This is a genomic window from Terribacillus saccharophilus, assembly GCF_002272075.1.
Lineage (GTDB): Bacteria > Bacillota > Bacilli > Bacillales > Amphibacillaceae > Terribacillus > Terribacillus saccharophilus_A.
In genome coordinates, this window is record NZ_NPBJ01000029.1 from 1 (window position 1) to 57,671 (window position 57,671).

The following is a 57,671-nucleotide window of genomic DNA, read 5'->3' on the forward strand; positions in this document are numbered from 1 at the left end:
CCCAGCCTCTTTATGCCAATTTATCAACCCACAGCTTACGGAAATTCGGGTGGCCGAATCCGGTAAGCTCAAAATCCTGCAGGAAAGAAGTGTGAGTTCGTTCTTTAATCGGATGGTTTTGAAATATAATTAGTCTTTCCTCATGGATATAATTTTCGATTGATTCAGCGATACGACTTCGTTCATCCTTCGTTGGTCCTTGTTTATATTGTTCTAAGTATGCGTCGATTGGATCTAAATGGGCGCCGAAGTAAGTTCGGAAGAGCAGGGCCTCATTCTTAAAGGCGCCGATAAAAGAAAGCTCGCGATCAATGTTAGCCACTTCTCCCAAAAAGGTCATATCAAATGCAAGCATTTCCTCTTTGTTATAAATGCTGTCCAAATTATATTCAATGAGTTCAAGCGCGATATTATATTTTGCTGCTTCCTGTACAAGCCATTCTGCTTGGATAAAAGCTGATTTATGGCTGAGAACGCCAACCTTCAATATTTCGCCCTGATATTTCGATTGAGCCAGAGCTTGCAGCATTTCCTTCGTGCTTTTTCTTGGGGGAATAGATTTTTCGGTAAAGAAGCTGCTTGCAAGCTTCAGCTTGCCGAACTGCTGCTCCAAATTTAATTCATCAAATACCCTTTCTGTATCGACTAGGTGATACATCGCCTCCCTGAACAATCTGTCTTGGATGATGGAATCCCTATGAAAGTTAAATCCGAGGAAATGAAATCCTTGTTGTATTTCGTAGTGAGATTGCATCGGTCCCTGCTGATCGGGCAAAGTGTAATTTACTTTCTTTTCACCAGGCTTGATGCGCCACATCTCGACTCTATCCAGAAAAGGCCGCATATGAAAGTAGGAAGGGAAAACATCAAGTACAAGTTTTTGCTCCGTTCTTTCCTTCAATTGATAAGGTCCGGTTGCAACCCATTCATATTCATTGAACATTACATCTCGGGGAAGAATTGCCATGCTTACACTCGCCATATAACGAAGGAAAAATGGATTTGGTTTGGCTAGCTGGAAACGGATGATATAACGATCAATCACTTCTGTCTGCACTACATCACTAACGAGCCAATAATAAGGTGAATCCGGTTTAAAACGGTCTATTGTATAAGCTATATCCTCTGACGTCATCTCCCGCATGTGATGAAAAAGGACTCCTTTTCGCAAATAGAAAACCCATTCGGTACTATCTTCATTTGTTTTCCAATGATGGGCAAGGTGGGGATGTACACTGTCTGTTTCCTGATCATAGATAACGAGTGTGTCGCTAAGCTGCTCAATCAGATGGCTTTCGAAAGTAATCGAGCTTGCGCAAGGATCGAGCGTCGTAATCGGTCGGTTGAAAACGGTACGAAGTGTATCTTGCCCTTCCTGTTGCTGGTAGCCAAAAAGCTGCTCCAGTTCCGTCATATGGGTATACCAGTGACGAGGGATCGGCAGCTGTAAGAGCTGGAACAGTATAGTGGGCTTGTCTTCTTGAATACAGAATTTCAGACACTTTTCTACGTCTTCCCGGAAGTCGCTCGGAAATGAAAGGGATGAGCTGCGTCCTCTGCCGCGTCCTGGCTGATAAAGGAGTTGTCCGAGCTCCTCTAGTTTCTTCAGTTTACGGATGACATGCCTCCTCGTGCATTGCCAGATAGCTTCGATTTCATGCAGCGTACACGACACTTGTCCGTTCGTTTCTCTCTCGTATAAATGGGCACGTAACAGGTAGTAGCTAATATCCAACGGGTTTCCCCCTCCTAAAAGGTGACATCTTTAATAGAATTATACACTTTTTACCTCTTTTCAACTTCTATATAATGGAAAAAAAGAGAGAGGGGGAGCAGAAATGTTCAGAAGTCTGCATCCGAATATACGAATACGAATTTATACTTCATTTATGAGTCGCATGATTGGCAGTATGATTTTCCCGTTTATGGCGGTTTATTTTGTGCAAGAAATGAATGCGACAATAGCAGGGGTACTGATGATGGTCAATGTTGTCATTCAGTTCCTGGCAAGTCTTTATGGCGGACACTTAGCTGACCGAATCGGTAGAAAGCAGATGATGGTAATTGGTGAAGCGGCTAAAGCTCTAGCTTTCATCGGAATGGTGCTTGCTAATACACCAAATTTCACTTCTGCTTCAGTCACCTTTGCCATGCTGATGGTAATTAGTATTGCCAGCGGAATGATCATGCCAGCCCAAGAGGCGATGCTGATTGATGTGAGTACACAGGAAACACGTGCTTATATGTATGCGATCAACTATTGGGCAAACAATCTGGCTATGATGATTGGTCTTACGATAGGTGGCTGGCTGTTTCAGGATTATATGTTCCAGCTGCTTCTCGGATTAGTGGTGATGTCTGTCATCACGATGGTAATTACAATTATGTTCATCCAAGAAACATATACAGTTCGTACGGCGGTTGGAGAAAAGAAAGACCTTGGGTTAAAATCCTTGTTTCAAAGTTACCGCAGTGTTGGCAAAGACAGAGCCTTCTTGCTGTTTGTACTTAGCGGCATTGCTATCCTTTCGCTTGAGTTCCAGCGGAGCAATTATTTGACGGTTCGCATGGAGAAAGACATCGCAGAGATGGGCATGTCTATTTTTGGCTTCAGTTTATCCATAGATGGACTGCGTCTGGTCAGTCTTCTGACTGTGGAAAATACATTGTTGATTGTGCTCTTCACAGGTTTGGTCACCAAACTGATTAAAGGGCATAATGAGCGCCTGGTCATGTACACAGGCTTTGTCCTGTTCGGCATAGGATTTGTCATTATGGCTGTCAGTAATAGCCCATTTCTATTGGCAGCAGCAGTTCTGATCCTATCCTTAGGTGAGCTGATGTATGTCCCAACAAGACAAAGCATGCTGGCTGACATGGTCGATGATACGAAACGCGGGACATACATGGCTTTCCATGGCTTTGTGTTCCAATTCGGAAAGCTGATTGGCGCAGGAGGCATTATCATGGGAGAGTCGGTCGGCAAGTATGGTATGGGATTCAGCTACATGGTCTTTACACTGCTTGGCATCTTGTTCTGTGAAATGGCATTGCGCCAGCGGTATGCGAGTGTCGAGCGTGCAGTACCGAAGGAAAAAACGAAACTTATTTAGAATTTGGAACTAAAGCTTCCGTACCTTCGTATGAAGGAAATAGAGAATTTGCGGAGGTGTGGCAATGGGGACATATTATATTAAACAAAAAGTATTCAGCTTCAAGGATAGCTTTTCGGTATTCGACGCAGATCAGCAGGAGGTTTATCGTGTCAAAAGCAAACTTTTTTCCCTGCAGGATCGGTTGACGATCACTGATCTGAATGATCAGCCTCTTGTTGAGATCAAGCAGCAGCTAGCTTTTTTGAAGCCAAGATATATAATTGAAGAAAATGGCCAACAAGTTGCCGAAGTGACGAAGAACTTCACCTTCTTCAAAGCTAATTTCTCGTTGAAGCCGCAAAATTGGAGTCTGGATGGTGATGTTTGGTCGCATCAGTATACGTTGACGGATGGGAATGAGCCGTTGATGCATGTAACGAAAAAGTGGTTCACCTGGGGCGATACGTACGAAATGCAGATAGAGGATGAATCTCATTTGCTTACTTATATCGCTGTCATGATTGTACTGGATATGGTCTTGCACAATAATAATGGTTCCTTCTCGATGGATGGAGGAGGCGGCGAATAAAGGGGCAGCACGTGATGTGCTGCCCCTTATATTTTAGAGAAACGCTTAAAAATTCGAAATCGGATAAAGGGAGGAATACACATGAAATTGGAGCGTTTGATTTCTATAATCTACAAACTTTTGAACAACGAAGTTTTGTCTGCTTCTATGCTAGCTGAAGAGTTCCAAGTTTCCCCAAGAACTATCTACCGGGATATAGATGTGATTTGTGCTGCAGGTATCCCAGTTGTATCGTATCAGGGAAATAAGGGTGGTTATGGCATAATGGACGGATACAAGATGGACAGAAGTTTGCTCGGTTCATATGATGTTGATTCCTTGATCACTGTGCTCAAAAGCCTTGCCACTGTGTTTGAAGATGAGCGTGCACAGGGAACCATTGAGCGCCTGCAAACAATTGGGAAGGAGCATCAGAGTCAGAATCTCTCGGTGGACTTTGAAAGCTGCCGGACGGAGCCGGAGGCACTTCGCCAACTGCGCTCTGGCATCATGGAGCGAAAGGTTGTCCGCTTTGATTATATCAATGCACAGAATCAACGCACCACTCGTGATATGGAACCATTGCAGCTTCATTACAAGTATAGCAATTGGTACATTAATGGTTTTTGCCGAAATCGACAGGGTTATAGGGAGTTCCGATTGTCCCGGATGCTGGAGTTGTCTTTGACAGAGGAAACGTTTCAGCCGCATGACGAAATGCAGAAAGAAAATCTTACTTCTGATAATGTAATGGGAAATAAGGTGTCTGATGTGGTAATAAAGGTCAGGCAGGAGGCATTGGCGGAAGCATTGGATCAGTTTCACCAAGTTGATAAGCAATTTCATGTTGATGGCAGCATGACGATGAGAATCCCTGTTTATGAGCCGCTAAAAGCACGATGGTTATGGTCAATTCTGCTGAGTTTCGGGAGCGGAGTCGAAGTTGCCGAGCCGCTGGGCCTGCGAGTCATTCTAAAAGAGAAGCTGCAAAACACAATTAAACTTTATGAAGAAGTATGACAGACTGCTGTCATACTTCTTTTTTTATAATGTGATGAGAAACAACCTAAATCTAGTTATATCAAAAGGAGAAGATACGAATGAATCATCCAGAACAAATGTATACCTACCATTATTGGGCCAATCAAACCCTCTTGAACCGGATCAAGGAGCTCCCAGCTGCTGTGCTGCGCGAAGAAGTGAACACCTCATTTCCGACTATCGCCCAAGCTTTTGGTCATATCTATGCAGTGGAAAGTGTCTGGTATCAGGTTTTAAATGGTGCTCGTATGCAGGATGCACTGGAAATGTGCATGCCACTTGAAAAGGAGACTCTTCAGCATTCTGCAGATCAATTTGCAAACGACTTCGCGCAGTTAGCAGAACAATACCGAGAATGGTTGCGAAGCCAGGACGACCTGGACCGAACTATTCTGCTTGAGAACCCATATGCTGGCACACGACACACTCGGTTATCAGAAATTGTACTGCATGTAGTCAATCACGGTACCTATCACCGGGGCAATGTTTCTGCAATGCTGCGCCAGTTGGGCCACGCTTCTACGATGAACGATTATTCACTCTTTTGGTATCAGGAGGCTGGGGACTCAATCAATCTCTCGAAATAGTAAATGTAATGTTGATACACAGTGTAAGCAGCCTCTTAGTATAGAACCTTCAAAAAAGGCAGCACTTGATGTGCTGCCTTTTTTCAATGCTGTGCCGCAAGCTGCGGTACTTGTAAACAGGGCTGCGATTTATGGAGGATCAGACGCTCGAGGTGTTTCCGATACAAAAACATAACAAGCATATGAATAGGAGCTTGGGTATATTTATAGACGAACCAAGGCAGAGACGGCAAGTATTCATGTATCGCAACGACCATCTCCTGTTTTCCTGGTATTTGCCGAAATTCGATTCGGCCCCGCTGGCTTTCCTTTACATTGGCAAACAAGCCGCCAGTGATGTAATACAATGCTCGATGGGCGGTGCTTCTTTCTTTAGCATAAGACAGGATCAGCAAGGGGTGCTTGGTAAAAGTCAAAAAGATCTTACAATTAAACTGATCATCAATCTCTGTCCGAACAAAAGGACGGAGTGATTCGGATACCCAGCTCATGTAATGCTTCGCTGCCCAGCCTGCGTCCTTACCGGAAGGGATCGGCATGCGCTGTACAGACCGAACATCCTGACGTGGCGGAAGGGAAGGAAGCATTGGCTTCTTGCTATGCTTGGAATCTTTACTCTGCTTCTCTTCTTCCATGGCCGTCCTGGCCGCTTCATCAAAGGAAATCTGACCATTACTGATGCCCTCCACGTAGTGGGAAGGCTGCGCAACCATTGGATGTGACAGGCTCTCGATCAGAGGGTAGACTGTCTCTTTTGGCATACCGCTGATGAGTTTTACCCATAGTCGGGAGAGCATGACAGTAGGGAATGGTACATTAAAGCTGCGTAGCTTTTTACCCATTACGCCCGCAAGGTGTTCAAGCATTTCCTTATACGTCATGACTTCTGGGCCGCCGACATCTATAGCTTTATCAGCAACGTCTTTATTCCCGACACTTTTTTGTAATGCTGTTAATACATCAGCTAGCGCGATTGGGTGTGTCTTCGTCCTTGTCCAGCTTGGCAAGACCATGACTGGCAGTCGTTTGACCAACTTTTCAGCAATCGGGAAAGAAGATCCCTTCGGACCTACGATTAATCCTGCTCGAACTGTCGTCACAGGTACGCCGTAAGATCCAAGTATCTTCTCTACTTCCAATCGGCTGCGAAGATGACGGGAAAGTTTTTCATCCGGCGGGATGATCCCGCTTAGATAAACGATTTGCTTCACGCCGTTTTTCTTGGCAGCTTGGGCAAAGTTATCGGCCAAGATGACATCCATATCCTCAAATCTTGCCTGGGTGAGCTTTGCAGAAGGGCTCATCGAGTGGACAAGGTAGACCGCGATATCAGCTCCTTGAAGACCTTTTTCGGTATCGATCTGGGAAAATAAATCACAAGACCGCCATGTTACCTGGTCTGTGTTTTCCCGCTTGTCACCGCTGCGTGATAAGGCGATGATATCAAAACGCTCTTTCAATTTATCCAATAGATGACTGCCTATGTAGCCGCTCGCCCCCGTCAAAGCGACGACCGGGCGTTTTTTCTGATCTGTTTGCATGATGTACCGCTCCTGTCTTCTTGTTCTTTGTGTATAATCGTACCCTTCTTTCTCGTGCCTGTAACACAAAAAAACCTTCTCTGTCGTCAGAGAAGGTCAATTAGGTGCGAGCTTGGCCGCATCTTTTGTTTTGTGAAGCTGTGTAAGAGCAGACTGCAGCTGGTTGAGCTCCCGCTGTAAATCGAGCTCCTCGTACTTTTCAAAGGATACTGGCTGTCGAGTTGAAAGACTGGTCATGATGCTGCCGAGCTGGTTCTGAATTGCATCATATTGAGTTTCCGTTAACTTATCTTTGTTCTTGCGGAGGGACATGAGCAGATAACCTGCATGCTGCGTGTGCATGATGGCCGGCCACAAAACTTCAGCCTGCTGCTGGGAAGCCGAGAAATCACCAAGGCTTCTATCATATGCAGCTCGCAATTCGATCAAATTGTTCATTAATTTTTTTGTATGTCTTTTTTCCCGATCTCCTGAATGAATTGCACGGAGCAGCTCCTGCATATTCAGGATTGTTTCTTTCAGAATGATCGGGAGGAAGCGAGTATGGATACCTCGCCATAAAAGCAATACAGCGAGAATAGCAATCAAGCTGCCGACAATCGTATCGACGACCCTTGCTGTTACGAAATAGCTGACAGTATTGCCTGGATTCATTGTCTCTACCAGTACAAGGACAAGTGGAGCAATGAACATGTTAGCAAAAACGTAGTTGCGTACTATCACTAGTTCCACACAGAGCTGCAGCAGACCAACAACAAGAATCAGGTAAATGCCGGACGGTTCTAGTGATAAAATCAGTCCACCTATGAGGGTACCAACGATGGTGCCAAGTGAGCGCTGGATTGCCCGATGAATAGTGAGTGTCGTGTTCGCCCCGATAAGTACAGCAGCACAGGCTACAGGTACCCAATATGGGCGGTTAAATCCCAGGCTGTGCGCCAGTAGCGAAGCAATCATAATAAACAGTCCATAAAATAAAGCGTGCCGGACGGTAATGTTTTTACGTGAAAGACCATTTCGAAGCACACTCCAAGCAGACTCTGTCTCGACATGGACAGCTTCCTCAGCAGTTGCTTTGGAGGAAAGTTCATATGCCTGCTCCAATTCAAGCTGGAGATTGCGTACTACTGACTGTTCAGAATTTGTATATGCAGGCCAGTTGCCTTTTGCATCTTCGAGTGCATCGATTACTGCAGTCAGCTGATTTTCTAAGGATTTTCGCAAATCTGATGAGAGACTGTCATTATTGAGCTGTGTCAATGTATAGAAAATATCTGCAGCTAGCTCATGTAAACGCAGCGCAGCTGGCTGCCTTTTGGATGCATAGATAATTCGGTCGGCTTGCTTTAACGTCAGGACGGTAAGGTGCTGCATCTGATAGAACGATGGTGTCCCAATGGATTGCAGCATTGTCATAAGCTGTCTGTAGGATTTGACCAGAACTTGTTTTTCGTGGTTCTTTTTTGTCCAGAGCCAGCTTGCCATGGCAAGAAGCCAAGATAGTGCTCCTCCAAGCAAGACGTATAATCCTCGTTCCCACGCACTATGCGGGTCTAGTGGCAGCCCTGTAGCCATGCAAAATATTAAAACGAAGAACATCGGCCCTGGTATGAGAAGCTGCAAAGTGTTCAGGACGTAAAAGGCAATTATGCCAATGATACCTGCGACTATAGAAAGCACAATTGTATACGGAGCAAGCAGACTTCCAAGCACCATAGCGGCAGCTAGACAGATAGCGACTGCAGCGAGCTTCTTGGCTCGTTGTTTATACGTTTCTGTTCCTATATATAAGAATGTAAAAGCGCCGAGCGCAGCTGAAAATCCATGGATGATGTCACCTAACAATAAACCAATCAAAATTGGCAGACAGGTGGCGAGGCCAGATCCAATTGCTCGATTCCAAGGATAGGCAGCCGATCTGACACGTAATGCATCACGCAGATTAAGTCGTGCCGGTGCCTGCGGTAAATGATATTCCTTCAAGTAAATCCCTTCTTTTCTTTCCGTGATACCCATAAAAAAAGGCCATAATCAGAACTATTATATTGTAATGCAATTCACAAACTAATTCAAACGGGTGAAGTATTAAGTGGGAGACTTGCGCATAAAAATACCTGTAATCAAATTTGTTGCAAGGCATCCATTTTTACTTTTTAATGTTATGATGTTATGTGATAGAAGAAATCTATCATCTTATTTCTGTAATAAAGGAGCGATAGTGAGATGGCAAAAAAGAAGAAATCCGCAGGCAATACATCAGGAGCTGCTTCTAAAGCATCTAAGGTCATTGTTTGGGTTGTTTTGGCGATTATCCTTTTAGTAGTAGCACTGGTCCTCATTAATAATTATACAGGGTCTTCCAGTGATGAGGCGCAGGATATCGACTACAGCAGTCAGCCTTTCCTTGGTGATGAAAATGCCCCGGTTAAAATAGTTGAATTTGGCGATTACAAATGTATCCACTGCCAAGAGTTCCACCATAATAATTTCCCGGTAATCGATCAGGAATTGATTGAAACTGGTAAGGCTAGCTTCTACTTCATGAATATGCCGGTCATTAATGCAGACTCCGAGAAGGGTGCAGAATTCAGTGAGGCAGTTTACCAAGTACTTGGAGATGATGGATTCTGGAAATTCCACGATGTTCTCTTCGCGGAAGATTTGAATACAAGCTTCACTGATGATTTCCTAATGGACAAGCTTCGTGAAGTAGTCAGCGATGAAGAAGCTGAAGAGGTATTGCAAGTGTATCAGAATAATGGAACCGATGATGCCGTTTCAACAGATACAGAACTTGCGGATGATCTTGGTGTGCAAGGTACTCCAACAATCTTCGTAAATGGGAAACTATTCGAAGGTCAAGATATGAACGACTTGATTGATATGGTGGATGAGGAAACGCAGGAGGCGAACTGATGAATAAGAGCCTGTTATTTGCCTGGATAACTGCAGTCATTGCGATGCTGGGCAGTCTCTATTTCAGTGAAATTATGAAATTCGTGCCTTGTACGCTATGCTGGTATCAGCGGATTCTCATGTATCCGTTAGCCATCATACTAGGTATCGCATTTTATAAAAATGATGTTCGAATTTATAAGTATGTGCTGCCGCTTAGTATTCTCGGAGTACTTATTTCAGGTTATCATTACCTGCATCAAAAGGTACCCGCTTTACAAGGAGCCAGCCTCTGTTCCAGTGGTGTACCGTGCTCGGGTCACTATATCAACTGGCTCGGATTCATCACGATTCCATTGCTTGCATTCACCGCTTTTGTAATCATCACAGTAAGCATGTTCATTCTTCGCAAAAAACATGCATAAGAAAAAGCATTTGCCATTTTCGGCAAATGCTTTTTTTCATAGGATGGTGATTTGCAGCAAGGAAGGTATGAGCAAGCCTCCCCAAATCAATGTCATACCGGCAGCCATAATCATGCCGATAGTCGAGAACGTACCTTCTTGCTCTCCATATTCCATTGCTTTGTTTGTACCAACTCCATGAGCCCCCATTCCAAGTGCTAAGCCGCGAGCAACAGGGGATTTAAGTGCCATCAGCCGAATGACATACGGGCCGATGATACCGCCTGTCACACCAGTAACGATAACGAAAACGGTCGTCAAGGTCGGTAAGCCACCAATCGTTTTCGATACTTCAATTGCGATCGGAGTTGTAATGGACCGAGGCAGGAGGCTGATCAGTAAATCGCCATTGAATCGCATAACTAGACTCAAAAGCAGGGAAGAACTGATTGCTACCAATGTACCGGCTGCAATACTAGTTAAGATGATCATGATATTTTTTCGTAACAGAGGAGCATGTTTATAGATGGGAATCGCAAAGGCAACAGTAGCTGGTCCAAGCATATGTGTCCAAAGACTAGAAGATAAGGCATAATCACTTGGCTGCAAATGAGCCAGCTGGATAATACCGATAAGAATCAAAGGACACAACAGCAGAGGGTGGAAGAATGGCATGGGCCATTTTTTGTACACAACTTTTGAGGCGCGGTAGATGACGTAGGTTACAATGGTGCCTATTAAGATAATCAGTGCGGTAGTCATTGTGTGTGTCCTCCTTTTCTTTTTCTTCTATACAGTTTCTCAGCAGTGAATCCAGTAGCGGCCATCACGATGAAGGTGCTGATCAGAATCAGCAGCACTGTCTCCAGACCTTGCCAGTTCAATATTTCTTTATAATTCAGGATACCGACAGCTGATGGGACAAAGAAAAGCAGAAGTTCAGCCAACAGCCAGCCCCCTGCTTTCTCGATCCATTCCAGTTTGACGATGCCTGCAAATAAGCTTAGTAATAACAAGACCAGACCTACAATGGAGCCTGGTACCGGAAGAGATAATATATGCGCTAAGCCGACACCGGCAAAATAAAATACGTGAATGATCGCTAGCTGAGAAAGCATGGTAATCGTTTTTCGTACCATATTTCTTCCTCCTAACAGAAAGTTATCATAACTATTTTTATTGATAACTCCATCATACTGCGGTCTCACGTATTCGTAAAATACATATATATTATATTGTGTATAACTTATAGTTATATCGAATTAAAGGAAAAACTCAATAAAACGTCTTCCGGCATAGGAAATGTATTTGTCCTTTTTGGTGATGATTGCCAAGTTCCAAGGAATAGACGGTGTTATATCTATAATGCGGATATCAGCGTTATAGGTACGATTACAAATGGATTCAGGAAGCAGGCTGACTCCTAAGTTAGCAGCGACCATTTCACTGATGAAATCCCACTGCGCGCTTTTGAAGAGGATATGCGGTTCAAAGCCTTCCTCGATGCAGCGTTTTCGCATAATATCGTGTAAAGCGAATTCTTCATTATAAAAAATAAAATCTTCATCCTTCAATTCCTTCAGCTCAACCAATTCTCGATCTGCTAGCGGATGCTCCCGATGCACCATCAGCTTCATATCTTCCTCAACAATTGGATAATAATTGAACTCCGTTTCATCAAGGGGCAAAACAGCAACACCAAGCTCGAATTCCCCTTCTTCTACTGCCTTTACGACACGGGCGGCCCCGTATTCGGTAATATTAATCGTGACATTCGGATAGGTCTGGTGGAAGCGAGCCATTACCTTAGGAAAGAAGAGACTGCCGATGATAGGCGGAATCCCGATAGTGACAGCTCCTTGTTTCAGATCAGTAAGATCTTGAAGGGTCGTTTGCATCTCATCCAATTGGGCCAGCACTTGCTGACCATAGGTATGGACTACTTTGCCCGCATCGGTCAAGGTAGTGGATTTGTTCGTACGTTTGAATAAGGTGATACCGAGTTCTTCTTCCAGACTCTTGATCGTTTTGCTGAGGGCGGGCTGAGATACATGCAAGCTTTCTGCTGCTTTCGTTAGCCTCTTCTGTTTCACAATTTCGATCAGATAGCGCAGCTGCCGTAATTCCATAAGCAATACCGTCCTTTCTTAAGTTCAAGTATACCCATTTCTCTATAGATGGAAAATGCTATAATACAAGCAACAACTGATAGAAGGAGTTCTTTTGATGGGATATGAGATAAAATCATTAACAGCAGATGATGCGTATGCAGTATTGCATTGGCGCTATTCCCCGCCATACGACCTCTATAACCTAACCTACACGGAAGGTGCAGTCATGATGCTCATGGTCGGTGACTATTATGGGGTATATGAAAACGGGAACCTGCTTGGATATTTCTGTGTTGGAGATGATGCACGTGTGCTTGGCGGTGACTATAGTAACCATGCCTATTTGGATATCGGAGTCGGGATGGTACCAGAAAAGACCGGACAAGGAAGTGGCTCGCAGTTTTTCACTGAAATTTTGAATTGGATTAAGAAAAACATCGAGCAAGACCAATACCGGCTTACTGTAGCTGCTTTCAATGAGCGTGCTATCCACCTTTATGAAAAGGCTGGCTTCCGGGAAATCAATCGTTTTAATCGGGAGTCTGATGGCTTACGGTTCCTAATTATGACAAAGAGCCCATGCTGAACATGGGCTTACTTTATACTAACGCACTTACCGGATTATAAGCAGAAATATCGATATCGGTTTCTTGTCCTATTATCAACTTCGTGAGCTGAGAGGCAACAAACGGTCCCATTGTAAGACCAGATGCGCCCAATCCATTCATTACATAAAGATTTTGATGCTTTGGAAGGCGGCCGAAGACTGGAAGAAAGCCAGGTGTAAATGGCCGGAAGCCAACCCGCGTTTCAGTCAGCATAGCTTCAGCTAATTCAGGCGCAAGCTGCATAGCTTTGCTTAGCACTTCATGCACGCCGCCAGCAGTGATTTTTGTATTCATTTCGTCATCATTCTCGTGTGTGGCTCCAGCCACCATCCTGCCGTCTGGGAAAGCAAGCAGGTATTGATCGTTGGGCGGTATAATAACTGGCCAGTCTTCTGTTTGGACAGCATCAAGCTGTAAATGGCAAATTTGTGCTTTCTGGAAGCTGACTTGCAGTGAATAGCCTAACGGTTCTAGCAGCTCCTTTGCCCAAGCGCCGGCTGTGACTACAACCTGATCGGGTATCCATTCTTCATCGCCGGCTGTGACGACAATTTGTCCTGCAGTCATCGAAAGGTGAGCATCAGCTGAAACGAAACGAGCGTTGTATTTCTTAGCAGCCCGATGCAAACTATTGCGTAAAGCCCGGCCATCGACACGAGCAGCTCCGCTAACGTGTACGGCACCAAATCCTGGTGCAAGTAATGGGAAAATCTGCCGTACATCATCTTCTTCTAACATCGTGATGGCTCCCATTTCCGGAGCGTCGTCTCTGCGTTTTTCTGCACGTTTCTGCATGGCTTCTAATTTCTTGGGATCTTGATGCAAGCTTAAGGCACCTACACGGGCATAGCCTGTTTCCTCTTCGCCATCAATCCGAAGTTCCTCAATAATCTCCGGGTAATAGCGAGCCCCGCCTTTGGCTAGCTGATACCAATCTTTGTTGCGCCGCTGAGAGAGCCATGGACAGACGATTCCGGCTGCTGCGTCTGTCGCTTGTCCTTGGTCAAAACGATCGATAACAGTTACCTGCATGCCTGCTTTGGCAAGTTTATAAGCGGTAACAGATCCAGCTATTCCTGCTCCAATAATTGCTATATGCATGTCGAACATCCTTTTCTTCATTTAGCTACAATATACCATAGCATATTCACCCTTTTTTCAGTATTATAATCGAATGATATATAGTATAAGTGAGATGTAAAATAAGATAAAAGGACTTGGGTAGACATGGCGACTAGAGGTGGGAAGCTGTTTCACCGTATAAAAATCAATCCGCCGCAATTTTTTGCGCTGGGATTTCTCCTGTTGATCGCATTGGGTACGATTCTTCTAATGCTTCCGATTGCGACAGCAGATCGGCACCATCTTTCTTTTATTGATGCGCTATTCGAGGCAACTTCAGCTGTTTGTGTGACAGGGCTGGTAGTGGTCGATACACAGACCACTTTTACTTTATTTGGGCAAATTGTACTGTTGTGTCTTATCCAGGTAGGCGGATTAGGGTTTATGACGCTTACGGTATTCATTGCATTGCTTCTTCGCCGCAATATAAGCTTTGAGGAGAGGCATCTAGTTAAAGAATCACTCAATCAGGATTCGTATCAAGGAATTGTCACGATGGTACGGTTTGTTCTCTTATTCACTATTATTTGTGAAGTGATTGGAACGATTATTCTCGGGATTCACTGGGGAGATGAGTTTGGCTATCCGAAATCTTTCTATTACGGACTCTTTCATTCAATATCCGCATTCAATAATGCCGGATTTGATATTATGGGAGATTTCAGCAGCATGACTGCTTATGTTGATGATCCGATAGTCAATCTTACGTTGACAAGTCTGCTGTTATTAGGAGGAATCGGCTTCATTGTCGTAGCTGATATCTTCCAGAAGAGAAAAACAAGAAAGCGGCTGACACTTCATACGAAAGTTGTTCTATGGATGTCTGCTGTACTTGTCGTTAGCGGGACATTATTAATCTTTCTATTGGAGTATGGTAACCCAGCTACTATCGGAAATCTGTCATGGAATGATAAACTATTGGCTTCCTATTTCCATGGTGTAGTTCCGCGGACTGCTGGTTTCAATTCGCTGAATACTGCTGATTTGACATTAGGATCACAGCTGGTAACAATGGCGCTTATGTTTATCGGTGGCGGAACTGGAGGAACAGCAGGCGGCATTAAAGTTACTACCTTTGCCATATTGCTGTTTGCGGTATGGGCACTGATAAAAGGGAAGCAAGAAGTGAATATTAGAAATCGGCGGATACCGGGAGATTTAGTGTTCCGAGCTTTTTCAATCACGACATATTCTGTTCTCCTTGTATCGCTATTCGTATTTTTGCTTGCGATTACCGAAAAAGGTGCTGCACTGAATTATATTGCGTTCGAAGTGCTTTCTGCTTTCGGAACGGTCGGGATGTCACTTGGACTTACACCGGATCTATCAGAATCCGGCAAGATCCTGCTATCCATTCTCATGTTCATGGGCCGTGTTGGACCGATTACCATCGCGTTTGCATTAGCTTTCCGAATCAGGAAGACTGCCGTGCGAAATCCGGAAGAACGGATCATCATCGGGTGATATGTCGATGGTGTAATCGTTTTCGGTTTCTCAATTCTTTGTTTTCAGATAAAATAGAATTACATCATTAGGTATTAGAGGAGTGACAGACTTGGATAAGAAAGAGATAGAAATACTAGAGCTATTAGAGAAAAACGGAAGAATGAACGTACATATGATAGCGCGGATGGTAGAGCTGTCCGTTGATGAAGTAGATGCTGCTATCAGTAAATTTGAGCAAATGCAGATTGTCCACGGCTACTCAACGCTAATTGACTGGACGGAAGTGCGTGGTCATGAAGGTGTTACTGCTATGATCGATGTAAAAGTAACACCTATCAGAGGCAAGGGATTCGATGATGTAGCAGAGCGTATTTATCGTTTCCCGGAAGTGAAAGCTGTCTATTTGATGTCAGGTGCATACGATTTGTCCGTTTCAGTGGAGGGCAAAACGATGTCGCAAGTGGCGCGCTTTGTATCTGAAAAGCTGTCCACATTGGACACTGTTATCTCGACGACCACTCACTTCATCCTGAAAAAGTATAAACATGATGGCATCATCTTCGGTGAGGATGACAATAATGATCGCAGAATGCCGGTGAGTCCATGAGTCTGGATACGAGCCGCTTCATTGCGGAGCATGTCGATGCATTAAAACCATCTGGGATTCGGCGCTTTTTCGACTTAGCTTCTACAATGGATAATGTCATCTCCTTGGGGGTTGGTGAACCAGATTTCGTCACACCGTGGAATGTTATTGAAGCAAGCTATCACTCGCTTGAGCAAGGGTACACAGCGTATACAGCAAATGCTGGACTGTTGGAATTGCGGGAACTGATTTCCGATTATCTCAAAACAACATACTCTGTGACATACCGCCCTGAGGATCAAGTGATTGTGACGGTAGGGGCCAGCCAGGCAATCGATATTGCTTTACGGGCTATCCTCAACCCAGGTGATGAGGTTATCATTGTCGAGCCATGCTTTGTAGCTTATGCTTCGGCCGTTTCATTGGCAGGAGGCGTACCGGTCTCTGTCGGGACGAAGGCGAAGAACGGCTTTAAGCTGCAACCGGAAGAATTGGAAAATGCGCTTACGTCAAAAACAAAGGCAATCATCCTATGTAATCCGAATAACCCGACAGGCACTATGTTGAACCGGGAGGAGCTTTTGCCAATTGCAGAGCTTGTGGAAAAACATGACTTACTCGTCCTTTCTGATGAGATATATGCAGAGCTAAGCTATGAAGCTGATTACGTAAGCTTCTCCAGTTTACCGAATATGCAGGATCGCACGATTCTCATTTCCGGATTCTCTAAATCATTTGCGATGACAGGCTGGCGTCTCGGTTATGCTGCAGGACCTGCTGAACTGATCCAAGCAATGACAAAGATTCATCAATATACAATTATGTGCGCACCGACGATGGCTCAATACGGCGCAGTTGAAGCACTGCGCAGCGGATCTGCCAGTGTAGAGCATATGAGAAAAAGCTATCGCCAGCGTCGGAATTTTGTAACGTCCGCCTTCGAGGAAATGGGCTTGATGACGAACAAACCGGGCGGAGCTTTCTATATCTTCCCATCTATTAAAGAAACCGGCATGAGCTCCGAAGCTTTTGCCGAAGCATTGCTGATTGAAGAAAAGGTTGCCGTTGTACCTGGAAGTGTATTCGGGGAAAGCGGAGAAGGTTATATTCGCTGTTCTTATGCGACTTCGATGAAGCAGCTGACAGAAGCGATGAAACGGATTAAGCGTTTTGTTGAAAAGCAGCAAGCATAAAAAATACCCTCTCATGTGAGAGGGTATTTTTCGTCTATTCATTTAATAGAAGTCTATCCCGACCGAATTGGAACCATTCTTTAACAGCTTGTTTCTGATCCTTGTCAAGGCTAGTCAATCCTTTTTCAGATTCTGCTGCGAATACAGCATCACCGTATAGTTTGCCTAGTTCATGAACGTGGTCATTGTGACGCTGGAAAATAGTGAAGTTCAACGGATCATTTTCCGTAGCACTTTCATTGCTTACGACAACAATACCATCAACCAATCTTGTCATGATGGGTGAGCCGCCAACAAATTTTTGAATGCCTTGGGGATCAGATGGTACAGACTTTGCAGCGAAGTCTCTTTCTGGTTTTAATACTAATGCTGAAATTTTTGCCATTTGGGCTCTCTCCTTCGAATGCTTTTATTCCATTAAAGCATAATAGGATGCGCTTCGCTATTACTCTGCTTTTGTCGGAACCCAGCCTTTTGTTTGCAATACGATATTCCAAAGCGTTTCTGTTAAACCGTGGTGATCCGCGCGGGCAGGATCGATCAGACGGATGATTTCATCTTCACGTCCTTCTTTAAGCTTCGTTGCGAATTCTGGATCAATTAACAATTCACGGCCTAAAGCAATCAGTGGGACACCAGTCGCTTTCGCTGCGGCTGCGTCTTCAGCGGAATACAAGGATCCTACGCCGATCAATGGTATTTTGTCATTGATTCGTTCTTTGATTAAATCGATACGTTTTGCATTTGTATCAGCACCGCGTCTTGCTGTGGAATGGAAGTCCATCAAAGATACATGCAGGTAATCTAATGGTTTTTCTACAAGTGCATCAATTAATTCGAACGTTTCTTTCATCGTCAGTCCAGGTGTTTCCGGTTCTTCTGGAGAGAAGCGGTAACCAACGATAAAGTCTTTTGAACCATGCTTTTCTACAGCTTCCGTGACTTTGTCGATGATAGCCAATGGGAAGCGTAAACGCTCGCCCCACTCATCATCACGACGATTGGAGAATGGAGAATAAAACTGCTGAATGATATAGCCGTTTGCACCATGAATCTCTACGCCATCAAAGCCAGCTTCGATAGCACGGCGAGTAGCTTCACCAAAATCTTCTACGATTTGCTGCACCTCAGCAGTTTCCAATGCGCGCGGAGTAGCTGCTCCTTCTTTTTCTACAGCGCTTGGGGCAACAATATCTCCATTAGGCACAAGATCAGCAACTGCTTCACGTCCGCCGTGGTGTATCTGGATGATCGCTTTTGCTCCTTCAGCCTTGATTGTATCTGCCTGCTTTTTCAAGCCGGGGATATCTGTATCATGGGCAACGGAAGGCTGTCCAGGAAATGCTTTTCCACTATCAGATACATTCGATGCAGCAGTGATAACCAAGCCGATATCCTTGGAACGCTGTGCGATATATGGAAGTTCCTGATCAGAAATCGTTCCATCAGGATTGGAAGAGTAATGTGTCATCGGAGCGAGTACGAAGCGGTTTTTCAACGTAACGCCATTTGGTAAGGTTAAACTCTCGAAAAGAGAAGCGTATTTTTCATTCACGGGAAATATTCCTCCTTTGTATGGACTATATTCTAGAGACTTGTGAAAAAGGTAGCAAACAAAATGCTCATTCGTAAGCGAGTTATTATTTGTAACAGGCATCTGCAAAAAATCTGCGGCCATGCTATACTGTTGGAACAACAAAGACAGGAGCAACGATAGTATGTTGAACAAATATGATTATTATTATGGTGCCTTCCTTTCTAAGCTTGTATCCATGCAGATTGTTCCTGCCCTGATCGAGGAAAGTAAGGAACGACGGGTTTACCAGCTGGAAACAGGTTCGAATCGGATGAAAGTATATTCCAAATACGCGACAAGTTCGACTAATACGTGGAATTTCCGCTTCTCGGATGAAGAACGAGAACGTCTGCTGCAATGGTCTGATGAAGAACGACACCAGCTGTTTGTGCTGATATGCAGTAAGAAAGATCTTCTTGGCGGAGAAATCGCAATCCTGACATTCGACCAGCTGCTTGCGTGTATGGATGTACGCGAGAAATATAAAGAAGCCAGCTGTCGAGTTGCTATCAGAAAAAAGAAGCATAGCCCTTTCCTTTATGCATATGGTACTTCCCGCAGCTTGGATGATGCCTTGCCACTAACGCGTAATTTCGCGGATTTATTATTGCATACATCGTTACCAGAGCCCGTATAAAGAAGTGTATAGCAGAAAATAGCTATACATTTTTTCTATATTAGGAAAGAAAGCGGATTCAAAAAGTTACACAAAGGACTAATTATCTATTACAATATCGTTATGAATAATAAAAGGAGATAGTCTATGGGGAATTCCTTTTCTGTCCAAAAGGTATTGAACAATAATGTACTCATTGCTGAAAATGAAGCGGCGAAAGAAGTCGTGCTGATCGGTAAAGGAGTTGGTTTCGGGAAGAAAGCAGGTAGCCTCCTTGCGGAAGGTACTTTTGAAAAGCTATTTGTCCTTCAAGATGAAAAGGAGCAAAACAGCTACAAACAGATGCTGAATCATATCGATGAAGAACTTGTTGCAGTAATGAATGATGTGATTTATTTAATAGCAAAACGGATGGAGCATCCGTTGAATGAGCATATCCACGTCGGATTGACGGACCATCTAGCTTTTGCGATGAAACGGCTGGAACAAGGCTTGGATATCAAAAATCCTTTTGCTGTGGAAACAAAATTCATCTATCCAAAAGAATATACGGTAGCTAGTGAGGCAGTGTCATTATTAAACGAACGGCTCGGTATTGAGCTTCCAGACGGGGAAATCGGTTTTATCGCCTTGCATATTCACAGTGCCTGTATCAATCAGCCAGTAGGAGAGCTAAGTCAATATACAAGGCTTATCGCCCAGATGTTCCAGGTGATTGAGAAGAGTTTAGCCATTACAGTGGATCGCGAAAGCATCAATTATATAAGACTTGTCCGTCACTTCCGATTTGCAATTGACCGGATAAAACGGGGAGAGGAAGTCCGGGAGCCGGACAAGATTATGACCCTATTGAAAAATGAATACCCGCTATGCTATAATACTGCTTGGAAGCTAGTCAAAATATTACAGCAAACGTTAAAACGTCCAGTGCAGGAAGCGGAGACGGTCTATCTCACTTTGCATCTGTACCGTTTGACCAATAAATTATAATGTGCATTACATTTATACGTGTAACTGAACTGATCAGGCATGAGGATAAAAGGATGCGCAAGAAGAATCTTATTCTTTTTGTGTAATATTCTTTATCGCTCATGTCTTTTTTATTAACTAGTTTGTAACCGTTATCAACCGTGAAAATCGGAGGTTAAGAAGATGAAAAGTGCTTTTGGTGTTTTGCAGAAGATTGGACGGGCACTTATGCTGCCTGTTGCGATCCTTCCTGCTGCCGGTATTTTGCTGGCATTGGGTGATGCATTGCAGAATCCGGATTTGATGGGGAATGTCGGCTTTTTAAACAGTGCTTTGGTGCAGCTCATTGCTTCTGTTATGCAAAGTGCCGGCTATATCGTATTTGATAACTTGCCGCTACTATTTGCGGTGGGTGTTGCCATTGGACTTGCGAATGGGGATGGTGTGGCAGGTATAGCTGCCATCATCGGTTATCTGATCATGAACGTGACGATGAGTGCGGTGCTCATCGCTAATGGCAGCATTCCGAAAGATGCTGGTGAACAAGCGGAATTCTTTGCGGGGAATAATCCGGCATATACGTCGACGCTCGGAATACCGACGCTCGCCACAGGAGTATTCGGCGGGATCATTGTCGGTGTCCTGGCAGCCATTATGTTCAATAGATTTTATAAAATTGAATTGCCGCAGTATCTAGGATTCTTCGCCGGAAAGCGTTTCGTTCCAATCGTGACATCTCTTGCTGCATTGATGCTCGGTCTGTTAATGCTTGTTGTCTGGCCGCCAATTCAACATGCATTGAATAGCTTCTCGAGCGGCCTGTTATCTTCCAATATGACACTGACAGCCTTCATTTTCGGTGTCATTGAGCGGGCGTTGATTCCGTTCGGATTGCATCATATCTTTTATTCGCCGTTTTGGTATGAATTCTTCAGCTATACAAATGCGGCTGGTGAACTGATCCGTGGGGATCAGCGTATTTTTATGGCACAAATCAGAGACGGGGCAGAGCTGACAGCAGGTACATTCATGACTGGCAGATATCCGTTCATGATGTTCGGTTTACCGGCGGCAGCGTTGGCTATTTATCACGAAGCAAGCCCTGAAAGAAAGAAAGTTGTTGCTGGGTTGATGGGGTCAGCAGCACTGACTTCCTTCTTGACAGGGATCACCGAACCGCTTGATTTCTCTTTCCTGTTCGTAGCACCACTATTGTACGCTGTACACTGTGTATTTGCCGGACTTTCCTATATGACGATGTACATGCTGGATATTAAAGTAGGAATGACATTCTCCGGTGGATTCATTGATTTCTTCCTGTACGGAATCCTGCCAAACCGAACTGATTGGTGGCTGGTCATTCCAGTAGGGTTGGCTTTTGCGGTAATCTACTATTTCGGGTTCCGATTCGCTATCCGTAAATTCAACCTCATGACGCCAGGTCGTGAAAGAGGAGTGCAAGAAGCAACAAACGGAAGGAATGCTCAGACTGGAGGACTGGCGTATCACGTGCTTGAAGCGATGGGTACTAAAGAAAATATCAAGTATCTGGACGCATGTCTAACACGTCTTCGAGTCACAGTGAATGATAAAAACAAAGTCGATAAAACTGCACTGAAGAAACTAGGAGCAGCGGGTGTGCTGGAAGTCGGCAACAATATGCAAGCCATTTTTGGGCCGAAATCGGAAGGGCTGAAAGAGCAAATGCAGGATATCATAAATGGCAAAAATTCGAGCCCGCAAATTGAAGCAGCACATGCAGCAGAAGTCGGTAAACTGGTCGACGATGTTATAATAAATTCACTTCAGGATGATCTACATATAAAAGGATTTGTTATTCCAATGTCTGGTACACTTCGTTACTTGGAAGACGTACCGGATCTGGTCTTCTCTGAGAAATTGATGGGAGATGGCTTTGCAATCGAACCTGTCGATGGAACAGTTGTTTCTCCAGTTAACGGAAAAGTCATCAACATTTTTCCGACAAAGCACGCCATTGGTGTAGAAGCAGACACTGGTCGTGAGGTGCTGATCCACATCGGATTAGAAACAGTGAATTTGAAGGGTGAAGGATTCGAGGTCTTCGTGAAAGAGGGAGACCAGGTCACTGCGGGTCAAAAAATCGCGGAAGCTGACCTCGCAAGAATTCAACCACACGTCCCATCCTTGCTGACTCCGGTTGTGTTCACGAATCTGGGATCTGCTGAAAGAGTTGTTTTCCAAGAGGGAGAGCAAGTCAAAGCTCAACAAAAAAACAAAGTGAATATCGAAACATTGTAAGAAAAAACAGCTATAGCGATCATGCTATAGCTGTTTTCATTCGTTTAGATACGTCTTTTCCAGGTAGTCTTCTTTATTTCCATATACCTTGACGATATGGGATTCACCCCAGCTGCATAACGAGTCGAGAATGGTTTGTAAGCTCCAGCCATAATCACTCAGCTCGTATTCGACACGCGGTGGCAGCTCGTGGTATTGGATACGATTGATAATTCCATCTGCCTCCAGCTCTCGGAGCTGCTGAGTGAGCATTTTTTGGGAGATATTCGGCATAAGCCGCTTTAATTCGCTTGTCCGTCTCTTTCCATGTGTCAAATGGCAAAGAATAACGGTTTTCCACTTTCCGCCGATCACTTCAAGTGTTGCTTCCACACTAATATTATATTTCTTTTGCATCGTCTTCTCTCCTTATATAGGTACTAAATGGTGCCTATAGCACAAAAAAGTACGTACTGTTCAATATGAATCCCATACGACATAATAACATTACTCCGGCTGAGGCGGGAGATAAAAGAACCGGAAAGGAAATGTAATATGAAAGGAAAACAAACCTTTGCCTTGATCGCTTTGGCTATTACAGCATTTGCGATCGGCACAACAGAATTCATCAGTGTGGGTCTGTTGCCGTTGATTGCGGATGACTTTCACTCATCAGTGCAGGCGGCCGGGCTTACAGTGTCCCTATATGCCGTCGGGGTCGTTGTCGGTGCTCCGATCCTGACACCGATGCTTTCCAGTATACCGAAAAAGAAGCAGCTTCTATTGGTTATGCTTGTCTTTTTAATAGGTAATAGTATTGCCGCTATGGCTCCTAATATGTCTGTTTTACTGACCGCACGTTTCATCTCAGCACTTGCACACGGCGTATTTATGTCTATCGGCTCGACAATTGCTGCTAGTTTAGTTCCGCCAAATAAGCGGGCTGGAGCAATAAGTATCATGTTCACCGGACTTACGGTAGCGACTATCACGGGAGTTCCATTCGGCACATTCATCGGTCAGCAGCTTGATTGGCGAATTGCTTTTCTATTCATCGTAGTTATTGGAATTCTCGCTAGCTTGGCTAATCTGGCATTGCTGCCAAATACGCTGCCTAAAGGCGTCAAAGTAAGACTAAAAGATCAAACTAGCCTCTTACGATCAGTACCTATCGTACTTGTACTTCTTATTACGGCACTTGGCTATGGCGGTACATTCGTTGTCTTTACGTATTTGTCACCACTTCTGCAGCAGATAAGCGGCTTTCAGCCAGGGACTGTGACTTGGCTGTTGCTAGTATATGGTGTGGCGGTAGCGGTCGGAAACATTGCTGGTGGCAGGCTTGCAAATAGACGGCCTGTTCATGCTTTATTTTATATGTTTGCCATACAGGCAATTGTACTTGCAGCCTTATACATCACGCTGCCTGTCAAGGGACTTTGTTTGCTGTTTATTCTTCTCATGGGGTTGTTCGCATTTATGAACGTTCCGGGTTTGCAGTCGTATATCGTTGTGCTTGCCGAACGGCTCGTGCCACAGGCGGTAGATATAGCTTCTGCATGGAATATTGCAGCTTTCAATGCTGGAATTGCCCTTGGATCCTATTTGGGAGGAGTCATTACGGAGCGGCTCGGTCTGATTCATACAAGCTGGTTGGCTGCAATCATGGTTGCTGCAGCAGTTGGTTTAACAGCTATTTCGAGAAAATTAGAAAACAAAGGAGTAATATCTCATGAAATCAGTAAAGCTCAATAACGGCAATTCTATGCCGATGCTAGGATACGGTGTCTTCCGTGTAGAAGATGGAGAACAACTAGCTGATAAAGTCTATTTTGCTATCGAGCAAGGCTATCGCAGCATTGATACAGCTGCTATTTACGGAAATGAAGCAAGTGTCGGCCAAGGGATTAACCAGGCCATTGAAGCAGGATTAGTGAAGAGAGAAGATTTGTTTGTCACCTCTAAAGTGTGGAATGCAGACCTGACGTTTGAACAAACGAAAGCAGCTTATCAAGAGAGCCTGGAGAAAATGAAGCTTGAGTATCTCGATCTATATTTAATCCATTGGCCTGGAAAAGATAAGTTCTTAGAAGCCTATCGTGCACTAGAAGAGTTATATAAAGAGAAGAAAGTAAAAGCGATTGGTGTAAGCAACTTCCAAGTACATCATCTGGAGGAACTACTAAGTACCGCATCTGTCGTACCAGCTGTGAATCAGGTAGAATTCCATCCGCGCTTGATCCAAGCAGATCTGCGTGCATATACGAAGAAAAAGGGTATTCATTTGGAAGCATGGTCTCCGCTTATGAATGGAGAGCTACTGGCACAGCCTTTACTTGAGGAGCTTTCTGCTAAATACGGGAAGTCACCGGCTCAGATTGTGCTTCGCTGGGATATTCAGCATGATGTCATAACGATACCAAAATCAATGACAGACAAACGTATTATTGAAAATAAGGAAGTCTTCGATTTCGAAATTCAACTAGAAGATATGGAACGTTTGGATCAATTGGATGATGGTACCCGTAGCGGGCCGCATCCGGATGAATTCGATTTTTAATGAAAAGAAAGGCAGCTGTCTTAGCGCAGACAGCTGCCTTTCTTTATTTATATTGCTTAAACCATTTTGTCCACCTGGATTTGCTGGCTTGCAGCAGAGATTCGGTGGTTCTATCATGCTTTTGTTTCTGATATTCAATAAAGCTGGCAGAGGCAATCAGCAGGAAGCCGGCTCCAATAAGATATAACCACCATGGTGCGCTGCCCCAAAGCGTACGCGTGTTGAAGAATAAGTTAAATACAACGGTGATCGTACCCGTCAGGAAATACGCACGATATTTTCGTAAGAAACCAATGACAGCTGCTAGTAAAGAAAGACTGCCAAGGGATAGGGCATCATAAATAGTCATCGTAGACAGTCCATCGAGCACCAAAATGCCGAATCCAATTGTAAGCAAAACTAACTCAATATGCGGTGTCACATCAGGATCATAGAAAAACAGCCGCAAGATGATAAGAACTAGTAATGCAATTGGCACAACATACAGCTCTGTTGTTAAATATGGACTTATGTCTGCAATTTGCAGCACAAGTATATAAGGGTACAAACAAGATACGATAGCAGCCAGCCGTACATAACGCTTTTCAGCAGCAGGTGCTGTATAGATACTGATCGCAAATAACAGTGCTGGAACTGTCAAACCAAATAGCGTATCAGCAAGGCCGGATTCATACGCTGCAACGCCCGCCAGACTTCCGACAACGGTATAAACGATAGCGCCAATCCGATATAAATCTATTCTATTCCAAACAGAATACTTGTCAGCTTCAGCAACGAAAGATTGGTAATTGCTGAAGCTGGTAATTGCTAATCCTGCTGCCCCGGCCAGCAGTAAGTAAGCTGTACGGATTTCTTGGCCGATACTGCCATAGAGAAGTGTAATTGTGAGAAGTAACAGCAATGTACAGGCAGAAATAATGCTTAGCTGCCATTGATGCTGTTGATAGATTGCTATTACCCCGACAAAGATGGCTAGCAGGATGATCTGCCAGGAGAAAAGAATAGTAAGCTCTGCTAATGCGAACAGCAGAATAACATTATAGGCAGTCAGCAGACTGATCCGCAGTAAAGACCGCCAGTTAGGCAGCAGCGCATATACCAAGGCAATGCAAACTGTTGTTAGAGCTGCAGCCAATGTAAATTGATGACTCAGATTTGTGTACTGATCCAAATGAGTGATCGAGATAAGGAAGACAACTATAATACTGGCATTTGCAAATATATACTTTTCTATCGTTCTCGTCACAATATGTGCAGAAAACACGAATTGGACGAGCGGAATAAGAAGCCAGATAGGCGGAACATAATCTAACAACTGTGCAAGCAATACCCATAGCGTACCAAAAATTATCAAAGCATGACTGCACCAGAAAAAGTAGACCGATCCAATCGGAGCTTTCTTCTTGATGTATAGACTAGCTGCAAAGAATAGCACGCCGCATAACAGCACATAAGCCGTTATTATATTTGAGTCCCTTATTCCGAATAGATTTTGCAGTGATGCATAGGTCACGATGATGGAGCCGAGCACGGCAACCCATAATGGATGCTTCCGAAAGACTTGAAGAGCCATTAACTGAATACCAACATTGATAAGTGAAACGAACGTAACAGTGACCGCCGGTAAATTCCACGATAAGATGGCAATCGCAACAGCGTAACTTTGCAAGATTTGGCCTGTTAGGAAAAACGACAAAAATAACGGCTGGTACCGATATTTACGGCAAAGGAATGCGATTGCAATAGCTATCAATGCAATCAAAGTCGCGTGTCCTGAAATACCAACTTGTTCACGATAAAAATCATTTTCGGTATACAGACGGTAACCACCGAGTAATAACGCTGCAATCAAGCTAATCGGAGTAACAATCTTACTGATGAGCACAACTTCTGCATTTTCCTTGCTGTAACAGAAGAAACCTGCCGCAGCCACTAATAGCAGCAGATAACTATTTGCTTCATAATATCCATAACTATGATTCACCAGGAATATAGGAATGACGGTTCCAACTGCTGTCCAGTTTATCGTAACTTGGAATGGCTTCAAAAGAGTTATCCTTCTCGGCCAAATATAACTGTATGCCAGCCCAATGAAAGATAATGTCGCGAATGCACTTGTGCGGATCCAGATTGAGGAACCAGCCATATAAAGCAGCCAATAGACGACAATTAGGAACATTCCGACGCTTGGGTAACTGTAGTAGATTTTGCGTGATGCAACCGTCCAAATTGTATACTGAACCAGCAGGAATAAAATTCCGATCAAGTACGCCCAATTAAATTCGAAATAATAGATAAGACTTGTGAAAAAGAACAGAAGAAAGCCATTTATAGCATGGATAAAGGATTCGTAGACCACTTGCAACCAGCGAGGCAAATTCCATGTCAACAGAACGAGAATGAATCCTAAGCCTATGAATTGACCAAAGAACATGTTGAAATAAGAATCAATCTCCAAAAGAAGTGAGGTGCCGCCAATTAAGGTGAATACGATAAAGCCAAAATGGTAGAGTCTGCTGAAGTTCTTGGCGGCCAGAATCAATGCGTTAATTCCAATCACCAATAAAGTCAGATCATAAGTAATGGCGCTGGTCATCAAAATAATTGTGATGATGGCTTCTGTTCCAAGCTTCATTTGCAGATAATATGGCCAATAACGCTGCAATGTCTGAAGTTTGAAGGAATTTCGGATAGTTCGCTCGAACAAAAGCAGCAGCAAATTGGCTAGCTGTAAAAAGAATAGAAATGCACTATATGTAGTCGTCACATACAGCAGTGCTGAGATTAGTGTCGACGATAAGCCGACATAGGTCACCCAAATGAATGCTTTTGAGCCTGTGCGTGCTGCCACTGCATAGTACAAAGCTGTACAGCTTAATGCCGCAATGGTTCCGATTAAGGCTGCTCCGTCACCACCGAAGGACAAATAACTCCCAAACAGCTGATAATAAGATGCCGAGAAAATGACTATCGGTACAAACAGCGCAGCAAGCATTAAGAAGGCGAAGGCTGTCTGTGGAATCCGGACCTTATAGCTGATATAACTCAATCCTGCGAAAAGGAAAGGAATCAAGCTGATTAATAACACTTTCCCTAAAGAAGAGAAGTTTCCCCAATTGGAAGTGCCGAGATATAACCCGCCAAAGAAAAGCATAATGATTCCAAGGACAAGATTGATTGTTAGATTGCGCTCACGGATTTGCTCCGGAGACTTTTGTTTTTTAAAGGATGAATTTGCATATACAGCCGGTTTTGGTACAGGTTGCGTTTGTACTGCTGTTGCAGCTGTTTGCTGCATAGGTACTGAATCTCTTTGCGTCTGTGCTTCTTTGTGATTTGAAGCATCATTAAGCCGCTTTCTTCGATTACCGTTTAAAGCGCTTGTGAATACTGCATCAGATATGTAGCCTTGATCGTATAAATCCTGGAGTCTTTTATCAAAATTGTCTCCAGATTTATTGGGAGGCATATTATCCATCTTTTCACCTCACGATAATTTGGTTGTTATTTCCAAAACCTATTATATAGAAGTGTGACTTGTCTGAACAGACGTGTCATTCCTTTCATTTCTGTTTTCTGTTATGATAGGCGGTAGAAAACGTGAACGAAACTGTTCATTAGAAGGAGAATGAAAATGAAGGACTTTCTACAATTACAGGATAAGCACATCGTCATCATGGGTGTGGCGAATGACCGCAGTATCGCATGGGGCGTTGCGCAATCATTGTATGCTGCTGGTGCGAAGCTGATTTTTACATATCGTCAGGAGCGTTCCGCTAAAAAGCTGAACAAGCTATTGGAAAAGAATGAAATGGAAGCAGCAGTTATCCAATGTGATGTTAACGATGATGACAGCATCGCATCTGCATTTGCAGAAATCAAAGACAAGTTCACAACTGTCCATGGTCTTGTACATTCCGTTGCACATGCGCATAAAGAAGATTTGAATGGTGATTTCATCGACACTTCTCGTGACGGCTATGCATTTGCACAGGATACAAGTGCGTATTCACTAGTAGCTGTAGCAAAAGCTGTTCGCCCGATTATGTCAGAAGGCGGTTCCATCGTGACAATGAGCTACCTTGGCGCTGACCGTGTTCTGCAGGGCTACAATGTCATGGGTGTTGCAAAAGCAGCTTTGGAAGCAAGTGTACGCTACTTGGCTAATGATCTTGGTCCGGATAATATCCGTATTAACGCTATCTCTGCAGGTCCGATCCGTACATTGGCTGCAAAAGGCGTACCTTCTTTCAATGACATTCTTTCAAAAGTGGAACATACTGCACCGCTACGCCGTAATGTTTCTGCTGAAGAAGTTGGCGATATGACAGTCGGTTTGCTGGGTGCCCTTTCCCGCGGTGTAACTGGTGAGATCGTTTACGTTGATGCTGGTTTCAATATCATCGGTCTTGGTTAACTTGTGCTTTAACCCGTTCTAATTATGATTAGGACGGGTTTTTTATGTTCAGCAAAGAATCCTGTAATACGAGGCATTGAAGCCAGGACGTTACGCATCTAATTATATAAATTTAGTGGCAAAGCTAGATCTTATGATTTGGCTTTTTATTTTTGGAAAAAAGTGCTTTTCAAATGGAATACGCTGATGTATACTTTGGTGTATCAAGTGTACTATTATAACTAATACAGTTAATACACAGCCTGAATGAGGTGAATACATGTTTGAACTTGACTTGCGAAGCGGCAAGCCGATTTATGAACAAATCGTCGATAAGTTCAAGGAACTGATCATCAATCAAGTGCTGGAAACAGACGAGAAGCTTCCCTCGGTACGGGAGCTTGCCCAGCAGCTGACGATCAATCCGAATACAATTCAGAAAGCATACCGAGAGCTTGAGAACCAAGAATTGATTTATTCCGTGAAGGGACGGGGGAGTTTCGTGAACGCGATTAGTGCACAAGTCGATCCGCAAAAGGTGATGCAAATGCAGGAAGAATTGAAAAAACTGCTGACCGAGGCACAGTATATTGGTATGACAGCAAATGAAATTCGAAATGTGGTGGAGCAGCAGCTGCGTAATGGGGGAGGAAGTGAAACATGATCAAAGCAGTAGAATTAAGTAAAAAATTTGACCGGAAGCAAGTGTTGGACCAAGTTGGTTTCCAGGTGAAAAAAGGGACAATCTATGGTCTGCTTGGCTCAAACGGTGCAGGCAAGACAACCATAATACGTATTCTTGCCGGTATCCTGAAACAAGACAAAGGGAGTGTCCTGGTTGACGGCAAAACAGTATTTGAAAATGTGGCGTTAAAGCAGCGCATCATCTTCATGCCTGATATTCTTTATTTTCTGCCGCAATATACAGTGAAGCAGATGGGACGATATTATGCGGATTTGTATGCAAATTGGGACCAGCAGCGATATGACCAGCTAATCAGCCAATTCAAACTCGAGAACAAGAAAGTCTCTACCTTTTCGAAAGGGATGCAGCGGCAAGTAGCTTTTTGTCTGGCATTGGCAGCAAAGCCCGATTTTCTGATCATGGATGAACCGCTGGATGGATTGGACGCTGTCGTGCGGCAGCGAATTAAAGGCTTACTCATCAATGACGTAGCAGAGAGAGAGATGACTGTTCTTATTTCTTCCCACAATCTGCGGGAAATGGAAAACCTCTGTGACGACGTCGGTATTGTACATAAAGGAAAGATGATTCTGGAGCGCAATCTGGATGATATGAAGACAGAGGTTCAAAAAGTTCAGTTTGCTCTGCGGAAAGGGCAGGATATGAGTTTTTTAGAAGAACTAAATATCCTTCACCAGGAAAAACGCGGGAGTATCCATCTGCTGATTGTCAAAGCAGACCATCAGGAGTTAGAAAGAATACTTGCAGCACAAAACCCAGTCATACTGGATATGCTGCCGCTATCACTGGAAGAAATCTTTATCTATGAAATGGGAGGTGCTGGCTATGCCATCGAAAACATCCTCGATTAAGAAGCAGATTATTCGCCATGATATCCGTCTGACCGGCTGGCTGAGTGTGCTGTATTTCCTGGCTTTATTTGTGATATTGCCGCTGCAAATCCTTTTCCAATACACGAATCCTGAAACAAGGAGATATATGGAGAAAGGAAGTCTATTTCTTTATCTGCCTGAACTACAATGGATTCTATCTATTACTGTGCCAGTATTTTTCGGGGTAATACTGTTCCGTTATTTGCATAAAAAGCAGACATCTGATTTTGTTCATAGTATGCCAATCAAAAGATCTGCATTATTACATCACCATGCAGCTACAGGATTGATTCTGCTGACATTGCCTATAATCCTGAATGGAATTATCCTATATGTACTGAAAGCATTTACAGGCATAGGCAGTTATTATAATGGAATGAATGTCCTGTATTGGTTATGTGTATTGCTATTTCTGAATGTGCTCATATACACTGCAACAAACTTTATTGGCATGGTCACAGGCTTATTGTCGATGCATGTTGTCTTGACCTATATTTTTGTCTTGTTTCCGGCTGGAATCATGATATTGATATTCTTTAATTTGAGAACTTTATTAACTGGTTTCCCTCTTGATTATTACTTAGATGCAGCGGTGGTGAAATTCTCGCCTATCAGTTATTTTATGGGGATCATTCTTTCTCAGCATAGAATTTCCTGGTTTATGATCAGTATTTTTGCAGCTGCTGGCATTCTACTATACCTGGGTGCTTATTGGCTATATGTGCATCGCAAATTGGAGTATACTTCTCAAGCTATTGTTTACCCATTTATGCAGCCGGTCTTCCGATTTGGCGTGACATTCTGTGTCATGATGACAGGTGGTTTATATTTCCACGAAATGACTGGATCCATGAGCTGGACTGTGATTGGCTATTTGGCTGGCTCTTTGCTCGGTTTCATCATTGCTGAAGCTATCTTGAAGAAAACATGGAGAGTTTACAGCAATTATAAATCGTATCTGATTTTCGCGGGCTTTCTAGTCGCCGTATTTCTAAGTGTTTATTTAGTCAAAGAAAGCTATGAAAATAATATTCCTGAAGTTAGTGAAGTAGAGAAAGTCTATTTTGGCGATGAGTTTACTTACAACAGAGACGAAGATTATATCCCTCCTGGTATAGAGCCGCTTTATTTTACAGAGGAAAATGATATTGAGATGGTGCAGCGATTACAGAAAGAAGTTATCGAATCTTCTAGCAGCCAATTCGCCGATTCTTCCGATGATACTCGTTATACGTTTATTGTCTATGAATTGAAAAATGGAAAAAAGTTAGCTAGATCCTATGCATATTCATTGGAAGAAAATCCGAAATTGAAAAAACTGCAGTACGAGATTGAAGGCTCCAGCCAATACAAGCATGCGAATAATCAAGTGTTCAATGTCGATAGAGATGCTATTTACGCATTAGATTTGCAATCGAATTTACTTCCTTCCGATGGTCCAACCATCTCTGATCAAAACACAATTGATGCACTTTTGGATGCTCTTAAAAAGGACATTGATAGTACGCATACACAAATAAATCCAGATAAAATGCAAACATATACAATCGATTTCCTCACAAAAAAACCTGATATATACTACTATGCGTCATTTGATGACAGTTATGAAAATACGGTTAAGGTCTTGGAGGATGCGGGACTATATGAAGATATCCGTACTGTTCCGGAAGATATCGCTTATCTGCAATTGGACGATTATAACTATGAAAATACTTTAAAAGTAGAGGACCAAAAAGACATCAAGTATATATTTGACCATCTTATCGAGTATAGCGGAAAACAAGACTCATACTACGTGGGAATCAAACTTGATGGGGAATCAGATATCTCTGCTGAGTTCTCAATTGAATATGACGACCTTCCCGAATCAATCAAAAACCAATTGGAGGAATAAAGCGTGGCTAGCGAGTATGTATATGTGACGGAGTCGGTGTTTCAGCATATCTATTCGCTCTACCATCAGCGGGTATATCACGCGGCTCAGAAGGTGCTGCGTGATCCGCAGCTGGCGGAGGATGCGGCGCAGGAAACGTTTATCAAGGCTTATCGGAATTTGGACAAGCTGGAGGATGTGTCGAAGGCTGGTGCGTGGCTGGCAACAATCGCTTCCCGTACGGCCATTGATATGCTTCGTAAAGAAGGAAAGCGTAAGTTTATCAGCATTGAGCTGGCCAGTTGGGAGCTGGAGCAGCATTATCTCGAGCATATCGTGATTGAAGAAGTCGAGCTCCGGGAGACGAAACGGGAACTGGAGCAGGATATTCGAAAGCTGAAGCCAAAACTCCAGGAAGTGCTCACGCTGCGTTATGTGAAAGATATGAAGGAAAGTGAAATTGCTGCAAACCTATCTTTGACTAAATCAACAGTTAAAACCCGTTTGTATAGGGCAAAGCAACTAATAAAAGCAGAGCGGGAATACCGCGATATGATAATGGTAAGAGAGACATGATAAATCCTGTCTCTCTTTTTTAGTGAACAATAACTGAATGTAAAACAGAAAAAAACATTTAAATCCGAACAATATATTGATTTGGGTTATTAAAGTATGTATAATGACCTTACCACATACATGACAGGTGGTTGTTGGCATGCTAGAGAATAGCAATGAAATCAAGAAGATGCTGTCACATATGTACAATGATGTGTCGAAGGAATTGTTCGGTGTCGGAACGACATTACTGAAGGTATCTATCGATCAGAACATCATCACCATCCAAGCCAAGCATCGGCGTTCTCCGCGATCTGCAGCTTTGGAAGGCGAGGCTCCTAGCTTGAAGCAGGAGGTCGACTTCCGGTTATCGATGCTGTACAAAAAACGCTTGGCAGAAAAATTGCATAATGAAACGGAATGGCACATTGAGTCAATACTACGAGATTACGACGCAGCCTCTCAACGTGCTTTTACCAATATTGTCTTAGGCAGTTAAGCTAAAACCGGATTTATCTGGTATGCGGCTAATGCCATAGAAAAGCTTGATTGGTCTGACCTTTGTTGATCGAAGAGAAGATGATCTTGTAGAATGCTCGCATTCTATTAAGATTGTCTTCTTTTTTTGCTTTTATAAATCACTTATTATATGGGGGTTTTTCACATGAATGGTCGTATTAAAATGCTTTTAGGTTCAGCTGCAATTGCTTCTGCACTTACTTTATCTGCTTGTGGCAGTGATAGTGCTGGAGCTGGGAAAGAAAAGCTTGTCATCTCTACATGGGGTTTCTCGGAGGACTTCTTCAATGAAGATGTGTATGCGCCATTTGAGGAGGAACACAATGTTGATATTGTAGTAGAAACAGGAAATAATGCGGAGCGATTGAACAAAATACGTCAAGGTAACTCTGATGTAGATCTAGTCTACTTATCTGATTATTACGCACAGCAAGGTGTGGATGATGGTTTGTTCGAGGAGCTGGATTCTTCCAAGCTGACAAACCTAGACAAGATTTATGAGACAGCCAAGTCTCCTAACGGTGAAGGATATGGACCGGCTTACACTATCGGGCAGTTCGGAATTGCCTATAACCCGGAAATGGTGAAAGAAACTGTTTCATCATGGAAGGATCTGTGGAATGCAGAGTGGGAAAGTAATGTAGCAATTCCTGGTATTACGACTACAACAGGACCGATGTTTCTTGATGCAGCTTCTAAAGTGAGCGGCAACGATTCATTTAATGAAGATGCTGCATTCAAACAGCTTGATGCTTTGAAGCCTAATATCGTTAACGAATACAATCAGACCTCTGAATTCATCAATATGTTCGGACAAGGCGAGATTGCTGGCGGACCAATCATGGAAATGTACTTCAGCTCATTGAAAGAAGCAGTACCTGAAGCGGAATTTGTAACACCTGAAGAAGGCGGATATGCTGTCATGAATACAGTCAACGTAGTGAAGGATAGCGATCAGAAAGAACTAGCTGAGGAATTTATCAATTATCAGTTAAGTACAGAAGTACAAGAGAAGACAGCAAAAGCAAAGGTAGATTCTCCGGTTAATACAGAAGTGGTACTTTCCGATGAAGAGCAGGAAGGTATTACGTACGGTGAAGATGTCATTGAGAAACTTAATGTCCTGCCAGCAGACTTCCTAGTCGAGAACTCTAAGCAGTGGATCGATCGCTGGAATAAAGAAGTGACCAAGTAAGGGGGAGCATGATGAAGAAAGTCATATTGGATGTAGATACTGGTATTGATGATGCAATTGGCATCATGCTTGCTGTGAAAAGCGAGGCATTAGACGTTGTTGGTATCACGACAGTCAGCGGCAATGTTTCCTTAGAAACAGCCACTATTAACACAGCCAAAATACTTGATTTGCTTGATGATAAAAAGACACCTATATTCGCCGGGGCTGCCAAACCGCTGACCCGGAACCCTCATTTCGAGCATCGTGTGCACGGTGAAGATGGGATCGGAGGCGCACTAAAGGGTGTTGCTACGAATCGTGAGATACAAGAACAATCTGCGGTGGACTTTATACGAACTCAAGTTATGAATGCTCCAGGTGACATTACGTTGATTATGACAGGTCCACTGACAAATCTAGCTGAGGCAGTACAGCAGTATCCTGAGATTATATCGGCAGTCAAAGAAGTCGTCTTTATGGGCGGTGTCGTGAAAGGAGTCGGCAATGTGACACCGGTGGCGGAGTATAACATGTTCGCTGACCCAGAGGCTGCATCCATTGTCTTCGAGGCGGGATTCCATTCCTTAACACAAGTCGGACTGGACGTTACGAGAAGCGCTTTGCTGAAGGATGAACATATAGATCACATACAGAACCCGGTATTACAGGATTATGTTCGAACAAGCACTGCGACATACCGCAATAGCTATTTTGAGCGGAATGGCGTATGGGCTTGTGCAATGCATGACCCGCTAGCAGTTGCGATTGCAATCGATGCCGAGCTGGTAAAAACTGAATGGCTGCACGTCACAATGGAGACGAACAGCACCTACTGCGACGGTCAAACTATCTGTGATTTCCAGAACCGTCTTGGACATCCGGCGAATATGCATGTTTGTCTGGAGCTCGATGAAGCTCGTTTCTTCGACCTCTTTCTCAAGCTGTTAAACGCTTAGACAAAAGAACGGGAGTTAATCATTATGCGAAATTACTATAAGTATCTCCTGATCTTGCCAGGGGTTCTATTTCTAACAATCTTCATGCTCGTCCCAATTGGCATGACAATCATTTCGACCTTCTTCCCAAATGAAGCAGCAGCTGATACAAGCAATTACGCTAGTCTCTTCCGGGATTCATACTTTTTGGAAATACTATGGACAACGCTGCGGGTCAGCATTCTGACTACCATTATTTGTATGGTGATCGGTTTTCCGACAGCATACTTTATTGCCAGAATGTCCGCAAAAATGAAAGCATTGCTGTTAATTTTGACAATATTCCCGCTGCTGACGAGTCCTGTCGTGCGTTCCTTCAGCTGGATGGTCATCATCGGACGCAACGGGCTGGTCAATGAAGCACTGATGGGGATTGGCATCATACAGGAACCATTGGAAATTTTGTATACACCCACTGCCGTCATCATCGGACTTGTCCATCTCTTCCTTCCATTGACGATCATTACATTAGTGGGTGTTATGGAAAGTATAGAATCAGATTTGCTGACTGCAGCAGCGAGCCTTGGTGCAAGCCGTTTTGGAGTGTTTACCAAGGTAGTCCTTCCGCTTTGTGTACCTGGTTTAGTAATTGGGGGAATTCTGGTGTTTGTCGGCAGCTTTACCGCTTATACAACGCCTGCATTGCTGGGAGGTCAGCAGCGAGTCCTTTCAACGCTGCTCTATCAAAATGCAAATACATTAAATGACTGGCATATGGCCAGTATTCTAGCTGCCATCATGATTGTAGTGACGCTCATTGTCATTACTTGCATGAATTTACTGGCAAATAAATTGAATCCGAGGAGGTAGACCATGCGGGAAAAACATATAGGACTTGGCATCTTCACGTTTCTGGTGTTCGTTTTCTTGCTGGGGCCATTGGTGATTATTTCTTTCACCTCTTTCGAACAAGGAACAGTACTTCGGTTCCCGCCGGAATCCTTCTCCCTCGATTGGTATAAAAATATATTCGAGGTGAGCGGGTTCCTGGAAACGTTCAAGGTTTCCATCTATCTTTCTCTGGCAGGCAACCTGCTTGCGCTGCTAATTGGAATACCAGCAGCGTACGCTTTGAATCGATTTGATTTTAAAGGGAAGGCGCTTCTGGAAGGTATATTTGTATCTCCGATTATCATTCCTGGTATCGTGCTAGGTTTCACGTTCCTGCGCTTTTTCATTACATACTATCAACTGCCGATCTATGCAGGTCTGTTTATCGGGCATACTGTCATTATGCTGCCATTCATTATCCGTGTCGTTTCCTCAAGTCTTGCTAACTTCGATTTTTCCATAGAAGAGGCGGCAGTCAGTTTAGGTGCGAGCAGAATCGGTACTTTCTTTAAAGTGGTTCTGCCTAATATTAAATCCGGTATCATTGCCGGTGTTTTGATTGCATTCTTGGAATCTTTCAATAATGTGGACATTTCGGTCTTCATGACTGGACCTGGCGTAAGCACGCTGCCAATTGAGATGCTCACGTATGTGCAGAATTACTTCGATCCAACAATCGCGGCGCTATCCGTCGTATTGATGATCATCACAGCTTTATTCATGTTCTTTGTCGAGCGGTTGCTTGGTTTATCTTATTTCACGAAACGGTAATTAGGAGGCTTTATCATGTCTTTGTTTACGCTGCAGGACGTCACTGTTGCTTATCAGAAGCAAGCTATTCTTCAAGACTTCAATTTGTCTATCGGAGAAGGGGAACTCGTTTCCCTTCTTGGTCCAAGTGGTTGCGGAAAAACGACAACGCTTCGGCTGATTGCAGGATTCCTGCAATCAAAGCAAGGCAAATTCTTGTTCAGGGAGAAGGACTATACGAAAGTTCCAGTAAACAAACGTAATTTCGGTTTTGTTTTTCAAAATTACGCTTTGTTCCCGCACATGACGGTCTTCGATAATGTCGCGTTCGGCTTGCGTCAGCGGAAAGTATCGAAAGCATCGATCAAGGATCGAGTACTTCGTGTACTTGATATCGCCAGTTTGAAAGGATTTGAGGAACGCTTCCCGGCCGCATTGTCAGGCGGACAAAAGCAGCGTGTGGCAATTGCCAGAGCGTTAGTCATTGAACCGGACCTCCTTTTGTTTGATGAACCTTTAAGCAACTTGGATGCCAACTTGCGTGTGAATATGCGCGTTGAGATTAGAAGGATACAGCAGGAACTTGGCATCACGACAGTATATGTCTCGCATGACCAGGAAGAGTGCTTTTCGATTTCGGATAAGGTGGCGATCATGAATAAAGGTATCATCGAACAACTTAGTGATCCTGCCACTATCTACAGACAACCGAAGACAAAATTTGTCGCGGACTTTATCGGATTTAAGAACTTTATCCAATTCGACAGCCGTCGTCAGGAAACAGATGGAATCGCTGCAACTGTTCAAGGAATAACCTTAACCGTTCAGCAGCAGGACAATGACACTGGGTTGGTAGGAGCAATCAGACCGGATGATCTGCGTCTGTATCCATTGGATGCAGCACCAATGACGGTAGAGAATGCTGTACAGGGAAAAGTGCTGATCAGCACTTATCTTGGCCGCAGCTATCAATATGAAGTCAAAACGAGTATCGGGCAGTTCACCGTAAATGATGACGCTGCAGCAGCACCACTGGCAAATGGCCAGGAAGTCGTGCTCGAGATTCCAAAGAAACAAATTGTGCTCGTTGATTAGGAGGTTGAATTATGCTTGTTGATTTACTGATTCGTGATGTGCGGGTATTTAACAGCTATCGAAAGAAATTCATCGATGCTGATGTCGCTGTGCTGGAGGGGAAATTCCTCTATATCGGCAAGAAAGATACCGATAAATTACAGCCAAAAAGTGTACTAGATGGAGCGGGCCGGTACATGGTACCAGGTTTGATTGATATTCATCTTCACATTGAAAGTACAATGATTACGCCCTCTTCCTTCTCTTATGGCATTATTCAAAATGGTGTGACAACCATTGTTCCTGAACCGCATGAGATGGCAAATGTTTTCGGGGTTGATGGTGTGAAAAGCATGATGAAAGCAAGTGCTGATTGTGCGGTGGATATGTTTTATGGCATTCCAAGCTCCGTGCCAGCCACATCGATGGAGACGACAGGCGGGGAAATCGATATCCAGGATATCGATGAGTTGATGCTGTCAGGCAATATTCAATGCCTTGGTGAAATCATGAATTATTATGATGTTATATCGGCTCCTGACAGTAAGACGAATCGTATTCTAGCGCATGTAAGACAAGCATATCCGAACTTGATCGTGGAGGGTCACGTACCGAAACTTTTGGATCTTGAACTGCAGCGGATGATATATGCCGGTGTCGATTCCGATCATACCCATCAGACGGTTGAAGGGATGGAACAGCGCATCAATGCAGGTATGTTCGTAGAATTGCAGGAGAAATCTATGACACAGGAAATCATAAACTATGTGATAGAAAACGATGTTACCGAACATTTCTGTTTTGTAACGGATGATGTCATGGCAGATAAATTGCTGGAAGAAGGACATCTGAATCAGCTTGTGCAAAAAGCGATACATATGGGGATGCAGCCGGAGCAGGCAATATATGCTGCTACTGCTGCACCAGCAAAACGAATGCAAATGAAGGACCGAGGATTAATTGCTCCTGGGAAAATAGCTGATTTTATCTTGCTCGATGATCTGCATGGTTTCTCGATCCAAGAAGTCTTCAAAAGAGGTCAACAAGTTTACGAGAAGGATGCTGTGAAGGAGCAAATCGTACTTGAACGGCAATTCCCTTCGTCCTATTATGAGAGCATTAAGTTGGAAGAGCTGAAGCCTGACGATTTCCTTCTATTAAATGAAAAAGAAGAAAGTGATGCTTTGTACCGTGTTATGGAAATAAAAGACGGTTCGACATTCACGACAGAACGGCATGTTCGCTTAGCAATCGAAGCTGGGCAGGTAAAATGGCAGGAAGAAGGACTTGCACTTGTCATGACAGCAGAAAGATACGGGAAGAATGGAAATCGTGCTTTCGGTCTGTTAACGGGGGATATGCTGAAAGAAGGGGCGATTGCCACTACTTATTCGCATGATAACCATAACTTGCTTGTTATCGGTCGTGATATAGAGGATATGGTGCTTGCGGCGAATGAAGTGATTCGTCAGCAAGGCGGCATCTGCTGCGTGAAGGATGGCGAGATACTGTCTTTGGTGCAATTGCCTGTTGGGGGTATTCTTTCAGAAGCACCATTGAAAGAAGTGGCAGCACAAGTCTCTGATTTGACGAAGTCTATCAAATCGCTCGGTTACAAGCATTATAATGTTCTCATGTCGATTAGTACCCTTTCGCTGCCGGTAAGTCCAGCGTTGAAATTGACTGATCACGGCTATATAAGAGTAAACGAAGGGAATATGGTACCTTTGAGAGTTTAGTAGGAGTCTGCTTCGGCAGACTCTTTTTTTACATGCTCAAGATAGAAGCGCCTTAGCGGTTCGGCTATAATAAAAGCATCACAAAGATGAAGGAGATTTGCATGCCAAGTATGAACGAAGCATTATACAACTACCTCATGGACAACGCTCCTCATATAACAGATCGATGGGCAGGTTCATTATATGACTACAAAAATTCGATATACGCAGATGATGCTGGAAAAGAGATGCGTGAGAAATTAAGAAAACAGCACCGAATGACTATCATCACAGTTGCCAGTGCACTTTTGGAGGATGAAGAGCAATATAGTCAGAATCTCAAAACATGGGTGGAAAAAGTGGCGAATAGCCGGGTTAAGACCAATACACCGATCCATGAAGTGCTGAAGGCGGTCGGAAAATCAGGAACGGTGATTTGGGAATTCATCGAGTCATTTGCAGAAGAGCACAAACACGATGTTACACCTGCTATGGTCATTAGATGGTCGAAAAATCTCCACCGCGCATTAGATGAGGTTATCAATAAATTTACAAAGTTTTATTATGAGCTGACAGAAAGGAAAATCAGAAGCCAGCGCGAAGTAATTCATAAGACTAGTTCACCTGTTATTCCAATTATGAATGGCATCGGGGTATTTCCATTGGTTGGTGAAATAAGTGAACGGCGTGCGGAGCTGATCCTGGAACATATGCCGCAAGCTTGCAAGGAAAAGGGAGTCGAAACACTTTTTATTGATATGTCTGGGGCCAGTTTTACCGAAGCACTTGTTAGGGAAAAGCTCAGACAGATGGTGCAGATCCTGCAAATGCTTGGAATTAACTGTGCAGTTTCCGGTGTCCGCCCCGATCTGGCACAGACTTTAGGAGGAGGTATACAAGCAGAGGGTATTCTATTCTATAATTCCTTGCAGCAGGCATTAGCGCATTATGGATTGACCCGCAGTTAATATGGACGAGGAGGATTCTAATGAGAGTCGAGCATTTAACGGTAAAAGCGAATGGAATAAATTTGCACATGGCGGCAGCTGGTCCGAATGATGGTAAATTGGTGATACTCCTGCATGGATTCCCGGAATTTTGGTATGGGTGGAAGGAGCAGATCGTTCCGCTTGCACAGCAAGGTTTTCGGGTGCTGGCTTTGGATCAGCGAGGCTATAATTTGAGTGATAAACCAGAGGATACTGCTAATTATATACTGGACGAGCTCCGTGATGATGTCGTTGCAGTGATCCGTCTTTTCCAGAGAGAGAAGGCGATTATCATTGGTCACGACTGGGGCGGAGCTGTTGGCTGGCATTTGGCAGTTACACGGCCGGAACATGTAGAGAAATTCATTGCTATCAATATGCCTCATCCTGCAGCTATGCCTAAAATACTCGCAACTAACCCGCTGCAATGGTTCAAGAGCTCTTATATGGCCTTTTTCCAGATGCAGGATGTACCGGAAAAATCATTGGCTGCCAACGATTACTACGGTCTTGCAATGGCGCTGACAAAGTTCAGCCAAGAAGGAACATTTTCTCAGATGGATGTAGATAATTATAAAGAAGCATGGTCCAAGCCAGGTGCGCTGACAGGGATGCTGAACTGGTACCGAGCTTTGACAGAAAAAGACAACATCAGCATGTACGGCAAAAAGGGTTCTGTTATGGTTCATGTACCTACCAAGATTATCTGGGGGATAAAGGATCAATTCCTTTTAAAGAAACTGGCACAGGAATCAGTTAAGTACTGCTCTGATTATGAGCTGGTATATATCGATGATGCAACACATTGGGTGCACCACGAGCAGCCGGAAATCGTCAACATGCTGATTAAAGAATTTTTGGAAGAAAATACTGTAGTAGCCGAAGGAGCAGGTGTATGACATTCGATTTGCACACCCATCATTACCGATGTGGTCATGCTGAAGGACAAATAGAGGATTATATCAAGTTTGCTATTGAAAAAGGATTGCATTATATCGGGATAGCGGATCATTCTCCTTATTTCTACAGCGAAGAAGATCAGCTTTATCCTGGTATTGCTATGCCAATCAGTGGCTTTGAGGCATATGTACAAGAAGTGCTGCATCTAAAAGAGAAATATAAGGACCAGATCCACGTCCTCTTAGGTCTCGAGAGTGATTTCTTCCCACAACATGCTGCTTTATATGCGGATTACTACGCAAAGTATCCATTCGATTATATTATCGGTTCTGTTCATTATGTCGATGAAGTGAATATCTTCAAACAAGGCAGATGGGATGGCCTATCAGAAGCTGATCACATCCGGGTGAAAGAAACCTATTACGATATGATTCAGCAGTCGGCTAAAAGTGGTATATTTCAAGTGCTTGGTCACATCGATGCGATGAAAGGCTTTTATCCTGCATTTTCTGATATTCCTGCTGATCACGCGATCGAACAGACTTTGAAAGTAATCGGGGAATCTGGTGTTAGCATTGAAGTGAACACATCCGGCGGCACAAAGGCAGTTGGCGGATGGTATCCATCTGATCGTATTTTGGAGCGAGCCCTGCATTATGGTGTGGACATATCCTTTGGCTCTGATGCGCATATACCATCCCGAATCGGCGAAGATTTTGATAAAGTGAAAGACCGTTTGAAGGATATCGGGTTCAAGGAAATGGTCTACTTCGTACAAAAACAAAAAAGGGTGCTGCCATTGTAATTACAGTTTTCTTGTTTACTTTCATTTGGACGGGGTATTTATACACCAATACGGTAAACAAAAAAGCTAAGGAGTGTTCATAATGGTACAAGCACAAACAGTAGACAAGCACGAAGTGAAAGAACAGGCAAAAGCAGGTTCCAAACTATTGACTGGCGCAGTCGCTGGAGCAGTTACCGGCGCGGCAATCGTTTTACTTAACAAGCAGACACGTCAAAAAGTATTCCAAAATGTCGGTGTAGCAAAGGATACGGTTGTTAGCTTCGTAAAAGACGCAAAACAGGACCCGCAGGGCACAAAGGAACAAGTTATGTCCAAAGTGCAGGACGCAACGGAGCTTGCAAAAGATGCAGCTAACGACGTTAAAAATGTTTATGATAAGGCTCAAAATGAGATCATGTCTTCAGTGAACGATGTTCAAGAAGATTCTAAATCTGCCCTTGGAACAGTAAAAGAAGCGAAAGACGATCTGAAAAATGCAGGCAGTAAAGCGAAAGAAGCTTCTAATAAGCTAATGGAAACAAAGCCTGACAGTGCACCGAGTAATCCGATGACAAAACCGAAAAATGAAGGCAACGGCGGTTCTGTTGAACAGAAGAGCCAGCCTATCAACAAGACAACAACAACACCTACTACTAAAACAACACCGCCTACTCCTAACAACAAACAATCTATCTAAAGAAAACGCCTCCCAATGGGAGGCGTTTTTTTAATACGTAATCTCTTTAATGTATTGACCTATATCGTTGCTTTGGCTATCGAGATTCTGAATATCTTCCATGAACTCCACCATCACACGAGATTGTTCTTCGGAGGCAGTGGAAACCTCACCGATGCTTAGTGTCAGATTCTCCATATTAGAACGGATTTCCTGAAGGGAATGACCGATAGCTCCGACAGCTTCCTTCGTTCCTACTGAAAGCTTCCGAATTTCATCTGCCACAACTCCAAAACCTCTGCCGGCATCACCGGATCGAGCCGCTTCAATAGCGGCATTTAATCCGAGCAGATTCGTTTGGGTAGATATATCCTCAATCAGCTGAACAACCGTACTGATTTCCTGAGAATTCTCACTCGCGTGAGCAGCTTGACCGTTAATATCTGTGCTTGTTGCAGACAGTTCTTCTGCTTGCGCGGCTACATGCTGTACTTTCGCCTGCAAACTGCTTACTATCGAACGCAATTCATCCAGCTGTTCATCCAAAAGCTCTTCATCTTTTAGTGTCTTGGTAATCTGGAAGACGCCGACGATCTCACCGTTTTCATCACGAATTGGGGAAGCGGAATTCTGCAAACCAACACCATAAGTTTCTTTTGGAACATGTGCATGAATATTTTCCCCGCTAAGAGCCTGGCGAAGAAGATCAGCTCCTTCTCCAAAAGCGTAATCTCCTGGTTTTATGCCTATATCCAAATCCTTGGAAGGAGAGAAATAAACATAATTCTCTGTATCTGTAACAATCACAACATTGTTATCTCCGATGTTTTTCTTTATTTCTGGAGCTAGATGGACCATTGCTTGTATCGTAGGGTGCATGTATATTCTCCTTATCCTTGGTTTGTAACTTTCTTCATTGTTTCGATAATCTGCTTGCTCTTTTCATCTAAAGCTTGGATATCATCCATGAATTCGACCATGATGACAGACTGTTCCTCAGAAGAAGCGGAAACTTCACTGATGCTTTGTGATAGATTTTCCCCGCTAGTAGTGATTTCTGTTAAGGATTTACTGATTGTCTGGACGGCTTGCTTTGTGTTATCGGAAAGCTTGCGGATTTCGTCTGCAACAACTCCAAAGCCTTTGCCAGCATCCCCGGAACGAGCAGCTTCAATAGCGGCATTCAAACCAAGCAAATTTGTCTGTGTGGAAATCTGTTCAATCAGCTGCACAACCTCACCAATTTTGCTTGAACTTTGGCTTGCATTAGCTGCTTGTTCTTTAATATCACTGCTTGTTGCAGATAGCTCTTCAGCTTGAGCAGCAACATGCTGAACTTTACCTTGTAGTGCGTCTATCACTTGATTCAATTTACTGAGTTCTTGGTCAAGCTTCTCTTGATGCTCCAATGTACGTGAAAGTGATAATAGGCCGACAATTTCATTCGTATCCATATCACGTATTGGAGTTATTGACGTGACAACGGGTGCACCAAGTGCTTCATAATCTTCTGTGATAGCAAAGACAATGTGCTCCCCTTTGATTGCACGCAGGTAAACTTCATGTTCATTCAATTTTGTTTTACCTACTTCAATACCTAGTGACAAGAGTGTTGAAGGGGCGAAATAAACGAACTCCTCCGTATCCAGCACGCCCATCGCGGCTGTCGGTCCAAGCGTATCTTTTATAATAGGGGCAATATTGACTACTGCCTGTAAGGTAGAATTCATAAAACGAGCTCCTCTGCACATGGTTTTCCTTTATATCGGTAAGAAGTACCAGAAAGTAAAGCGCTTCACTATAAAAAGCCCTATTTTGTCATATTTTGTAGAAAAGTTTCTTAAAAATGGAATGGGGGAAAAGCAAAGAAGAACATAAGTTGGAAGGGGAAATCTACATGTATGATGATTTAAGAGGAAAGACAGCTATCGTCACTGGTTCTTCCAAGGGGATAGGGCGCGCAGTTGCAGAACGATTCGGACAAGAGGGCATGAATGTTGTCGTCAATTATCATGGGGACGAGGATGGAGCTAATCAAGCGGCCGAAAATATTCGCCAAGCTGGCGGAAAAGCAATTGTTATTCAAGCAGATGTATCCAAAAAAGAAGAGATTCAGAAACTGTTAGATGCGGCTCTTAGCGAGTTCGGCGGATTGGATGTCATGGTGAATAACTCCGGCTTTAGCAAGCCGCAACCGTTTCATGAAATGGAAGAAGATACGTGGAGGAGTGTAATTGATGTAAACCTGACCGGAACTTTCCTTGGCGGCCAAGTGGCTTTGCGTCATATGCTGGAGAATAATATAAAAGGCAGCATTATTAATATGTCTAGTGTACACCAGCAAATTCCGAAACCTTCGGACAGTCATTATGCTGCTTCTAAAGGTGGCATCAAGCTATTGACTGAGACGATGGCACTTGAGTATGCTGCTAAAGGAATCCGAGTAAATGCCATTGCGCCAGGAACAATTGATACGGAGCGGAACGAAGATACCAAGCCGGAAAACGAAGCAAGGCAGATGAAGAAAATACCGATGCAATCCTTTGGTAAACCAGAAGAGATTGCAGCAGCTGCTGCGTGGCTTGCATCTAAGGAAGCGAGTTACGTCACAGGTACTACTCTATTCGTCGATGGCGGTATGACGCTGTACCCTTCTCAGTTAGAACTGTAACAGGTGACATAATCGTCACTTTCAGGCAATTAATGTTACCAGAATAACAGGAGCTTGTGCGGCTTTCCTTCTATTATAATTGTAATAGGAATTAAAAGAAGGAGAGAATCTAGATGGAGCAGATCGTCTTTCTCAGTGCTATGCTGATGTTGGGAATTTCTTTTGTACTTACAATTGCAGCTATTTTGTCCAATGGGTTAAAGGTTTTGTTCGACCTAACAAGTAATTACATGCGAGTAGCTGTTTTTTGTTTTGCTATCTATATCATCAGTTTTAGCGCCTATCTTGTCATTGCTAACTGAAAAAGCGCCCATGAGGGCGCTTTTTTGTTAATCAATATGCATCTCCAGATGCGGGTAATCCTTGAATCCTGGCCAATCTCCGCCCCATTCGAAGCCGAGTTCTTTGGCGATTTCGACTACTTCCATCCAGTCGGATTCTCCATTCTTGTTCCCGTCGTATTCCATATCCCAGATTACATTGCCTGGTTCCGGTTCCAGGGCAAAGTCGATGGCGAGTCCGTAATTATGCATGGATTCTCCGCCTTGGACTTGAGTGACAATTTGTCCCTCGGTTGTTCTGCCTTGGGCGTACAGCTTGTCTTGTTCTTCCTTGGATCGATAGTCATCCGTAATGATAATGGAGATTCCGATGTCAGAAGTTTTTTCTACTAGTTCATTCATATTCTTCTCTACTGTAGGATGGAGGCCGGTAATGTCATCTGCATTCATGGAATCGGCAGGAGTGGATTGATTTGGCGGAAGCTGCTCTATATGCAAAAAGCCGAATAGGATCAACGCTGCAACTGTCATAAGCAAAGTAGTTACTATAATCCTTTTCCAGTGCAAATTCGCTATTCTCCTTTTTGAAGTCTCGTATATTGTATTTCTAGCATAGCGGAATAGGTACTAGATTGCACGGTTTTGAAACGAAGTTTTGAAAGGAAAGATAGGAGATATAAGGAAGGGGGGAGGAAGCGGACATGATTAGCTTGTCTGGACTTGTCTTATCATGCGCTTCTCGATGCTTGCGTCCAATTTCCGAATGCGTTTCAGGGCCTCTTGCTGAGAGATGGTCTTGTAATGATGTGCACCGCCAGTCTCTTCATCAGCTGTATCTGCTTCCGCTACTACTTGCTGTAATGGATCAAGCTTCAGATTGTGTTCGGGCAGGTAAGAGTCTGTGTGCAGAAGGATTGCCAAGGAAATTGCTTTGGCGGCCTGAGGCTCTTCACCTAAACGAATCAGGAGTTTGTGTGCCCGGGCAGCGCCCTTGATAGCATGGATATCATTTTGTTTATACAAATCATAATCCCATTTTCCATCGCTATACCATTCATAATGGCCGATATCATGCAGCAATGCAGCTTTTACGGCCGTGTCTGGGTCAACCTGCTTTTTCTCACTGATGACTAGTGCGTGCTCCGCCACTGAAATGGCATGCGCTTGCCCGGAACGTCCGAGATACTTCTGTGCGATTGGATGTGTATAAATCTGCTCCAATGTTACTTTTCTCATTTTTTTATCTCCTTTCTCTGAAAAAGTATATTGTTCAAGATATTAACACGTTCAGCGAAAGACTGCAAGTGAAAAAAATACGGATTTCATGTATATGGAATAACCGTTTCTACTCAAACTAAAACATCCTGTCTTCCTGTGCCTTAAGCAAAAGGGGGCGGCGTTGCATTCAATGTATGCTATGCTAAAAATATTGTTACCATAAACTGCTACATATAAAAACATAAAGAAGGAAGAGACAGCATGAAGGAATATGTAAGCCTGTTACGTCAGGGAAGTAAATCAGCCGCATTGGCTGCGGTAGTCAATCTGGTCATTGCCCTTGTCAAAGGAGGAGCTTTCTTGTTGACAGGGAATGTGGCTATGTTTGCAGAAACGATGCATAGTTTTGGGGATGCCGCGAACCAGCTCTTCGTCTATGTTGGTTCAGCACTCAGTAAAAAAGCCCCTACAGAGCGGTTCCCGGGAGGGTTTGGCCGGGCTGTCAACCTTGTGCTGCTCGGCGCAGTCTTAATCGTAGGTATCCTCGCTTATGAAACCATCCGCGAGGGTATTACCCATCTGGCACATCCATCAGAATCAGGTGGATTATGGATCAGTATTACAGTACTTGCACTTGGCTGTATCCTAGAGGCATTCGTACTTCTCAAAGCGATGCGTGAGATTGCCCATGAGAGTGATTCAGGTGCAAAAGGGCTCGCGGTCATTCCGATGAGCTTTGCGCATGTAAAACGGGCAAAACCAGCTACAAAACTAGTCTTCATGGAAGACTTGGTTGCTACTAGCGGCGGCTTGGTTGCCATCATTGCGATCTTGATTGCGGCTTATACACCGTTTTACCAGGCAGAAGGTATCGCTTCAATTATAATTGGTGGCATGATGTTTTTAGTGGTTGGACGTGTTTTCCTTGATAATGCAGCTGGTGTCATTGGGGAAGCCGATGAAGAGATGGCTGATAAGATTGGGAACATTTTATTTGCAGATAAGGATGTACGTGATGTCCAGGAAATGACTGTTGTAAAAGAAGGGGAGTCCTTCCACGTGGAAGCTACACTGGAAATTGACCCGACTATTACGGTGGCGGATGCTGATGATATCAGGGATCGGCTGGAAGCTCAAATCTTGGAGCATAGAGGCGTCACAGATGTCACCATCGAATTTGATGAGGACGATAAAACTCAAGCTTGGAAAAGTAAAGAATAAGGAAGCCGCATATGCGGCTTCCTTATTCTTATTAAGATGACATATAATCCCCGCCGTTAACGTGGATGAATTGTCCGGTAATGTAGGCAGCTTCATCCGAAGCGAGCAGAACATAGCTGCCGATGAGATCGACAGGCTGGCCAGGTCTTCCGAGCGGAGTCTGGGTACCGAAGTTTCCTAATGTGTCTTGCGGCATGGTAGCCGGAATGAGCGGCGTCCAGATCGGGCCGGGTGCGACTCCATTCACTCGTATCCCTTTGCTAGCCAAGCCTTTTGCTAATGATCGAGTAAAGGCAACGATTGCTCCTTTTGTGGACGTATAATCGATCAATGTAGGGTTGCCGATATACGGAGTGACGGAAGATGTATTAATGATACAGTTTCCTTTTCCGAGATGCGGCAGAGCAGCACGAGTCAGGTAAAAGTAGCTAAAGAAATTGGTCTGGAAAGTCCGTTCAAGCTGCTCTGGGGTGATATCCGTCAAATCGTTCTGTACTTCCTGGCGTGCAGCATTGTTGACCAAAATATCAAGTTTATTAAAATCGTGTATAACTTGTTTTATAAGATTTTCGCAAAATGCAGCGTCGCTGATATCGCCAGGATACAGAACGCATTTAACTCCTTCTTGTTCAATCCTCTTTTTCGCGTATTCTGCATCCTCCTGTTCATTTAGATAAGATATTGCTATGTCAGCACCTTCTTTTGCATAAGCGATCGCTACTGCACGCCCAATACCGCTGTCCCCTCCTGTAATAAGAATAACCTTGCCCTGCAGTTTCCCGCTGCCCTTCCAATGGTCGAATTCTTCAATCGGGAGCGGATCCATCTCATGCTGAATTCCAGGCTGGCGGGTTTGTTTCTTGCCTGGGTTGCCTTCTTTCATAAAATCATATAAATCCATTTCCTTTACCTCCTTTTATTCCATCAGGAAAGTTATTGACATAAACAGCGTGTTCTAAAACGCTGAGCCTGCGAATAAGTTCCTTTGGATGGGTTTTTTTCAGCAGGGATTTAGGCTAAAATAGACGAAAGAAGAATTGGAAAGGAGATGGTTGCGATGCGAGCTTATGAAAACTACATTGCAGAGCTTTTCACATTTAACGATCCATTCTTTCGTTCAACAGACCTTGATTTTGATATAGATGTCCAGCGTATGGAAAAGACGATGGAGGACATGGAAGAATATTTAAACAGCAAGCCCGCGGAGAACTAATGCCGCGGGCTTTATTTTTCGTCTTTTATGATGCGATTGGTTTATACTAGAAGAAGAGAGCATGATACATAAATAGATTAAGTTCCAGCTTGAGAGGGAAAAGAAAAAGAATCATTATTATCGAGGAGGCAAAAATATGTCTAATCAATCCAGAATTATTTCAGAGCTGCAAGTAAAACCAACAATAGACGCTAAACAGGAGATCCGCAGCCGAATCGACTTCCTGAAAGATTATCTGCTAAAAACTGGTGCTAAAGGATTCGTTCTTGGCATTAGCGGCGGACAGGATTCTACATTGGCAGGACGCCTTGCGCAATTGGCAATCGAAGAGCTGAAGAAGGAAGGTAAGGATGTAACCTTTGCTGCTGTTCGGCTTCCGCATGGTGAACAAGCGGATGAAGAAGATGCTCAGCTGGCATTGGATTTCATTGATCCTGTTGAATCATATGCTTACAATATTAAATCCCCAGTTTCAGAAGCGGCGAAAGCGTATAAAGATGCTACTGGCAACCAGCTTGCTGATTACCACAAAGGAAACATCAAGGCGCGTATGCGCATGATCGCCCAATATGCAATTGGAGGTCAAGAAGGATTGCTGGTTATCGGTACAGACCATGCTGCTGAAGCTATTACTGGTTTCTACACGAAGTACGGCGATGGCGGAGCAGACATTCTTCCATTGAGCGGCTTGAACAAGCGTCAGGGTAAACAGCTTCTCATCGAACTTGGGGCACCAGAACGTCTGTATGAAAAAGCGCCAACAGCTGACTTGCTTGATGAGAATCCTGGTCAAGCCGACGAAGCAGAACTCGGACTCTCATATGAAGATATCGATGATTATCTCGAAGGGAAAATTATCGAAGAGAAAACAGCTAAACTTTTAGAGGACCGTTACTTCAAAACAACGCATAAACGGCAGATGCCGGCCACCATCCATGATGACTGGTGGAAGGAATTATAATAATATAGACGAGACTCCAACAGGAGTCTCGTTTATTTTTGTAATGGCTATACTTGAAAAAGGGAAATAGATGCGTAAGAATGGTACTAGCTTTAAGGAGGTATACATACGATGTTTAAGGAATTTAAAGAGTTTGCGTTGCGCGGGAACGTCGTGGATTTGGCTGTAGCCGTAGTGATTGGTTCCGCATTCAGTGCCATCACGACATCCCTCGTTAACGATATCATCATGCCGCTCATCGGTATTATTACCGGGGGGCATGACTTTAGCGGGCTGCAGTTCACTTTTGGCAGTGCCGTAGTGAAGTATGGAGCGTTCATTCAAACTGTCATTAATTTCTTTTTGATAGCTGCATCACTATTCATGGTCGTCAAAGTCATGAACAGATTGAAGCGCAAGCAGCCGCAGACAGAAGAGGTTGTCCAGCAACTGACCGTGGAACAGGAGCTGCTCACAGAAATCCGCGACTTATTAAAAAAGGAAGAAAAAATGAAGGATCAGACGTGAGTCTGGTTCTTTTTTTGATTAATTTATAAGCAGTCCGGGAATGCAAAAAACAGAAGCCTTGTAATCTGCTATAATTTGGATTACGAGGAGTTGAGACAGCATGCACGTTTTACGCACACTCCATCCTTACAGCTGGACAATTATCATCGGAACGGTGTTCGGCAGGATGGCTACTAGTATGAGTATTCCTTTTTTAGCAATCTATCTGACGCAGGAGAAAGGGGCATCAGCAGGATTTACCGGCCTGATTATTGCTATCAGTTCCTTGGTTGGCATTCTGTCCAGCTTCTACGGCGGATACTTTTCTGATCGATTCGGCAGAAAGAAAATTATCAGTATCAGTATATTTGGCTGGTGCGGAGTATTTGTTGGGTTTGCCCTGGCGGATGCTATCTGGGTATTCTTTGTCATGAATGCACTGAATGGATTATGCCGTTCTTTGTTCGAACCAACGTCCAAAGCTCTTTTGTCAGATGTGACCGATCAAAAGAACCGTTTACTCGTTTTCAATATGCGCTATACCGCAATCAATATAGGTGTCGTATTCGGTCCTCTTTTAGGTCTGTACCTTGGTTCGGCTTCTTCAACAGCACCATTTCTGATTGCGGCTTTGGTTTATTTCGCCTACGGACTTGTGCTTATCTTTCAGTTTTTACGTGTCAAAGTGGAAGAAACAGCCGCAGCAGGAGCAAATAGGATTAGTGTCCGTGAAGCTTTTAATGTAACACGAAAGGACACACTGTTTATGTTCCTATTGATCGGGGTCACCATCAGTGTGTTTGGATATTCGCATTTCAGTGCTACCTTACCTCAGTTTTTTGCAGCTACGCCTAGTATTGAGGATGGGGCAAAGCTATTCAGTATGATGCTTACGTTGAATGCTTTGACAGTTCTAATTGTACAATATCCAATTGTTGCTATTGCGAAAAAGTATTCACTCGTATTGTCCCTGATGCTTGGAAATGTACTGATTGCCCTCAGTTTGTTAAGTATGGCCTTTTTGCATGAAATCATCTGGATTGCGGCAGCGGTTATTCTGTTCACGATTGGAGAAGTGCTGCTATTCTCTATGTCGGATATGTTCATTGATGAAATTGCCAATCCTGATATGAAGGGGACTTATTTCGGCGCAATGGGCTTTACGGGCTTTGGAAGTGTTGCAGGGCCGCTGATTGGAGGGGTGTTGCTTGATCATTTTGGTGCAGTTCATCCAATTCCGATATTCACGATCATAGCCTTCCTTGTCATTATTGGTGCCCCATTCTTATTCCAGGTTTGGGTAATGCTAAAAGGGAAGGAGCAAAACCTGAAACCTGTATTAAAAAAGGAGCATGTTAGATGACAAGTTATCCGCCGCTGCTGCAGTCATTTTATCAGCAGCCTACACTAGAGCTGGCTCAGAGCTTATTGGGATGCCTGCTTGTACACGAAACATCGGAAGGAATCACCTCCGGCTATATCGTGGAGACTGAAGCGTACCGAGGAGCACTCGATCGTGCTGCGCATAGCTTCAATAACCGGCGAACAAAACGGACGGAAATCATGTTCCATACTCCCGGTCATATTTATACGTATACAATGCATCGTCAAGTGCTGCTAAATGTAGTAAGTGCAGATGCTGAGATACCGGAGGCTGTCCTCATACGTGCGCTTGAACCAAAGGATGGAATGCCGCTTATGGAAACACGCAGACCTGGACGGAAGCCGAGGGAACTGACCAATGGCCCCGGAAAGCTATGTCAGGCAATGGGCATAATCCAGTCACACTATGGCGGTCAATTTACCACTCCGCCATTATATATCGCAGAAGGGTACAAGCCGGAGCAAGTGGAGACGGGACCGAGAATCGGGATTCCAAATGCACAGGAAGCCAAAGATTTTCCGTGGCGTTTCTGGGTGCACGGTAACAGGTATGTTTCCAGGTGAGTCCCTTTTTAAAACGGCTATAATCATGTAAAATGAATACATCATGTCCGGCACTCGCCGGCAATGCAAAAAAGGAGAGATAGGCAGTGGGTAAAGTACTCGTCTTCGGACATAAAAACCCGGATACAGATGCGGTTACATCCGCAATTGCATACGCGCATTTGAAAAATAAACTAGGTGTGGAAGCAGAAGCAGTCCGCCTGGGAGAATTGAATGAAGAAACAGCATTCGCTTTGAAAACTTTCGGATTGGAAGCACCTCGTGTAATTGAGGCGATTGATGGAGATGCTGAGCAAGTCATCTTAGTCGATCACAACGAAAAACAGCAAAGTGTTTCAGATATCGATACAGTTTCTGTTATTGAAGTTGTCGATCACCATCGTATTGCCAATTTCGAAACAGCTGATCCGCTTTATTACCGTGCGGAGCCAGTTGGTTGTACAGCAACCATCATCAAGAAAATTTACAAAGAGCATGATGTTGAGATTCCAAAAGAAATCGCGGGTGCTATGCTGAGTGCAATCATCTCTGATTCTCTATTGTTCAAATCCCCTACATGCACGGAGCAGGACATTAAGGCTGCGAAGGAACTTGCAGAAATTGCTGATGTCGATGTTGATACATACGGCTTGGATATGCTGAAAGCTGGAGCAGATGTTAGCAAGAAAACTCCTGAGGAATTGATCACACTTGATGCAAAAGAATTCCAGATGGGTAATGCAACAGTAGAAATCGCACAAGTCAACGTTGTAGACGAGCAGGATGTTCTTGTACGTCAGGCTGAAGTGGAAGCAGCGATGAAGCAGAAGATTACAGATAAAGGCTTGAAGCTCTACCTCTTCGCTATCACGAATATCCTGACAAATGACTCCACTGCTATCGCAATCGGAGCAGATACAGAAGCTGTCGAAAAAGCTTTCCAAGTGAAGCTTTCCAATAATACAGCTACCTTAAAAGGTGTTGTATCCCGTAAAAAACAAATCGTACCAGTCCTTACAGAAGTCATGAATGGCTAAGTATTTTGAGCAGTCACACTATGTGACTGCTCATTTTATTTGCTGTAAGCATGGCCATAATGCTAAAGTGAATATACACGCCCCTATAGGAAACAACCCCGCAATAGCTTCTACCAATCAAGAACTCTGTTTTTTCTGTACTAGCAAAGGATACTTTTCTTATCAATTAGGGAATAGGAATGCACACTGCTTACTTACTTTTCAGAATAAAAGGGAGGTTTTTCAGCATGAAATATACAGCTATACCAGGAATCGAGCGCCCGCTATCACAATTAATCCTGGGAACAACAAAATTCTTCGAAGACAAAAAAGATGATGTATTCGCTGTTCTGGATGCCTTCTTACAGGCAGGCGGCAATACGATTGATACAGGTCCGAAATATGCAAAATACCAAGCAGAGAAACTGATTGGTCAGTGGATGCAGGAACGTGGTAACCGTGAGGATGTGGTTCTTATCTCCAAAGGCGGTCATTACCACATTGATAAGGATGGCACGCATCATCCGGAAATGAAGCGGGTGGACCCTGCTGAAATTACAAAAGATCTGCAGGATAGCTTGGAAAACCTGCAGACCGATTTTATCGACATCTATCTCATACATCGGGATGATAGAAGTGTTCCTGTCCAGGTGCTGATGGATATGCTGCATGAGCATCAGCAGGCGGGGAAAATTGGCATATACGGCGTGTCCAATTGGCAGGCTGATCGCATCGAGGAGGCAAATGCCTATGCAGATGCCAAAGGGTATGACCGGCTGTTCGTGAATAGTCCGAACCTAAGTCTTGCACAGTTGAACGAGGTGCGCTGGGCGGAGACAGTAGCTTTGGATAATGACTATCTCGTCTGGCATCGCCGCACAGGTATGCCGGTCATCTCCTGGGCCTCTCAGGCAGGCGGTTTCTTTACCGGTACTTATGATAGGAATCATGTGACAGATGAAGAAATTGCTCGTGTTTATTACAACGATGACAACTGGGAACGCTTTGACCGAGCTGCAGAAATTGCCAGCAGAAAAGGTGTGACGGCAAATCAAATTGCTGTTGCGTATGTACTGCATCAAGAGTTCCCGACATGTGCCATTGTCGGATGTAAGAATGTACAGCGATTAGAAGAAGCGCTGCCGGCAATTGACATTGAATTGACAGAAGAAGAAGTAAAGTGGCTGAATCTAGAGCTTTCAGATGCCGCGGTAAAGTAAGGTATTTCTCTCTTACGATTTTTTGATTTATCGTATACAATAGAACATAATGTAGAGTATACGAAACGTAAGGAGAGGAGATACAGCGTGCGGACAATGAGCAGACAGCATATACCTGTGCGGGCGAAGAATATCGTCCTGATCGGATTCATGGGTGTCGGGAAAACGACCATCGGCAAGATGGTTGCCGATAAACTTTACAGGGATTTCATCGACGTTGATATCGAAATCGAACGCCGTTATAACAAGACGATACCAGAAATATTCGCGCAGCATGGTGAAGGGTATTTTCGAGAGATTGAACGGAATACGGTCATCGATATCTGTGATAATAAACAATGTAATATCGTTTCTCTCGGCGGTGGTGCTTTCAAACAAGAAGCCATCCGGGAAAAATGTCTCGACAGCTGTCTGGTGCTCTTCCTTGATTTAAGTTGGGACCACTGGAAGGAACGTATGGATCTGCTGATCGAAAACCGCCCTGTACTGCATAACAAGTCGGTCGATGAGGTCCAAGAGATCTTCGACGAACGACAAGCGATTTATGCAGAACATAATGCGCGGGTCACAACTGATAATTTGAATCCGGAGGAAGTGGCGGATTATATCGTAGAAATATTGAAGTTGGGCTGGGAACTCCATCAGCCGCTATCCTGATCAAACATTTGATCAAAGAGCTATTGCAATTAACTAGTTGTAATAGCTCTTTTTAACCGGAGTAATTGTCCTAATTGTCAAACAATTAACGGTTCTATCTGCTTATTTTTGCTATAAAGGGTTTCCTGTAGGTGAAAGCAGGGTACAGAAACGTACGATTTCAAAGGAGGATGAACGTCTTGCATCACAAAGATACAATCCATGTTGTTTCCAGTGCAGATGATAACTACGCCCACCACCTAGGTGTGATGCTGGCATCCCTGCTTACAAATGTTGATAAGAAAAGACGAGTCATGCTATATGTAATCGACGGGGGCATCACAAAGCCAAACAAAAGAATGCTCATGAAGACGACGATGCAATTCGGTGTTCCAATCCGTTTTCTATCCATAGATACAGAATCCTATAAGAATGCAACAGAAAGTAGATATATTAATAAAACGGCTTACTATCGTATCTCCATTCCGGAAGTCATAACAGATCCGAGTGTGGAACGAGTCATCTATATCGACTGCGACACACTTGTGCTGACGGATATCGCCCAGCTGAACGATATCGATCTGGATGGGAACCTGATGGCGGCGGTAGAGGATGCTGGCCAGCTTCAGCGCTTGGAGAAAATGAATATTACCACTGAGGGCAAGTATTTTAATTCCGGTATGATGGTTATTGACATGGAGGGCTGGCGCAAACAAAACATCTCGGACAGAGTGCTGCAATTCATTGATGAAAACAATGATCCTGAGTTCCTTTACTTACATGATCAGGATGCCTTGAATGCAATCCTTTGGGATAAGTGGAAGCCG

General features: G+C 43.8%; 59 protein-coding genes (1 of these 59 running past the window's edge). 43 read left to right on the forward strand and 16 right to left on the reverse strand.

What is annotated here, in order from left to right; all coding sequences use genetic code 11:
- Window positions 1–10: 10 nt before the first annotated feature.
- A complete protein-coding gene (locus CHH48_RS14820) occupies window positions 11–1,735 on the reverse strand; it encodes an ABC transporter substrate-binding protein (protein WP_095219935.1) in 1,725 nt (574 codons plus the stop codon).
- Window positions 1,736–1,838: 103 nt separating this feature from the next.
- Between CHH48_RS14820 and CHH48_RS14825 the strand changes: the two genes are divergently transcribed.
- The 4 genes from CHH48_RS14825 (at window position 1,839) to CHH48_RS14840 (ending at window position 5,291) form a co-directional block, all read left to right on the forward strand.
- Entirely contained in the window at window positions 1,839–3,113 is a 1,275-nt protein-coding gene (locus CHH48_RS14825; protein WP_095219936.1) for an MDR family MFS transporter, read from the forward strand.
- A gap of 64 nt (window positions 3,114–3,177) precedes the next feature.
- The gene (locus CHH48_RS14830) at window positions 3,178–3,684 is read left to right on the forward strand and encodes an LURP-one-related/scramblase family protein (RefSeq protein WP_095219937.1); all 507 of its coding nucleotides are present in this window, start codon (window positions 3,178–3,180) and stop codon (window positions 3,682–3,684) included.
- Window positions 3,685–3,765: 81 nt separating this feature from the next.
- Complete coding sequence (locus CHH48_RS14835) at window positions 3,766–4,683, forward strand: helix-turn-helix transcriptional regulator (protein ID WP_095219938.1); 918 nt, start codon at window positions 3,766–3,768, stop codon at window positions 4,681–4,683.
- Between the two features lie 80 nt (window positions 4,684–4,763).
- On the forward strand, window positions 4,764–5,291 hold the full coding sequence (locus tag CHH48_RS14840; RefSeq protein ID WP_095219939.1) for a DinB family protein: 528 nt from the start codon (window positions 4,764–4,766) through the stop codon (window positions 5,289–5,291).
- Window positions 5,292–5,374: 83 nt separating this feature from the next.
- On the opposite strand, the gene CHH48_RS14845 is transcribed toward CHH48_RS14840, so the two are convergent.
- A complete protein-coding gene (locus CHH48_RS14845; RefSeq protein ID WP_095219940.1) occupies window positions 5,375–6,832 on the reverse strand; it encodes an NAD(P)H-binding protein in 1,458 nt (485 codons plus the stop codon).
- A 96-nt stretch (window positions 6,833–6,928) separates the two neighbouring features.
- Entirely contained in the window at window positions 6,929–8,815 is a 1,887-nt protein-coding gene (locus tag CHH48_RS14850; protein WP_176466465.1) for an FUSC family protein, read from the reverse strand.
- A gap of 240 nt (window positions 8,816–9,055) precedes the next feature.
- On the opposite strand from CHH48_RS14850, the gene CHH48_RS14855 reads away from it, so the two are divergent.
- Complete coding sequence (locus tag CHH48_RS14855) at window positions 9,056–9,748, forward strand: DsbA family protein (RefSeq protein WP_095219942.1); 693 nt, start codon at window positions 9,056–9,058, stop codon at window positions 9,746–9,748.
- Window positions 9,748–10,152 (forward strand): disulfide oxidoreductase, encoded by a 405-nt coding sequence (locus CHH48_RS14860; protein WP_095219943.1) that lies wholly within the window; start codon window positions 9,748–9,750, stop codon window positions 10,150–10,152. The genes CHH48_RS14855 and CHH48_RS14860 overlap by 1 nt, the downstream gene beginning before the upstream one ends.
- 36 nt (window positions 10,153–10,188) lie before the next feature.
- Here CHH48_RS14860 and CHH48_RS14865 read toward each other — a convergent pair whose 3' ends face one another.
- The 3 genes from CHH48_RS14865 to CHH48_RS14875 form a co-directional block, all read right to left on the reverse strand.
- The gene (locus CHH48_RS14865; protein ID WP_095219944.1) at window positions 10,189–10,893 is read right to left on the reverse strand and encodes an LrgB family protein; all 705 of its coding nucleotides are present in this window, start codon (window positions 10,891–10,893) and stop codon (window positions 10,189–10,191) included.
- On the reverse strand, window positions 10,890–11,270 hold the full coding sequence (locus CHH48_RS14870; RefSeq protein WP_038557742.1) for a CidA/LrgA family protein: 381 nt from the start codon (window positions 11,268–11,270) through the stop codon (window positions 10,890–10,892). Before CHH48_RS14870 ends, CHH48_RS14865 begins: the two co-directional genes overlap by 4 nt.
- Before the next feature lie 123 nt (window positions 11,271–11,393).
- The gene (locus CHH48_RS14875) at window positions 11,394–12,260 is read right to left on the reverse strand and encodes a LysR family transcriptional regulator (RefSeq protein WP_095219945.1); all 867 of its coding nucleotides are present in this window, start codon (window positions 12,258–12,260) and stop codon (window positions 11,394–11,396) included.
- A 97-nt stretch (window positions 12,261–12,357) separates the two neighbouring features.
- Here CHH48_RS14875 and CHH48_RS14880 point away from each other — a divergent pair, with 97 nt between their 5' ends.
- Window positions 12,358–12,828, forward strand: coding sequence for a GNAT family N-acetyltransferase (locus CHH48_RS14880; RefSeq protein ID WP_095219946.1), 471 nt, complete (start codon window positions 12,358–12,360; stop codon window positions 12,826–12,828).
- A 13-nt stretch (window positions 12,829–12,841) separates the two neighbouring features.
- On the opposite strand, the gene CHH48_RS14885 is transcribed toward CHH48_RS14880, so the two are convergent.
- Window positions 12,842–13,951 carry an NAD(P)/FAD-dependent oxidoreductase gene (locus CHH48_RS14885; RefSeq protein WP_095219947.1) on the reverse strand — a complete coding sequence of 370 codons (1,110 nt, stop codon included), beginning with the start codon at window positions 13,949–13,951 and terminating at the stop codon, window positions 12,842–12,844.
- Between the two features lie 126 nt (window positions 13,952–14,077).
- On the opposite strand from CHH48_RS14885, the gene CHH48_RS14890 reads away from it, so the two are divergent.
- The 3 genes from CHH48_RS14890 to CHH48_RS14900 all read left to right on the forward strand — a co-directional run bounded on the left by CHH48_RS14890 (window position 14,078) and on the right by CHH48_RS14900 (window position 17,197).
- Window positions 14,078–15,436, forward strand: coding sequence for a TrkH family potassium uptake protein (locus CHH48_RS14890; protein WP_095219948.1), 1,359 nt, complete (start codon window positions 14,078–14,080; stop codon window positions 15,434–15,436).
- A gap of 91 nt (window positions 15,437–15,527) precedes the next feature.
- On the forward strand, window positions 15,528–16,025 hold the full coding sequence (locus tag CHH48_RS14895; protein WP_176466466.1) for an Lrp/AsnC family transcriptional regulator: 498 nt from the start codon (window positions 15,528–15,530) through the stop codon (window positions 16,023–16,025).
- The gene (locus CHH48_RS14900; RefSeq protein WP_095219949.1) at window positions 16,022–17,197 is read left to right on the forward strand and encodes an aminotransferase; all 1,176 of its coding nucleotides are present in this window, start codon (window positions 16,022–16,024) and stop codon (window positions 17,195–17,197) included. Before CHH48_RS14895 ends, CHH48_RS14900 begins: the two co-directional genes overlap by 4 nt.
- 34 nt (window positions 17,198–17,231) lie before the next feature.
- On the opposite strand, the gene CHH48_RS14905 is transcribed toward CHH48_RS14900, so the two are convergent.
- Entirely contained in the window at window positions 17,232–17,582 is a 351-nt protein-coding gene (locus CHH48_RS14905) for a DUF3846 domain-containing protein (protein WP_095219950.1), read from the reverse strand.
- Window positions 17,583–17,642: 60 nt separating this feature from the next.
- Entirely contained in the window at window positions 17,643–18,752 is a 1,110-nt protein-coding gene (locus CHH48_RS14910) for an NADH-dependent flavin oxidoreductase (protein WP_095219951.1), read from the reverse strand.
- A 163-nt stretch (window positions 18,753–18,915) separates the two neighbouring features.
- Here CHH48_RS14910 and CHH48_RS14915 point away from each other — a divergent pair, with 163 nt between their 5' ends.
- The 3 genes from CHH48_RS14915 to ptsG all read left to right on the forward strand — a co-directional run bounded on the left by CHH48_RS14915 (window position 18,916) and on the right by ptsG (window position 22,638).
- A complete protein-coding gene (locus tag CHH48_RS14915; RefSeq protein WP_095219952.1) occupies window positions 18,916–19,410 on the forward strand; it encodes a hypothetical protein in 495 nt (164 codons plus the stop codon).
- Between the two features lie 126 nt (window positions 19,411–19,536).
- Window positions 19,537–20,379, forward strand: coding sequence for a glucose PTS transporter transcription antiterminator GlcT (gene glcT / locus CHH48_RS14920; protein ID WP_095219953.1), 843 nt, complete (start codon window positions 19,537–19,539; stop codon window positions 20,377–20,379).
- Between the two features lie 162 nt (window positions 20,380–20,541).
- Window positions 20,542–22,638: a glucose-specific PTS transporter subunit IIBC gene (gene ptsG / locus CHH48_RS14925; protein ID WP_095219954.1), complete on the forward strand. Its 2,097-nt coding sequence runs from the start codon at window positions 20,542–20,544 to the stop codon at window positions 22,636–22,638.
- A 36-nt stretch (window positions 22,639–22,674) separates the two neighbouring features.
- Here ptsG and CHH48_RS14930 read toward each other — a convergent pair whose 3' ends face one another.
- Window positions 22,675–23,034, reverse strand: a complete 360-nt coding sequence (locus tag CHH48_RS14930) for a winged helix-turn-helix transcriptional regulator (RefSeq protein WP_095219955.1) — start codon at window positions 23,032–23,034, stop codon at window positions 22,675–22,677.
- Between the two features lie 138 nt (window positions 23,035–23,172).
- Here CHH48_RS14930 and CHH48_RS14935 point away from each other — a divergent pair, with 138 nt between their 5' ends.
- Together CHH48_RS14935 and CHH48_RS14940 are read left to right on the forward strand one after the other, a co-directional pair.
- Entirely contained in the window at window positions 23,173–24,372 is a 1,200-nt protein-coding gene (locus CHH48_RS14935) for an MFS transporter (RefSeq protein ID WP_095219956.1), read from the forward strand.
- Entirely contained in the window at window positions 24,350–25,177 is an 828-nt protein-coding gene (locus CHH48_RS14940) for an aldo/keto reductase (RefSeq protein ID WP_095219957.1), read from the forward strand. The genes CHH48_RS14935 and CHH48_RS14940 overlap by 23 nt, the downstream gene beginning before the upstream one ends.
- Before the next feature lie 43 nt (window positions 25,178–25,220).
- Here CHH48_RS14940 and CHH48_RS14945 read toward each other — a convergent pair whose 3' ends face one another.
- The gene (locus CHH48_RS14945) at window positions 25,221–28,655 is read right to left on the reverse strand and encodes a hypothetical protein (protein WP_095219958.1); all 3,435 of its coding nucleotides are present in this window, start codon (window positions 28,653–28,655) and stop codon (window positions 25,221–25,223) included.
- Between the two features lie 156 nt (window positions 28,656–28,811).
- Here CHH48_RS14945 and fabI point away from each other — a divergent pair, with 156 nt between their 5' ends.
- The 16 genes from fabI to CHH48_RS15025 all read left to right on the forward strand — a co-directional run bounded on the left by fabI (window position 28,812) and on the right by CHH48_RS15025 (window position 44,016).
- A complete protein-coding gene (fabI, locus tag CHH48_RS14950; RefSeq protein ID WP_095219959.1) occupies window positions 28,812–29,594 on the forward strand; it encodes an enoyl-ACP reductase FabI in 783 nt (260 codons plus the stop codon).
- Between the two features lie 259 nt (window positions 29,595–29,853).
- On the forward strand, window positions 29,854–30,237 hold the full coding sequence (locus CHH48_RS14955) for a GntR family transcriptional regulator (RefSeq protein ID WP_095219960.1): 384 nt from the start codon (window positions 29,854–29,856) through the stop codon (window positions 30,235–30,237).
- Window positions 30,234–31,130 (forward strand): ABC transporter ATP-binding protein, encoded by an 897-nt coding sequence (locus CHH48_RS14960; protein ID WP_095219961.1) that lies wholly within the window; start codon window positions 30,234–30,236, stop codon window positions 31,128–31,130. Before CHH48_RS14955 ends, CHH48_RS14960 begins: the two co-directional genes overlap by 4 nt.
- On the forward strand, window positions 31,105–33,045 hold the full coding sequence (locus CHH48_RS14965; RefSeq protein ID WP_095219962.1) for a DMT family transporter: 1,941 nt from the start codon (window positions 31,105–31,107) through the stop codon (window positions 33,043–33,045). The genes CHH48_RS14960 and CHH48_RS14965 overlap by 26 nt, the downstream gene beginning before the upstream one ends.
- A gap of 3 nt (window positions 33,046–33,048) precedes the next feature.
- Window positions 33,049–33,600, forward strand: coding sequence for an RNA polymerase sigma factor (locus CHH48_RS14970; RefSeq protein ID WP_095219963.1), 552 nt, complete (start codon window positions 33,049–33,051; stop codon window positions 33,598–33,600).
- 139 nt (window positions 33,601–33,739) lie between these two features.
- Window positions 33,740–34,078: a Na-translocating system protein MpsC family protein gene (locus tag CHH48_RS14975; RefSeq protein WP_095219964.1), complete on the forward strand. Its 339-nt coding sequence runs from the start codon at window positions 33,740–33,742 to the stop codon at window positions 34,076–34,078.
- A 165-nt stretch (window positions 34,079–34,243) separates the two neighbouring features.
- Entirely contained in the window at window positions 34,244–35,293 is a 1,050-nt protein-coding gene (locus CHH48_RS14980; RefSeq protein ID WP_095219965.1) for an ABC transporter substrate-binding protein, read from the forward strand.
- Window positions 35,294–35,304: 11 nt separating this feature from the next.
- Window positions 35,305–36,231: a nucleoside hydrolase gene (locus CHH48_RS14985; RefSeq protein ID WP_095219966.1), complete on the forward strand. Its 927-nt coding sequence runs from the start codon at window positions 35,305–35,307 to the stop codon at window positions 36,229–36,231.
- A gap of 24 nt (window positions 36,232–36,255) precedes the next feature.
- Window positions 36,256–37,080, forward strand: a complete 825-nt coding sequence (locus CHH48_RS14990) for an ABC transporter permease (protein WP_095219967.1) — start codon at window positions 36,256–36,258, stop codon at window positions 37,078–37,080.
- A 3-nt stretch (window positions 37,081–37,083) separates the two neighbouring features.
- Complete coding sequence (locus tag CHH48_RS14995) at window positions 37,084–37,872, forward strand: ABC transporter permease (protein WP_095219968.1); 789 nt, start codon at window positions 37,084–37,086, stop codon at window positions 37,870–37,872.
- Window positions 37,873–37,887: 15 nt separating this feature from the next.
- The gene (locus CHH48_RS15000) at window positions 37,888–38,946 is read left to right on the forward strand and encodes an ABC transporter ATP-binding protein (protein WP_095219969.1); all 1,059 of its coding nucleotides are present in this window, start codon (window positions 37,888–37,890) and stop codon (window positions 38,944–38,946) included.
- Window positions 38,947–38,957: 11 nt separating this feature from the next.
- Window positions 38,958–40,664, forward strand: a complete 1,707-nt coding sequence (locus CHH48_RS15005; protein WP_095219970.1) for an adenine deaminase C-terminal domain-containing protein — start codon at window positions 38,958–38,960, stop codon at window positions 40,662–40,664.
- Window positions 40,665–40,765: 101 nt separating this feature from the next.
- Entirely contained in the window at window positions 40,766–41,611 is an 846-nt protein-coding gene (locus CHH48_RS15010) for an STAS domain-containing protein (RefSeq protein WP_176466467.1), read from the forward strand.
- Window positions 41,612–41,631: 20 nt separating this feature from the next.
- Window positions 41,632–42,531 (forward strand): alpha/beta fold hydrolase, encoded by a 900-nt coding sequence (locus CHH48_RS15015; RefSeq protein WP_095219972.1) that lies wholly within the window; start codon window positions 41,632–41,634, stop codon window positions 42,529–42,531.
- Window positions 42,528–43,337 (forward strand): histidinol-phosphatase, encoded by an 810-nt coding sequence (locus CHH48_RS15020; protein WP_095219973.1) that lies wholly within the window; start codon window positions 42,528–42,530, stop codon window positions 43,335–43,337. The genes CHH48_RS15015 and CHH48_RS15020 overlap by 4 nt, the downstream gene beginning before the upstream one ends.
- An 82-nt stretch (window positions 43,338–43,419) precedes the next feature.
- Window positions 43,420–44,016, forward strand: a complete 597-nt coding sequence (locus CHH48_RS15025; RefSeq protein ID WP_095219974.1) for a hypothetical protein — start codon at window positions 43,420–43,422, stop codon at window positions 44,014–44,016.
- 30 nt (window positions 44,017–44,046) lie between these two features.
- On the opposite strand, the gene CHH48_RS15030 is transcribed toward CHH48_RS15025, so the two are convergent.
- Both CHH48_RS15030 and CHH48_RS15035 read right to left on the reverse strand, forming a co-directional pair.
- Window positions 44,047–44,874 carry a methyl-accepting chemotaxis protein gene (locus tag CHH48_RS15030; protein WP_095219975.1) on the reverse strand — a complete coding sequence of 276 codons (828 nt, stop codon included), beginning with the start codon at window positions 44,872–44,874 and terminating at the stop codon, window positions 44,047–44,049.
- Window positions 44,875–44,885: 11 nt separating this feature from the next.
- A complete protein-coding gene (locus tag CHH48_RS15035) occupies window positions 44,886–45,725 on the reverse strand; it encodes a methyl-accepting chemotaxis protein (protein WP_281252954.1) in 840 nt (279 codons plus the stop codon).
- Between the two features lie 167 nt (window positions 45,726–45,892).
- Between CHH48_RS15035 and CHH48_RS15040 the strand changes: the two genes are divergently transcribed.
- Together CHH48_RS15040 and CHH48_RS15045 are read left to right on the forward strand one after the other, a co-directional pair.
- On the forward strand, window positions 45,893–46,666 hold the full coding sequence (locus tag CHH48_RS15040; protein ID WP_095219977.1) for a glucose 1-dehydrogenase: 774 nt from the start codon (window positions 45,893–45,895) through the stop codon (window positions 46,664–46,666).
- A gap of 113 nt (window positions 46,667–46,779) precedes the next feature.
- Window positions 46,780–46,968, forward strand: a complete 189-nt coding sequence (locus CHH48_RS15045; RefSeq protein ID WP_095219978.1) for a hypothetical protein — start codon at window positions 46,780–46,782, stop codon at window positions 46,966–46,968.
- Between the two features lie 27 nt (window positions 46,969–46,995).
- On the opposite strand, the gene CHH48_RS15050 is transcribed toward CHH48_RS15045, so the two are convergent.
- Both CHH48_RS15050 and CHH48_RS15055 read right to left on the reverse strand, forming a co-directional pair.
- Window positions 46,996–47,514 (reverse strand): M15 family metallopeptidase, encoded by a 519-nt coding sequence (locus CHH48_RS15050; RefSeq protein ID WP_342747558.1) that lies wholly within the window; start codon window positions 47,512–47,514, stop codon window positions 46,996–46,998.
- A gap of 138 nt (window positions 47,515–47,652) precedes the next feature.
- Entirely contained in the window at window positions 47,653–48,183 is a 531-nt protein-coding gene (locus tag CHH48_RS15055) for an HD domain-containing protein (protein ID WP_095219979.1), read from the reverse strand.
- A 243-nt stretch (window positions 48,184–48,426) separates the two neighbouring features.
- Between CHH48_RS15055 and CHH48_RS15060 the strand changes: the two genes are divergently transcribed.
- Entirely contained in the window at window positions 48,427–49,386 is a 960-nt protein-coding gene (locus tag CHH48_RS15060; protein WP_095219980.1) for a cation diffusion facilitator family transporter, read from the forward strand.
- Between the two features lie 31 nt (window positions 49,387–49,417).
- On the opposite strand, the gene CHH48_RS15065 is transcribed toward CHH48_RS15060, so the two are convergent.
- Window positions 49,418–50,287 carry an SDR family oxidoreductase gene (locus CHH48_RS15065; protein WP_095219981.1) on the reverse strand — a complete coding sequence of 290 codons (870 nt, stop codon included), beginning with the start codon at window positions 50,285–50,287 and terminating at the stop codon, window positions 49,418–49,420.
- A 156-nt stretch (window positions 50,288–50,443) separates the two neighbouring features.
- On the opposite strand from CHH48_RS15065, the gene CHH48_RS19625 reads away from it, so the two are divergent.
- From CHH48_RS19625 to CHH48_RS15105, 9 genes are all read left to right on the forward strand, one after another.
- Window positions 50,444–50,599: a hypothetical protein gene (locus CHH48_RS19625; RefSeq protein WP_175074551.1), complete on the forward strand. Its 156-nt coding sequence runs from the start codon at window positions 50,444–50,446 to the stop codon at window positions 50,597–50,599.
- A 136-nt stretch (window positions 50,600–50,735) separates the two neighbouring features.
- The gene (gene nadE, locus CHH48_RS15070) at window positions 50,736–51,560 is read left to right on the forward strand and encodes an ammonia-dependent NAD(+) synthetase (RefSeq protein WP_095219982.1); all 825 of its coding nucleotides are present in this window, start codon (window positions 50,736–50,738) and stop codon (window positions 51,558–51,560) included.
- Window positions 51,561–51,671: 111 nt separating this feature from the next.
- Window positions 51,672–52,067 carry a large conductance mechanosensitive channel protein MscL gene (gene mscL / locus CHH48_RS15075; protein WP_095219983.1) on the forward strand — a complete coding sequence of 132 codons (396 nt, stop codon included), beginning with the start codon at window positions 51,672–51,674 and terminating at the stop codon, window positions 52,065–52,067.
- A gap of 100 nt (window positions 52,068–52,167) precedes the next feature.
- Entirely contained in the window at window positions 52,168–53,409 is a 1,242-nt protein-coding gene (locus CHH48_RS15080) for an MDR family MFS transporter (protein ID WP_095219984.1), read from the forward strand.
- On the forward strand, window positions 53,406–53,993 hold the full coding sequence (locus tag CHH48_RS15085; RefSeq protein ID WP_095219985.1) for a DNA-3-methyladenine glycosylase: 588 nt from the start codon (window positions 53,406–53,408) through the stop codon (window positions 53,991–53,993). Before CHH48_RS15080 ends, CHH48_RS15085 begins: the two co-directional genes overlap by 4 nt.
- Before the next feature lie 86 nt (window positions 53,994–54,079).
- Window positions 54,080–55,009: a manganese-dependent inorganic pyrophosphatase gene (locus CHH48_RS15090; RefSeq protein WP_093881052.1), complete on the forward strand. Its 930-nt coding sequence runs from the start codon at window positions 54,080–54,082 to the stop codon at window positions 55,007–55,009.
- A 227-nt stretch (window positions 55,010–55,236) separates the two neighbouring features.
- Window positions 55,237–56,208 carry an aldo/keto reductase gene (locus tag CHH48_RS15095; protein WP_095219986.1) on the forward strand — a complete coding sequence of 324 codons (972 nt, stop codon included), beginning with the start codon at window positions 55,237–55,239 and terminating at the stop codon, window positions 56,206–56,208.
- A gap of 96 nt (window positions 56,209–56,304) precedes the next feature.
- Entirely contained in the window at window positions 56,305–56,865 is a 561-nt protein-coding gene (locus CHH48_RS15100; protein ID WP_095220016.1) for a shikimate kinase, read from the forward strand.
- Between the two features lie 179 nt (window positions 56,866–57,044).
- Window positions 57,045–57,671 carry the 5' portion of a glycosyltransferase family 8 protein gene (locus tag CHH48_RS15105; protein WP_095219987.1) on the forward strand. The gene runs 246 nt beyond the window's last position, so the window shows 627 of its 873 coding nt (coding positions 1–627); its start codon is at window positions 57,045–57,047; its stop codon lies off the right edge, out of view.

Excerpts from the sequence above, each read along its gene's own strand:
- CHH48_RS14825 (WP_095219936.1), top strand. The coding sequence starts at position 1,839 with ATGTTCAGAAGTCTGCATCCGAATATACGAATACGAATTTATACTTCA.
- CHH48_RS14830 (WP_095219937.1), top strand. The coding sequence starts at position 3,178 with ATGGGGACATATTATATTAAACAAAAAGTATTCAGCTTCAAGGATAGC.
- CHH48_RS14835 (WP_095219938.1), top strand. The coding sequence starts at position 3,766 with ATGAAATTGGAGCGTTTGATTTCTATAATCTACAAACTTTTGAACAAC.
- CHH48_RS14840 (WP_095219939.1), top strand. The coding sequence starts at position 4,764 with ATGAATCATCCAGAACAAATGTATACCTACCATTATTGGGCCAATCAA.
- CHH48_RS14845 (WP_095219940.1), bottom strand. The coding sequence starts at position 6,832 with ATGCAAACAGATCAGAAAAAACGCCCGGTCGTCGCTTTGACGGGGGCG.
- CHH48_RS14855 (WP_095219942.1), top strand. The coding sequence starts at position 9,056 with ATGGCAAAAAAGAAGAAATCCGCAGGCAATACATCAGGAGCTGCTTCT.
- CHH48_RS14860 (WP_095219943.1), top strand. The coding sequence starts at position 9,748 with ATGAATAAGAGCCTGTTATTTGCCTGGATAACTGCAGTCATTGCGATG.
- CHH48_RS14865 (WP_095219944.1), bottom strand. The coding sequence starts at position 10,893 with ATGACTACCGCACTGATTATCTTAATAGGCACCATTGTAACCTACGTC.
- CHH48_RS14870 (WP_038557742.1), bottom strand. The coding sequence starts at position 11,270 with ATGGTACGAAAAACGATTACCATGCTTTCTCAGCTAGCGATCATTCAC.
- CHH48_RS14875 (WP_095219945.1), bottom strand. The coding sequence starts at position 12,260 with ATGGAATTACGGCAGCTGCGCTATCTGATCGAAATTGTGAAACAGAAG.
- CHH48_RS14880 (WP_095219946.1), top strand. The coding sequence starts at position 12,358 with ATGGGATATGAGATAAAATCATTAACAGCAGATGATGCGTATGCAGTA.
- CHH48_RS14885 (WP_095219947.1), bottom strand. The coding sequence starts at position 13,951 with ATGCATATAGCAATTATTGGAGCAGGAATAGCTGGATCTGTTACCGCT.
- CHH48_RS14890 (WP_095219948.1), top strand. The coding sequence starts at position 14,078 with ATGGCGACTAGAGGTGGGAAGCTGTTTCACCGTATAAAAATCAATCCG.
- CHH48_RS14900 (WP_095219949.1), top strand. The coding sequence starts at position 16,022 with ATGAGTCTGGATACGAGCCGCTTCATTGCGGAGCATGTCGATGCATTA.
- CHH48_RS14905 (WP_095219950.1), bottom strand. The coding sequence starts at position 17,582 with ATGGCAAAAATTTCAGCATTAGTATTAAAACCAGAAAGAGACTTCGCT.
- CHH48_RS14915 (WP_095219952.1), top strand. The coding sequence starts at position 18,916 with ATGTTGAACAAATATGATTATTATTATGGTGCCTTCCTTTCTAAGCTT.
- glcT (WP_095219953.1), top strand. The coding sequence starts at position 19,537 with ATGGGGAATTCCTTTTCTGTCCAAAAGGTATTGAACAATAATGTACTC.
- ptsG (WP_095219954.1), top strand. The coding sequence starts at position 20,542 with ATGAAAAGTGCTTTTGGTGTTTTGCAGAAGATTGGACGGGCACTTATG.
- CHH48_RS14930 (WP_095219955.1), bottom strand. The coding sequence starts at position 23,034 with ATGCAAAAGAAATATAATATTAGTGTGGAAGCAACACTTGAAGTGATC.
- CHH48_RS14935 (WP_095219956.1), top strand. The coding sequence starts at position 23,173 with ATGAAAGGAAAACAAACCTTTGCCTTGATCGCTTTGGCTATTACAGCA.
- CHH48_RS14940 (WP_095219957.1), top strand. The coding sequence starts at position 24,350 with ATGAAATCAGTAAAGCTCAATAACGGCAATTCTATGCCGATGCTAGGA.
- CHH48_RS14945 (WP_095219958.1), bottom strand. The coding sequence starts at position 28,655 with ATGGATAATATGCCTCCCAATAAATCTGGAGACAATTTTGATAAAAGA.
- fabI (WP_095219959.1), top strand. The coding sequence starts at position 28,812 with ATGAAGGACTTTCTACAATTACAGGATAAGCACATCGTCATCATGGGT.
- CHH48_RS14955 (WP_095219960.1), top strand. The coding sequence starts at position 29,854 with ATGTTTGAACTTGACTTGCGAAGCGGCAAGCCGATTTATGAACAAATC.
- CHH48_RS14960 (WP_095219961.1), top strand. The coding sequence starts at position 30,234 with ATGATCAAAGCAGTAGAATTAAGTAAAAAATTTGACCGGAAGCAAGTG.
- CHH48_RS14965 (WP_095219962.1), top strand. The coding sequence starts at position 31,105 with ATGCCATCGAAAACATCCTCGATTAAGAAGCAGATTATTCGCCATGAT.
- CHH48_RS14975 (WP_095219964.1), top strand. The coding sequence starts at position 33,740 with ATGCTAGAGAATAGCAATGAAATCAAGAAGATGCTGTCACATATGTAC.
- CHH48_RS14980 (WP_095219965.1), top strand. The coding sequence starts at position 34,244 with ATGAATGGTCGTATTAAAATGCTTTTAGGTTCAGCTGCAATTGCTTCT.
- CHH48_RS14985 (WP_095219966.1), top strand. The coding sequence starts at position 35,305 with ATGAAGAAAGTCATATTGGATGTAGATACTGGTATTGATGATGCAATT.
- CHH48_RS14990 (WP_095219967.1), top strand. The coding sequence starts at position 36,256 with ATGCGAAATTACTATAAGTATCTCCTGATCTTGCCAGGGGTTCTATTT.
- CHH48_RS14995 (WP_095219968.1), top strand. The coding sequence starts at position 37,084 with ATGCGGGAAAAACATATAGGACTTGGCATCTTCACGTTTCTGGTGTTC.
- CHH48_RS15000 (WP_095219969.1), top strand. The coding sequence starts at position 37,888 with ATGTCTTTGTTTACGCTGCAGGACGTCACTGTTGCTTATCAGAAGCAA.
- CHH48_RS15005 (WP_095219970.1), top strand. The coding sequence starts at position 38,958 with ATGCTTGTTGATTTACTGATTCGTGATGTGCGGGTATTTAACAGCTAT.
- CHH48_RS15010 (WP_176466467.1), top strand. The coding sequence starts at position 40,766 with ATGCCAAGTATGAACGAAGCATTATACAACTACCTCATGGACAACGCT.
- CHH48_RS15015 (WP_095219972.1), top strand. The coding sequence starts at position 41,632 with ATGAGAGTCGAGCATTTAACGGTAAAAGCGAATGGAATAAATTTGCAC.
- CHH48_RS15020 (WP_095219973.1), top strand. The coding sequence starts at position 42,528 with ATGACATTCGATTTGCACACCCATCATTACCGATGTGGTCATGCTGAA.
- CHH48_RS15025 (WP_095219974.1), top strand. The coding sequence starts at position 43,420 with ATGGTACAAGCACAAACAGTAGACAAGCACGAAGTGAAAGAACAGGCA.
- CHH48_RS15030 (WP_095219975.1), bottom strand. The coding sequence starts at position 44,874 with ATGCACCCTACGATACAAGCAATGGTCCATCTAGCTCCAGAAATAAAG.
- CHH48_RS15035 (WP_281252954.1), bottom strand. The coding sequence starts at position 45,725 with ATGAATTCTACCTTACAGGCAGTAGTCAATATTGCCCCTATTATAAAA.
- CHH48_RS15040 (WP_095219977.1), top strand. The coding sequence starts at position 45,893 with ATGTATGATGATTTAAGAGGAAAGACAGCTATCGTCACTGGTTCTTCC.
- CHH48_RS15045 (WP_095219978.1), top strand. The coding sequence starts at position 46,780 with ATGGAGCAGATCGTCTTTCTCAGTGCTATGCTGATGTTGGGAATTTCT.
- CHH48_RS15055 (WP_095219979.1), bottom strand. The coding sequence starts at position 48,183 with ATGAGAAAAGTAACATTGGAGCAGATTTATACACATCCAATCGCACAG.
- CHH48_RS15060 (WP_095219980.1), top strand. The coding sequence starts at position 48,427 with ATGAAGGAATATGTAAGCCTGTTACGTCAGGGAAGTAAATCAGCCGCA.
- CHH48_RS15065 (WP_095219981.1), bottom strand. The coding sequence starts at position 50,287 with ATGGATTTATATGATTTTATGAAAGAAGGCAACCCAGGCAAGAAACAA.
- CHH48_RS19625 (WP_175074551.1), top strand. The coding sequence starts at position 50,444 with ATGCGAGCTTATGAAAACTACATTGCAGAGCTTTTCACATTTAACGAT.
- nadE (WP_095219982.1), top strand. The coding sequence starts at position 50,736 with ATGTCTAATCAATCCAGAATTATTTCAGAGCTGCAAGTAAAACCAACA.
- mscL (WP_095219983.1), top strand. The coding sequence starts at position 51,672 with ATGTTTAAGGAATTTAAAGAGTTTGCGTTGCGCGGGAACGTCGTGGAT.
- CHH48_RS15080 (WP_095219984.1), top strand. The coding sequence starts at position 52,168 with ATGCACGTTTTACGCACACTCCATCCTTACAGCTGGACAATTATCATC.
- CHH48_RS15085 (WP_095219985.1), top strand. The coding sequence starts at position 53,406 with ATGACAAGTTATCCGCCGCTGCTGCAGTCATTTTATCAGCAGCCTACA.
- CHH48_RS15095 (WP_095219986.1), top strand. The coding sequence starts at position 55,237 with ATGAAATATACAGCTATACCAGGAATCGAGCGCCCGCTATCACAATTA.
- CHH48_RS15100 (WP_095220016.1), top strand. The coding sequence starts at position 56,305 with ATGAGCAGACAGCATATACCTGTGCGGGCGAAGAATATCGTCCTGATC.